A 54,277-nucleotide genomic window follows, 5' to 3' on the forward strand; every position below is an offset into this window, starting at 1 on the left:
ATGCCCACCCTGCCCACCCCCGTGGTCTTCATCCTCGTCATCGCCATCTGCGCCATCGTGGGTCTGTGCAACGGCCTCGTGGTCAGCTACCTGAAGGTCCAGCCCTTCATCGCTACCCTGGGTATGCAGCAGGTGGTCTACGGTATCTGCCTGGTCTACACCGGCGGTACCCCCATCGGCTCTCTGAACAAGGACTTCACCTCTCTGGCCTCCAACACCCTCTTCGGTGTTCCTGTGCTGATCATCATCGCCCTCTTCGTGGCCTGCTGCTTCTGGTTCCTGTACAACAAGACCCGTCACGGCAAGTATATGTACGCCATCGGCGGCAACGAGGCTGCTGCTGAGGTGGCCGGTGTCAATGTTTACGCCACCAAGATCCGCATCTACATCCTGGCCTCCTGCATGTTCGGTCTGGCAGGCTGCCTGCTGGCTGCAAAGTCCGGCGGCGCATCCGTCAACACTGCAATGGGCTATGAGCTGGACGCTATCGCAGCTTCTACCATCGGCGGCGTCTCCACCACCGGCGGTGTCGGTACTGTCCCCGGCATCCTCGTCGGCGTGCTGGTCTTTGAGCTGATGAAGGTCGCTCTGCAGTTCATGAACGTCAACTCTTCTTACACTTACATCGTGCAGGGCCTTGTCATCATCGTGGCTGTTGCGATCGATATTCGCAAGTACCTCGCAAAGAAGTAATTTCCCCAAGAGAGCGCCTATCGGGCCGTCCACTCGTTGCAGTGGGCGGCCCACTTTGTTATAATAAGAGCAGCCCTCTCAGTCTGCTTCGCAGACAGCTCTCCCAGAGGGAGAGCCATTGGCAAGCCGGGAAACTTTGAGCTGACCGCTGAAGGTCTGATAGGACGCAAAAGGGAGGGCCTTGCCACAGAGGGCAGATACTTCTGGACAAATCTATTTTGTCGATCTGCTGTGAATCCAGACAGCGGAGCACTACCGTTTCCGAGACATCGTGCTTTGCTCGTCCAGTGGAAGCCTGACCGACACGCCAGAGGCTCCCCCTTTGGGGGAGCTGGCGAACGAAGTGAGACTGAGAGGGCAAGGATGCTGCCAGAGAAACATAAGCATGGCGATAACATGGTTTTTGACAAGGAGCCAGTGTATCGCTGTAGGGAGGCTCTGTCGCACCGAGCTTGCCCTCTCAGGCGCTCACGCGCCAGCTCTCCCAAAGGGAGAGCCTTCCCGAAAAGGAAAACTTCATCTAAAAACAGGAGAAACACTATGACCGAAAAAGAACAAACCGCCCGCGAGGCGGAGCTGGCCCGGCGGGAAGCTGCTCTGGCAGCTCGTGAAGCTCAGCTGGAACAGGAGCAGGCCAAGTTCGAAGCAGCCCGTGCAGAGGCTCCGAAGGGCCGCAAAACGCTCCTCAACAACAATGACCCCGATTTCGTCAACCCGAAAGAGAAGCTCTACGATAAATTCCCGCTGACGGTCCACCAGATGGACATCATCATCGGGGTGCTGTTCGCCCTCATCGTCCTGTTTCTGGTGCTGGGCTTCACCCACACCAGCTTTTTCGGGCTGTTCGGCGGCTAAGATGCGGAATACCACACCGGCAAGGTGAAGCACCACACGGAAGAAACGCCCGAAAAGGAGAGCATCCACTACGACAATGCGGCCATCCCCGAGGTGCATCTGCATCATAAAAAGTAGGCGGCTGCTTGACAATGTGCAGGGAATGACGTATACTGAACTTGCGAGAACGCGGTAAGTAAAATCCATTCATACTTACAAGCAAAAGAGAGAAGCCCTCCGGTAGTAGTGATACCGAAGGGCTTCTGCTTTTAGTGCTTGGGCTTCTTGCGAGAGAACTCTACCATGTAGTCGAGCAGCTTACAAACACAATGGTCTGTGATTCCTGCGAGGACTGCGACGATAAACGCGGTAATCCCGTCCATACTTACACCTCCTTCCGTATTAAGCGGACGGAGAAGAAACCGTAAGCACAAGCTGAGTATATCATATATTTCGACAGAGTACAACGAAAAAGGCCCTTCGCCAGACGGCGAAGGGCCTTTGCTTTGCAGTGATTTTTTACAGCAGGACGTACTTCAGGATGAAGAGAACGGTCAGCACATACATGAGGGGGCTGATCTTCTTCTCCTTGGCCTTGCCGGTGACCACATTGACGATGGTCCAGGAGATGACGCCGATGGCGATGCCCTCAGAGATGCTGTAGGCAGTGGGCATAGCCAGGATGGTCAGGAAGGCGGGAATGCCCTCGCTGGGGTCGGAAAAGTCGATCTTGATGGCAGAACCCATCATGTAGAAGCCCACGATGATGAGGGCCGGAGCCGTTGCAAAGGAAGGAATGGTCAGGAACAGGGGGCTGAATACCACGGCCAGCAGGAAGAGGATACCGGTGGTCATGGAGGTCAGGCCGGTGCGGCCGCCCTCGGTGACGCCGGAAGCGCTCTCGACGAAGGTGGTGGTGGTGGAAGTACCCAGCACAGCGCCGGCGCAGGTGGCGATGGAGTCGGCCATCAGAGCGCCCTTGATGCGGGGAAGCTTGCCCTCCTCGTCCAGCATATCGGCCTTGGAAGCAACACCGATGAGGGTGCCAAGGGTGTCGAACAGGTCAACGAAGAGGAAAGAGAACATGACGGCGAAGAAGTTCAGGATGCCCACGCCGGAGAAATCGGTCTTGAACACCTGACCAAAGGTCTTGCCCAGAGCGGAGAAGTCGAAGCTGACGAAGCTGGTGGGGATGACGGAGTACATACCGGCGTCGGGGTTCGGCACATAGATGCCGGTCAGCTCGCAGACGATGCCCAGCACCCAGGTGATGAGGATGCCGTAGAGGATGCCGCCCTTGACCTTCTTCACCAGCAGGATGGCGGTGATGGCCACGCCCAGCAGTGCGAGGATGGCGCCCACGCCCACAGAGGAGAAGGTCTCGCCCTTGAAGTGCTGGTAGGTGACGAGGGTGGAGTCGCTGTTGACGATGAGCTTTGCGTTCTGCAGGCCGACAAAGGCAACGAACAGGCCGATGCCCACGCTGACTGCGCTCTTGAGGGTCATGGGGATGGCGTTGAAGATGCCCTCACGGACGTTGGTCAGGCTCAGCACGATGAAGATGATGCCCTCGACAAAGACGGCCATCAGGGCCAGCTGCCAGCTGTAGCCCATCGTGAGGACGACGGTATAGGCAAAGTAGGCGTTCAGGCCCATGCCGGGAGCCAGCGCGAAGGGGTAGTTGGCCAGCAGAGCCATCAGGGCAGTGCCGACGAAGGATGCCAGAGAGGTGGCGATCAGGACGGCATTTGCATCCATGCCGGAAGCGGAAAGGATGCTGGGGTTGACCGCAAGGATGTAGGCCATCGTCATGAAGGTGGTGATGCCTGCCATGACCTCGGTCTTGACGTCGGTGTGGTTTTCTTTCAGGTGAAAGATTTTTTCGAACATGAAAGTTCCTCCTGTTTGTGTGTGAAACTCCCGCCGCCCGCAAGCGGCCGGGAAAGAACAAAGACTATTGTAGCACTCCCGCCGGATGCTTGTCCACCGAAAAAATACAAAAAATTCATAATTCTGCAAAATTTGACGAATGAGTATGACTTTTAAGAGGGGGCTTTTGTGAAGCGTGCATGAAAATATCGATCATTGTATTGACAAAACGCGAAACGAGTTGACATTAAAAAATGTCGGTGCTATACTATAAAAACAGAGGCTGGTCCAATGGAACATTGTGCTTCCGAAATGGACTCTGAAAACAGAATCGTTGTTGGCAAACCTGATGTGAGTCAGGGACGCAAAGCCAGGAGCTTTCTGCTTTATTTCCTGCAAGCAGAAGGTAGTTCGGCTGCAATAGTTTTCCCCGCGAGGGGGTGGCTATTGCAGTCTTTTTTTTGTGTCTATGGCTTTTTCGGGCGATTGAAGGAAAGGAAAAGAATGACAGTTAAGGAATGTTACAGCCAGATGAACGGAGACTATAACAATGTCCTGAGCCGTTTTTACGATGAGGCAATGATAAAGCGCCTGCTGGGCAGGTTTATCGACGACACCAGCTTTCGTGCGCTGGAACAGGCGATGGCCGAGGGCGACGTGCAGGCGGCGTTCAATGCGGCGCATACCCTCCCGGGCTTTTTATACATTATAGCAGTTTGCGTTTTTAATGCACAAGCAACATCCGCAAACTGCATATCGCAAAGATGCCGTTTTGACCGGCACTATTTTTGAAAATTGCGATAAAAGAAAAAGAAATGAAAAAAGAGGTTGACAAATCCAGAAACCTATGATAAACTAAGCAAGTCGTCCGGCAACGGACACGAAAAGAATATGGGCGTGTTCCCGAGTGGCCAATGGGGACAGACTGTAAATCTGCTGCTTTTCAGCTTCGGTGGTTCGAATCCACCCGCGCCCACCAAACAAGAAAAATCCGAACCTGTTTCCGATTGGAGAAGGGTTCGGATTTTTCGTTTTCTTCGGGTTTGAAAATGAAGGCTCCCGTGGACGACGCAAAACTCCGATACCTTGTCATAGACCGTAAGCCACTAACAAGATTTGGAGGGTATGATTATGAAGTACGATGCAAGGGCTTGCCATTTCAACATGGATACCGGGTGCGTGGAACTGCTACTCCGGGATGGGAGAAAAATTTCCATTGACGGCACCGGGGTCGAGGATGCGCTGGACGTGACTATGGCACAGCAGACGGAACTGGACTACCTCATCTACAATGATCCGCTGGGCTATGCAGATTTGATTCTGAACGGTGACCCGGAGGAATATTTGAAGAATGTGGCCGGGAGCCATAGGTTAGAAGATTAAGGACAAAAAAATAAAGTGTTCTTCCAGAAAGTCTAGCATCCGACCGATACCGTCCGTCAGACGCTCGGTGAAGCCGCGTTCCTCATGCAGCTCAGATTGCAGATAATAATTCTCGTCCCGCAGCCTACGGTTTTCCTGTTCAAGCCGCTGCTGCCGCTGTGCTTCTTCCAGCCGCTTTTGCATGGACGGCACTTGCGACCGCAGACGGGTGTTTTCCGCTGTCAACTCTTTTACCTTTTGCCGATCCGTCACGCTGCGCAGCGCCATTTTCTTTAATTGCTCGACTTGATCCACCGTCACGCCCTTTACTGCCCCTGTGAGCGTCTTTTCTGGCTGAATATCCTTCATGGATACATTTACCCTGTCTGCCTCCTTTAAGAGCCGTACAGTGCCTTTCAGAGCGTCTCGTTGCCGTTCCAGCTCGGCAACTTCCTGCTCAACTGCCGCTGTCTGCTGCTGCACCGCTTCCAGTCTCGCCGCCGCTTCCTTGAACTGCGGTAAGTCCATGTGTGGTCTGTTCGTGCCGAGAGAGATAATTTCAAAATCGTGCCGCTGGGCAATCTCCGTCAGAGCTTCTTTCTCTCGCTCCATCCACGCCGCCCATTCAGTCTGCTTTCTGCCGACACCAACAAACCCCTGCTGCTTCAACGCCTGTTTCATGGATACCCTGGTCGCAAGTCCTCTGGACTGCTCCGTTGCCACAGGGATAAAATCGACATGGAGATGGGGCGTTGCCTCGTCCATGTGCAGCACCATATTGAACACCCGCAGATGGGGGTTGCGTTCTGCAAAGGAATCCGCAAAATCTTTCAGAGCTGCCGCAGCCCGTTCTCCATCCGGCGTACCGCACCCACAGTCGCTCATGTTGCCGATCTGGAAGATCGCTTCATGGAACAGCTTTTCCTGTTTGCTCTGCCGGATATGCTCATAGTAGTCCGGTATCTTATCTCTCGTTTTGGTTTTCTTTGCGTTGTAGGCTGTGAGAGCTTCATCAAAAACCATGTGGTAGACCTGCTTCAGATCCTCGTTGCAAAAAGTGATATTCTGCTCCGTTCGGCTCTGGTCTACATTCGCCGCAGAGAAGCTACGGTTGTTGTGCCGGATGCTTCCCGCACCTGTCATGCCCGAAATCGTAACTCCCATAAAATCGCCCCCTTTCCGCTTAATCTTCCGTTCTCTATTTTATCATAAACTTCCGCTAAAAACAACCTCTTTGTTACTTTCTGGTGAGAAAGTAACGCAAAAGCACTTTCACACCGCCGCCCCCTTTTGTGCCCGGCAGTGTGAAAGTGCTTTGCGCGCTCCCGCGGGGAGAAAGGGGCCAATTGCTATTATGCTACAACTGGCCCCTTTCACTAAAGTTAAATGTTAATTTTACGGAACAATGCCAGTAACCGTTCTCGATACAACACCACCAGAAATCTCGCCAGTAGCATCTACATCAATGTTAAAATCTGCGCTTATCGTAGTTCCAGAAGCAAAAGTTTTTCCTGTATATTTAAGACAGGTTAAGGTGTACTTAGGGATACCAAAATCATCCTGATAGTTGACGGAAATAGTCTTAGTCTTTGAGTAAGACCCTGTTGTCTTATACTTCCATACAATAGATCCTGTTATTTTTTGTAACAAGGTTGTTCGGCACTGCGCTATAATGGAAAAGTACAACTCATCAACATAGTGAATATTAGTAGTCACATTAACTGTTGCAATAGCTCGATTTCCTTGAACAGTATATGGGATTCCGCATTCTTCAAGTTCAGACTTCATCTCATCAAGTTCATCCAAACTCAAAGAAACTGGGATCTCAAATGTTTCTGAAGCTATAATACCTTGCTCTGCACTCATAGCCACATCTTCATCAGACGCCGCAAATGCCGTCATAGAAAGAGAGCACAACATTACAACCGCCAAGAACAGAGAAACAAGTCTTTTTCTTATCATACTGAAATCTCCTTTTTTGATTATTTTTTAGGGAAAGTCAACTCAAAGCAAACTCAAAACATTGGAAACCCTCCATTCTATATATCTGGGGTTTAACCCAAAACCGTACTTACGCCTTAGCGACAATTGAATATCTGGCAAAATATCTGCCAGCACTATGTTCCCTTTTTGGGGGAGAACACAGCTAATATCTGTATCAAAATAGTCATCTTGAACATTCACAACTTTATTTTTATAAAAAATTCTTAAGTTACTCTGATTTTGTATGATTAGACTCCACTCATCAGAAATAGCTTCGATCTGAGCAGCAGATAACATAACGCAATCTTTTTTCAGCGAATCGGCTATCTCTCCTGGGGAGAAATCACTATAACTAATAATACCTTGCAATTGCGGTCTACTAACGTAAATAGTAATCGCTACATCTCGAAAAAAAGTTATTGCTGCAAACAAACCACAAATTTCAGCAGGGCAAAAGCTATATAAAATAGTCAACGGGTGTTCAGCTAAAGAATTTTTCGCAAGCGACACATCACTAAAATCTGCCCAATTTATATACTGTAGCATATCACCATCTGTTACAGCAAAAATCGAAAAATCTTTTGAACAATAATACACCCTCTGAATTCCTCCTGCTTTTAATGAATTAAATAAATTTCTATCAAAAACAAGATAATTCATAGCATCTATTTTTTTCATTATGCAACCACTTTCTCCATCTTTATATCTCCTAACTGTCTTCGCCAAAAAACAACCGACTAAACCACCCTCTTTTTTGAGGTTTATCATCCACCACTTCTCGCATTTCCCCACCAGAAGTCAACCTCTGTTGAAGTGTTCCCGCATGAAGTGCCTGAGCTACCTGTGCGGTCTGTTGCGCCGCCACCAATGCCGAGCTGACATCTGCCAGTCTTGCGTTCAGTTCCTCGATCTGCTTATCCTTTACTTCAAGCTGCTCATTTTTACGGTCTAATTCCCTTTGCAACATGGAAATCAACACATCTTCCGAGGTTTCGCAACTTGCTTTCGCCGGTTGCGAAACTTGGTTTCGCCCATCACCTAAATAATGCTGATATATAGCGGTTTTTTTGGCTTTCGCTGATTGCGAAACTTCCTTTCGCATCTTTCGAAACATGGTTTCGCCGACACCACGCTCTGACCGCCTGTTCTGACACGCCACATTCTGCCGCTATTTCCGTTATAACACCCGCCATATATCATCACCACTCTTTCGTTTGGATCGATTCTCAAAACAAATCGCTATGAGAACCCGTCCTAATCAATTTCAAAATTAAAGTCTCTCTGACAACCTTGTAAACAAGCAACCAATCCGGCTCAATGTGGCACTCTCTCATGTCCTTATAGTTTCTGGAATTAGTGAGAGCGTGATCTCGGTATGCCTCCGGCAATGGTTGCTCATTGCATAACAGCGTAATGACTTCTTCCAGCTTCTTCGGATTGCAGCCCCGTTTTACCGCAAGCTTATAATCTCGTTTGAACTGCCCCGTAAACTCCGGCTTAAGCATTAAGTGCCTCCATCAAATCACAGACGCTGTCAAACGGGCCAAACATATCCTCGCCCTTGTCTGCCGCTTCCATCGCAGCATAGGTAGTGGCGTTCGGCTCGTCAACCTTGACCTCAAAGGGAAGTCCATGACACCTAAGTGCCTGGCGATAAAAAATCCCCGTTGCCGTACTCAAATCCATTCCCAAAGTCTTAAAAAGAGCTGCCGCCTGTGCTTTCAGCTCCGGCTCCATTCTAATCGTCATATTTCCTTTAGCCATACATAGCACTCCTTTCTCATCACATAGCTTGCACTTATATTATACTCAACATTCATTCGTTTTGCAAGTGCGTTGCAAATATTATTTGTATCTTTTCTGTGAACACCGTTTTTCTATATGGTAACACCGCAGCGTGCACATTTAAGGGTTGAAAAAGCCTTATTTTATGCGGTTTTCCAGCCTCGTTTTTGGTGGGTGGTAATAAAACCCTTACCCGCCTCCAAAACGCCTTACAGGGCATTTCTGGTGCGTTTACAGCCCTTTCTTAAAATTCTCCACCAACAAATCGCTCAAAGCCTGTGACGGGCGTATTTTGACCGTTATATGCCCCTCCGGTATAGTGTCCCACCATTTGCGAATGGTGGGATAAGTCAATCCCGTCTCCCTTTTGCAATGGCTTTTCGTTCCCCCCGGATGTTGCTGCCGCCATTCATAGACCGTTTTCTGCGCCGTTCCGCTTCCAGATGGGCGTCCACCATTCGTACATTCCCCGATGCCAACCTTAAATTGTCTATTCATATTCATGTACTGCATGTGGAGTTTTTGTGATCGTCCATTCCGTCTATTCCTCTCGATACGAACATCGGTCAGAGCTTCAATATCAGAAATCGTGAAATTGTAATACTCCTTGTCGTAGGCCTCCAGCGCACTCCGTATATCTTCCTCGGTCAATGCGTTCTCATGCTTCACCATCTGTAGATCATCAAAAGCCTGTTTCATGTCCTGCCGGAGCTGCTGCTTCGACACACCGCATTTGTAGGCATAAATGGCAAGACACATCAGAAAGAAATACCGATGCCCACCCTTTATCTCCCCGATCTGCCGCATCCACCAATGGAGGTGTGCCCAACTGGACACACCTCGGTGAGATACATCTATATAAGGCAGGGCGTTCCCTTTACTGGGAGCGTCCTGCTGTTTTTATGCTGCAACAGGCAAGGCTTGTAGAGCTTCCTGCTCTTTCAGCCATTCCTCATATTCACGCTGGCCTTCCTCGCTGTTGAAAAACTCAACCATGGAGGGATAAAAGCAACGTGCCAGCGCCTTGATTGCTTCATCCGGGTAGCCGGATTTGTTCGACTTCTTCTTTTTGTTCAAATGGTATCCTCCGAAAATCAAAGTTCCATATCCTGCCCACGCTTGCGGTTTCGCTGCGACACATTCATGGTGCGCTCCTGCTTGGGGGCAAGAATCTTTTCCAGAAAGCCGCGCACCAGTTCGGGCGCACGGTGGAGAGCATCCAGATAAGGCTTCACATCATACCAAAGGTCGTGGTACTTGTTGCTCCAACGAACGGCCTCCTTCTTGGCGGTGGAAAGTTCTTCTTTCAAGCGGCGGTTCTCCACGTCCATCATATAGCCGTGGTCGGCTTGCTTTTTCAGCTTGGAAAATTCTTCTTCGGTCAGCGAGTAGTTGCCGAGGAAGGTGCGCTTGCCGATATAATCCAGATCACGCGCATGAATGAGGGCTTCTTTCGTGAGCGTGGTCTTTTTCTGAATGGAGGCAAGTTCTTTCTCCTTTTGGGAGAGGGCCTGACTGGTTTTGGCAAGCGATTGTGCCTGCTGGTCGGCTTGGGTGGTCAGGGTGTCCAGCCGTTCCTGCTCCCGCTGGACTTTGAACTGAGTGACAGTCAGGTGTTCTTCGGTGCTGCCACGCTCGCCGCGCTCCACATCGGTGTACCCGGCAGTACGCATATAGTTGAAGAAATCGTCTTGCAGGACGCTGTACGACTTCTTCAGGACTGGCTTGCCGTTCTTTTGCAGCACGGGCTTTCCGGCATCGTCCAGCAGGGGCTTGGATGCCCACTTCTTGCTCCGGCTGACCTGCATGACAGTCTCCTTGACGGTGCCGACCAGTGCCTTGTCCTTGCAGCGTTTCGACCAGAGGATTTGCTTTTCCACCACAGGCACATAGACCACATGAAGATGGTAGTGGTAGACCTCCCGACCTAATGCTTCGGTCATGGCGCGGTTGATCTCATCCGCGTGCATGACTGCCGAGAGGATATACTGCTCACCACCCACAATCTGCACAGCAGCTTTGTAGGCATCCTCATAGAACTGCTTGGCGAACTCGTAGCCACCGTGATTGTCAAAATAGGCCGAGTTGACATCAAAGACAAGTTCGCAGTAGTGGGTGGCATCCGGCTTCAGGCCGCGCGTGGAAATCGTACCAGCGGTTTCCAGTTGGGCGAATAGGTCAGTGTAGCTGGCGGTTGGCTTTTTGAAGTGGACGTTCCATGCAGCGCGCTGGGGGATAATATCGGGGTTCCGATAGCTGTCCTTTTCACGCTCATTGTGCTGCTGGGTGTTGCCAACGGCCTTATCCGAAACGGCGAGATTTCGGACACTGGTGCGGTCAACGCCATCGTTTCTTGCCAAAGGGCATCCCTCCTTTCAAGGTTCATCGAGAGGTGACGGGGAACGGAGATGCACTTCTGCGGAAGTGTAATAACCCACTATGACACTTTCATCCCTGCGGTCTGCAAAGTGTAGTGGGCTCTCCGAGGGGGAACGTCTCCTGCGGGAGAGCTACAATCAAGTTCGCACAATGCGAACTTGATTGCTCCGTACGCATCTGAAAAAATTGCGTACGGACTTCAAATAACCTGTACGGTTCGTACGGCGTACGGAAATCCAAAATACAAACGATAACACGTCTTAATTTGCTTCGATTCGCCGTACAGGTGCGTACAAGTACAGACCGTACAGGTTGTACGAACTTCTTCCGTGAAAAATGCACTTTTTACGGGCAGGGGTGGACAAGCGGTTCGATGCCTACAAAACCCCGCACCCTGCGGCCACCGGGCAGGGCGGTGTTATGCGTTGCACCAGAGTCCCCAGCGTGGGAACTCTGGTGTTTTTTGCTTCCTGCCTGAATATACGGAAAATTTTGCAGGAAAGGCGAAAAAGCGGCAGAACTGCAACGGAAAAAGAAAAAAGCCCTTACTGGTTGCAGATTTGCAACAGCAAGGGCAGAGGGGAAACCGTATATTGAACAAAACGGCAGAGCGTATTATAATGAGGAAAAAGCTCAAAAAGGAGGGCCGACCACATGGCACAGGAATATCTGCCCGCACCATCCAACATCCGTCTTGCGGACTTGATGAAAGAACACAACATCAGCCAACCAGAGCTTGCCAAGGAGATCGGCTGCTCCAAGAGCACCATCAGCCGCTTCATCAGCGGTGCGAAAGGAACCCTGACCCATGAGCAGGTGCTGAGGATTGCAAGGCTGTTCAACGTGTCTACGGATTTTCTGCTGGGAGAAACCAACATCCCCGACCGCAAAAATTACGACATTGCCGAACTGGGCTTGTCCGTAGAAGCTGCAAAGAACCTCTACACAGGGCGTGTCAATACAGAGGTGGTCAATCTGCTGCTGGAAAATGCCCGCTTCGCAGAGCTTACTTACCGCATAGCGCAGTATTTTGATGATACCTTTGCATCCGGCATCGCAGCACAGAATGCCATGCTCACGACATTGAGCACCCTGCTGCGCACAAAGGTCAAGACCCCGGAAGCAGCCAAAGCCGCAAAGGACATCAGCCTTCGGAGAAAGCCGGTGTACCAAGGCGACCTTGATGATATTGAAATGTACTTCATGGCGGCAATCAAGGAAATCAAAAAGGGCATCGGGAGCCATTACGCCGAACAGGAAGCCATGAGCAAGAAAGCGGCAGAGAAAATGTTCACCGAATTGACCAAAGGGCAGGATGTGCAGCACCCAACGATTACGGCAGAGCAGTTGACGGATGCAATGTTGGACAGTGTTTCGGGCATGGAAGGAGCCACGCCGGAGGCACTGGAACAGCTGCGGAACGGCCTGCTGGGAATCTTGCAGTCTGCCGCAGAGCAGGAAAACGCCCATGAAGCAGACGAATGAACGGCTTTGTGCGCTGGCACAGAAAGGCGATGCCGCCGCGCTGGACAGCCTGATCGACAACAACAAGTCCTTTATCGGCAAGGTGGCGAATGACCTTTTCCGCAGCATGAATCTGGCACAGTCCGGCCTGAACCTTGACACGGACGATTTGAAACAGGCGGGCAATCTGGGCTTATGGAAAGCTGTGTCGAAGTTTGATGCAGCCTGTGGCATGAAGTTCCTGACCTATGCGGCTCCTGCCATTCATAACGCTATGATGGACATGGTTCGGGATGCCTTTACTGCTTTTGAGCAGCGGATGGTGACGGAGGATAAGGACGGTATCTGCTACCAGCGCGTTTCGCTGGACGATGTTCTGCCGGGAGAAGAGCAGCTGCGGCGCATCGAAGCCATAGCCGACCCCTACGCCATGCAGCCGCAGAGTATTATGGAAGAGCAGGAATCGCGCCGGGAACTGTATGATGGTCTGAAACGGCTGACCCAGCGAGAGCAGACCTATCTGTTGTACCGCTATGGCTTTACTGATGGCAAGGAACATCCTTTGATTGGTACGGCGATATATTTCCACCTGACAAAAGGCCGCGCCCAAAAGACCGAGGAACAGGCTATGGATAACCTGTGGCTGGAATTGCCGTGGTGGTTTTTATGAATGGGCAGAGAGGAATTGTGTCAAATTGACATAATTCCTCCCGATAAGAGGGATGTGAGCGAAAATGCTGGCAATGTATCTGGCAGTTCTGGATGACCGGAGCAGCGAAGAACAGTTTATAGATGTATATAATACCTACAAACGGCTGGTCTACCATACCGCTTACAAAATTATGGGCGATTCGTATCTGGCAGAAGATGTACTGCAAGAGGTGTTTTTGTACGTTGCCAAAAATTTTTCTAAAATTCATCGAGAAAACTGTCACGAACTCGCTGCTTATCTCGTTAGTTGTAGTAGAAGCCGTGCATACGATATGCTTCGCAAGCAGCGGGAAGAACCGCTGGAAGAAATCCCGGACGCACCAGATGATGCCCCAGTGCCAGATGATGCAGCAGTCAGCACCGATAACATCCAACATCTGACAGAACTGATCGGACAGATGAAACCGATGTACCGTGATCCTCTTCGCCTTTTGGCAATGGGCTATACCAACCGGGAGATTGCCGAATCGCTTGGTCTGACGGACGAAGTGGTTCGGATGCGGCTTTTCCGTGGAAGAAAACTATTGTGGAAGGAGCTGGACAGCCATGAGTGAGCGGACGGAGGTCTCTTTTGATGCAGCTTTGATGATGGCGCTCCGTACAGATGCACAGAAAGAACTGGACGAGCTGCCAACTCCGGCACAGCTTAAGGAATGCTACCCGGACACTTCCCGATGGGATGCTCGCCTGAAAGCGGCATTGCATAAACGCCGCCCGGTGCTGAAGCGAGTGCTTGTTGCGGCCCTGACGCTGATAATTTTAACTCTCGGTGCGCTTGCAGTAAGCGCAGACTTCCGCAAGACAGTCTATACGATGATTCAGAAGTTCTTACCAATTGAGATGCAAGTCACTTATAAAGTTGAGGGAGAACCATTAGAGCAGCTTCCCGATGCGTATAGTGAACATTATGTACAAGTCGGATTTTGGCGTGACTATACGCAAGGCTATGATAAAAAGGAAACATTCTCTCATGCGTATGTTAATGCTGCCGGAGAAATCTATTTTGTGGATTGTTCAATTATAACCGCATACGGACAGATTGAAACATTCGATAATGAACATACCGTTTATACAACTGTAAAGATTGGAGATAAGGAAGCAACACTTGGAACAAGTGAGATTCCGGGGCAGGTCACCTGTTATATTTTGGTTTGGGAGGATGCTGGTGTTTCCTGCACAATTATGGGCGATGGTTCATTGGATGAGTTGATGAAGGTTGCAGAAAGTATTTATTAACGGCAAAATGCCTAGATATTTGTAGATGAGCACAAATGTGAGGATGGATTTTTGTTTAAGTAAACAAATTTGGAAAATCTTGCAACAAATGTGTTGGTTGCTGCGTTGTCTAAGTAAAAGCTTCTGATGGAAACAAACGGGAGGTGTATGCTCTATATGAAAAGGAGCTTCATTGCAATTTCGGTTGCGACAATCATAGGATTGTCAGCTTGCTCAACAAAAGTATCCTCTTCAACTTCTATGAACTCTCCTATATCGACATCGGTGACAAGCGAGCAGGAATTTTTATCTAATCTTGAAAACGCCAGCACAAGCCAAATACTGCAAAAGCTTAAAGAATCGGATGGTGGGTATACAGAAGATTGCTTTTCGGTGTTGACAAATCGTCTTATCAAATTCCCTCAAGACACACTGTATGTGTTGAAATATGACAAACTGATGAATGATAAAGACTTTCAGCAGCTTGTTTTATCCGGCATAAAAACAGAGCTTCCCTATAGAGGATCGGATGAAGAAAGAAATACGCTTTATCAGTATCTGGAATCCATCACTACTGATAAAGAATATGGACAAATCGCATCAGATATTTTAGGAGAACAAGCTGAAAACAAGGAGAAACCAAATCGGCAAATTGAATTTCAAACTGAAGAATTAGGACAAGCGAGCAGTGTTATTTCAATCGAACTTCCGCAAGGGTGGAAAATTCAAAAGAGAGAACAAACGCAACGTGCTGAAAATAAACCACTTGCTCTTGCAAGCCTGAATCCGTCTTATCCAGTATATGATATTTATGACAAAAATCATGTGTTGGTTGGCGCGGTTGGATACAGTACCTATGAACCATATGAAGGTGATAGAGATTCCGTGCAGATTGTTTACTCTGCACTTCGGCTAGGATCGGTTTACAGGTTTGACACGGATAATAAATACGATGTGATACAAACCACGGAACGCGGAACGACTGCACTTACAACGGTAATTTTTCAAGATGGTGCAAATTCAGAACCAGTAAACAATTTAGGCGTTCTCGCTTATGATAACGAGAAAGAATGCTTTGTTGCAATTGAACTTGAAGCAAGTTCTGTGTCGGAAAGCCAGGCATTGGAAATTGCAAAATCAATTCGCTTTTAGACATGATGGGAATAACGGTGTATAGGTGCCAGCAGATTAAGGAGAACAACTGTGAACAAAGTACCGTACTTTATGTCATTGCGGTACAGTCCTTGAAACCGGCAACGCTCCGAGATACTTTGACAGCAAGCCAATGGAGCGGTATGTGGTTCTTTTCTCTGGCATTTTTCGCCGTCATTTTTATGGAAATGCTGTCTGATTTCTTGCTGGTTACAGAACGCCGCAATACATGGAAAGCGTTAAATGGAAATGTCAGCGAAGCCGAATTTCACAATCTTCAGCAAATTGTCTTGTGCGAAAATCAGAAAGTTTCCATTGAGAAAAAACTTGCAAGTACGATACTACTGGTTCTGATGATATGTGCAACTGCTGCATTTGTATGGCTCACTTTTTGGTATAAGGTTTTGTTATGAAAGAGATAATTATTGAACCACATATTGGAATTGGACAATTAAAATTAGGCATGACATCAGATGAATTAGAAAATGCTCTTCTACAAATGAAGAAACAGTGGTCGAATTCTTCTGATGAAGCAATGCAAATGGAATGTTGTGCGGAAACCGATGACCCTAATTTGATAACCGGACGATATATGGATAATGATTCGTTCTTTCTTGTGCAGTATCGGAACGGAAAAGCTGCTGAAATCGGCATCCAGCGTGATTTGTCTAAAGTGGCATCAATAAAATTGTTCGGGATGGATATGTTTAATACAGCCGCCGAGTGTATTATTGATAGCTTAATGAAAAAGGACAACGTTATTTGCAACGAAAAGGACTTGCAACTGGGAACGGAATATTTTTTTCCCGAAATTGGAGTCCGACTCTGGAGAGAGCGAGCATTTCATCCCAAACTGTTGAAAGACCCGCTATACATGGAAGAAATGCAGGCGGTATTAGAAGATGAATACCAGTATCAGTATTTTCAGATGGTTACTGTGATGGGTTGAATTGCTAACGATTAATGGGATTTGATATAACTTTTCCGCTTGTAGTACATAGCAACGAACGCAGCTATCTGCTAATATGGGTGAACTAATTTGAAGTATTTTATTGACGAAGATCAAAGAAAAGCCTCACACAGCAGCTGCTATTTGGAATTTCAACAAGGGCAGTATCACGACAAGTGCTGGCTTGACACATCTATTAGCATCAGTGATGAAATATGGAATAGCCGCCACGTTTCAGATCTGATTCTTGAAGTGATTCCAGAGTTTGACTTTTATGGAATGACAATCGTTACAAAAGTACAATGGGATAATATTTTAACAAAAAGTCAATCGGATGGATGTACTTGCAAAGAGATTATTGCAGAAGCAGTTCCTTGGGCAGCAAAGTGTTTTGAAACGAATGATGTGTTCACTATCATAGGGATGTGAGTCGAACTTTCTCGGAGAATAACAGTGATACACAAAGGAGAGTGTAACATGAAAAAAATTCTTACAGCAATCGTATCGGTAAGCATATTTATTGTTGGAATTTTGCTTATACTTTGTGCGGACACTAATTTTTTATGGTATGCCTTTAATCAAAATGTTCGCCTTACAGTAGTTGCAGGGATTCTCATTGCACTTGTTGGTGGCGTTGGTGTGATAATGAATCTTTGGTGTATTCTAAAAGAATTGTACAGTAAATAGTTTATTGAAGGTTAAACTTCCAGTCTGCCATGGTCGCAGCCAAGAGAGATAATATTCAAGCTTACTACTCAGCAAAAGCTGGGCACACTCCAAGAATTTATTATAGAGGGTGAATATCCCGCACTTTGAACAATTTAACGATGAATATATTGTGCGATATGGAGAATTTCATTTGCGCGTTCACCTCGAATTGACTTGCAACGCAAAATACGTTACAATAAAATCGAGGTGATAACCATGGAAAAAACGATGACACTCAATCTCCGTGTCAACCCGACCGTTAAGCAGCAAGCCGAGGATGTGCTGAAGCAGCTCGGCATCCCGATGGCAACCGCCATTGATATGTACCTGCGCCAGATCACCCTGACTGGCGGCATCCCCTTCTCGCTGTCCCTGCCGAAGGCTCCTGCGGCTCTGAACGCTGACACCATGACCGATGACCAGCTTCATGCAGCCTTGCAGGTGGGCATCAAGGAGATTCAGAACGGTGATACTGTGGATGCTGCAAGCGCATTCGCACAGTTCAGGGAACAGCACAGATGAAGCAGTATGACGTGAAAATTTCTCATGCAGCCCTCAGCGATATGGAGCAGATTTACAGCTACATTGCGGACCGTCTGCTGGAGCCTGACACGGCTATGGGGCAGTATAACCGCATTGCGGAAGCCATCCAGTCGCTGAACATCCTGCCGGAACGCTGTGCGCTGGTGGAAAGCGAGCCGGAACGCACCCAAGGGCTGCGGCAGATGCTGGTGGACAACTACTCGGTGTTCTACATTGTGGGCGAGGATACCGTGTCGGTGGCTCGTGTGCTGTACAGTGCATCCGACCTTGTGCGCCGCCTGCGGAGAATGAAGTGAAAGGGGTGTTCGCATGACCGCCGTAATCTACGCCCGCTATTCCAGCGACAACCAGCGCGAAGAATCCATCGAAGGTCAGATTCGCGAGTGTACGGCCTACGCCGAAAAGAACGGCATCACTGTGGTCAAACACTACATTGACCGTGCCCTTTCCGCCAAAACCGATAACCGCCCGGACTTCCAACAGATGATCAAGGACAGCGAAAAACGGCTGTTTGACATCGTGCTGGTCTGGAAACTCGACCGTTTTGCCCGGAACCGCTATGATTCAGCGCACTATGAGTACCAGTTGGAACGAAATCATGTCAAACTGGTGTCTGCCACGGAGCCCATCTCTGACAGCCCTGCGGGTATCATGGTCAAGAGTATGCTCACCGGCATGGCTGAATACTACTCGGCAGAACTTTCTGAAAAAGTTGTGCGCGGCATGACCGAGAATGTTCTGAAGGGGAAGTACAACGGCGGCACGATTCCCATTGGTTTTAAGGTGGACGAGGAGAAGTTCTTTCAAGTCGATCCGCTGAAAGCTCCCTTTGTGGTAGAAGCCTTTCAGCGGTACAACGATGGCGCAACTATGAAAGAACTGATGAACTGGCTGAACGACAGCGGCGTGACCACCAACCGCAACCAGAAGTTCACCTACAACAGTGTTCAGAAGCTGTTGACGAATAAGCGGTACATCGGAGAAAACCACTTCAAGGACATTGTGATGCCCGACAGTATCCCGGCCATCGTGGACAAGGACTTGTTTGAAGAAGTGCAGCAAAAAATCAAGAAGAACAGCCGCGCTCCTGCCCGCCACAAGGCCGAGGACGATTACTTGCTCACCACCAAGCTGTTCTGCGGAATGTGCGGCGCGATGATGTTCGGCGAGTGCGGTACAGGTAGAAACAAGGTCGTTCATCATTATTATAAGTGCGCCACCGCGAAGCGTTTCAAGACCTGCAAGAAAAAGACCGTCCGTAAGGAATGGCTGGAAGATTTGGTCGTAGCTGAAACCATGAAGCTGATTCAGGACGATGCCGTGATTGATGCCATCGTTGCGGAAGTGATGGAGTTGCAGGATCAGGAAAACACCACGCTCCCATTGCTGGAAAAGCAGATGCGCGAGGTGGAGAACGGCATTGAGAATATGCTGAACGCTATCCAAGCGGGTGTGCTGACCAACTCCACCAAATCGCGTTTGGAAAAGCTGGAAGCCCAGCAGAAAGAACTTGAGATTCGGATTGCCGAAGAAAAAATCGCTCGGCCTCGGTTGAGTGAAAATCAGGTTCGGTTCTGGCTGACCCGGTTCCGCAAGCTCGACCCGAACGTGAAAAGCCACCGGGAGACGCTTATCAACACGTTCGTGAACGCTGTTTATCTTTATGATGAAAAAGTTTTGATTACATTCAACTACAAAGACGGCACAAAAACCATCACTTTCGATGAAATCGCCGCCAAAGATGCCCCAGAGGGCAATGGTTCGGATTTAGGTTGCTTCGCTCCACCAAGAACTCCAGTGCTGTAATGACACTGGAGTTTCTGTTTTATCCGGAAGTTTGTAAAGCGCCGCAAGGGTGGATTCGAACAGCTGCGGCCCGCCGCTATACGTCCCGGCGGCAAAAAGGCCCCTGCGGGGCCTTTTTAGATGCGCGGCTTGCGTAATCCACCCGCGCCCACCAAGAACTCCAGTGTTGTAATGACACTGGAGTTTCTGTTTTATCCGGAAGTTTGTAAAGCGTCGCAAGGGTGGATTCGAACAGCAGCGGAGCCGACTGCAACGACGACGAGCGCCGCCAGCGGCGGAAGCAGCGAGGAGTTGTTGGGGCCGCGGCCAGCGATACGCAAGCAAGGCGCAGCGGATGCTGGGTGCCGCAACCCGTCCGCCTGCGGCGGAAACAGGGAGGCGAGGCAAGCGCAACTCGTAAGGCCCGCCGCCTGCCCACAAAAAACAGCCGCCGCACGGAAAACTCCATGCGGCGGCTGTTCTCATTTTGTTGAATCCTCAGGAAAAATTACTTCACGTACTCGACAGTGTACTCGAAGCCGTACTCTTCCTGCAGCTTCTTGACGGCAGGCTCGCAGTCCTCGATGAAGGTGGGAGCGTAGACGGAAGCGCCGTTGTGGGCCTTCTTGTAGTCCTCAACGATCTGCTGCAGCTTTGCCCAGCCCTCGTTGGCCTTTGCCTGGTCAACGCTGTCGGGGAAGTTGATGATGAATTCGCGGTGAGAAGGGATACGAGCTTTCATAATAGAATCTCCTTATGAAAAAATATGATTTCGAATTTATACAGAAACAGGAAAATGCCCTGAATCTTACAGTTGGTATACAGCTTTGGCGTTCTGCGCCGTCTGGCGGAAGACTTCTTCCGGGCTGATGCCCTTGACGCTGGCGGCATACTCGCCGACGTACCGGATGAGGGAGCTGTCGCAGCGGATGCCGCGCACCGGCTCCGGGGCCATGTAGGGACAGTCCGTCTCGAGGACGATCTGCTCCAAAGGCAGAGCCGCAATGGCCTTTGCCGCCCGTTTGGCACCCTTGAAGGTGCAGGCACCGCCGAAGCCGAAATACAGCCCCTGCCGGGCCAGCCACACGGCGTCGTCCGCACTGCCGGAATAGCAGTGGACGATGCCCTTGGGACGGTACTTTTTCAACAGGGCGTAGACGTCGGCGTGGGCGTTTCGGTCGTGGACGATGATGGGCTTGTCCAGCTCAAGCGCAAGGCGGATCTCCGCCTCAAACAGCGCCAGCTGTGCGTCCTTCGGCACGGGCCAGTGGTAGTCCAGCCCGCACTCGCCCACGGCGACGACTTTCGGGTCGTCGTAGCAGGGGGCAAGGGCTTTCATCTCGGCGGCCCAGTCGCCGCCAAAGACCGAGACGGTGGGGGCAGGGCCTTCCTCGCCGCAGTCCTCGGGGGCCAGCAGGCTCTCGGGATGGATGCCGATGGCGGCATACACCCACGGATAGCGGTGAGCCAGCTCCAGCACCCGGGGCGCGTCCCCCGAGTGGGTGGCCTGCTCGCAGACGCCGACCACGCCCTTTTCGGGCAGGCTGTCCAGCAGAGCGAAGCGGTCAGCGTCGAAGGCACGGGCGCTGTAGTGGGCGTGGGTGTCGAAGATCGGGCCGGTCATTGCTTCTCCCTCTTGGCGGGGGCTTTGTTCACCAGCCAGATGCCGACGCAGACGAACACCAGTGCGGCCAGATACTGCCAGCGGAACAGCGGTTCGCCGTTGAGCACAGCGCTCAGCAGCACGTTGACCACCGGGTTCACGAAGCCGAAGATGGCAATGCGGCTGACAGGGTTGTTCTTCATCAGCAAGGCCCAGAGCAGATAGCCGGCGCCGCAGATGAAGGCCAGATACAGCAGCACCAGAATGCCAAGCGGCGTCACACTGCCCAGACGCCCGCCGAGAGCCGTACCCAGCACGAAGAGTGCTGCGCCGCCCACGAACAGGTTCAGGAAGCAGACTGCAAAGCTGTCCGCCTTTTTGGTGACGGACTTGTTCCACGGGCCGGACAGGGTGAAGACCACCGTTGCAAACAGCATACAGAAGACGCCCCAGCCGCTGCCGCCGCCGTGGTTGCCCAGTGTGCCGATGAGAACGCCTGCAAAGCCGACGGCGCAGCCCAGGGTCTTTGCCGGGGTCATCCGATCGGCATTGCCGTAGATGAAGTGGGCAAAGATGGCGCCCAGAAAGCTCTGGGTGCTGTTCAGGATGCTGCCGAACGCACCGGTGAGCATCGCCACGGCGATGTAGTAGAAGGCGTACTGGATCGTGGTCTGCCACAGGCCCAGTACACAGCACTCGGCAAAGACTTTCCCTTTCGGGAAGGTGGGCATCCGGCTCTGGAGCAGGGTGCTGCCCAGCAGGACGAGCAGACTGCCCAGCATGAACCTTGCACCGGCAAAACAGAAGATGGACGCGGTGTTGGACGGATCGATCTCAAAGAGGCGGTAGCCCATCTTGATGAAGGGGAACGCACAGCCCCACAGCGCATTGCAGAAGATGGCCAGCAGGACGGCAAACACCGGAGTGCCGAAGATCTTATCCAGCCGTTCGGCGCGGGAAAGTGTCGTGTTTTCCATCGCTCAGTGGATGCGGGCACCCACGGGGGTGTCGTCGCTGTAGAAGGGGATGGAGCAGCCGCCGTCGGCAGTGTCAGCGGCGAAGATCATGCCCTCGCTGACATACTTGCCCTTCATCATCGGGCGGGGTGCCAGATTGCAGACGATGCCGAGCTTCTTGCCGATGAGGTCTTCCGGCTTGAACCACTTGGCGATGCCGGACAGGATGCAGCGCTCACGCTCGCCGTCAAAGACGGTCAGGTGGAGCAGCTTTTTGCTCTCCTTCAGGTTCTCGCAGGCGCGGACCTCGGCCACCCGCAGCTCCACCTTGCAGAAGTCGTCATAGGAGATCTCTGCCTCGTGGGTGAAGTCCACATTGCTCTCCTCAGCGGGAGCAGCGGCCTTCTTCTCCGCCTCTTCCTTGGCCTTCTTAGCGGCCTCGGCAGCGGCCTTCCGCTTCTCGTCCTCTTCCTTCAGGTGGGCAATCTCCTTTGCCACGTCGATGCGGGGGAACAGCGCCTCGCCCTTGTGGACGGTGTAGCTCTCCTGAACGCCGTAAGCGGCCTTCTCCACGTCGATAGCGGAAGCGTCCAGACCCAGCTGCTCCATCATCTTGGGAGCGGTGGAGGGCAGGTAAGCGTTCAGCAGGATGCCGCAAACGCGCAGAGCCTCGCACAGGTGGTACAGTACGCTCTCAAGGCGCTCCTTGTTGGCCTCATCCTTGGCCAGAGCCCAGGGGGCGGTCTCGTCGATATACTTGTTGGCGCGCTGGATGACGGCGAAGATCTCCATCAGAGCCTGCGGGATGGTCAGGTTGTCCATGTCTGCCGTGACCTTGCCCAGCAGTTCGTTGGTCATGGTCTCCAGCTCGGTGTCGATGGCCTCGGTGCCGGCCACTTTGCGGACAGTGCCGCCGAAGTACTTCTCACACATGGCGACGGTGCGGCTCAGCAGGTTGCCAAGGTCGTTTGCAAGGTCGCTGTTGATGCGGTTGATGAGGGCCTCGTTGGTGAACGTACCGTCGTTGCCGAAGGGGATCTCACGCAGCAGGAAGTAGCGGATGGCGTCCACGCCATAGCGGTCGCAGAGGATGACGGGGTCAACGACATTGCCCACGGACTTGGACATCTTGCCGCCGTTCATCAGCAGCCAGCCGTGGCCGAACACCCGCTTGGGCAGCGGCAGATCCAGAGCCATCAGCATGGCGGGCCACAGGATGGTGTGGAAGCGGAGGATCTCCTTGCCCACCATGTGCAGGTCAGCAGGCCAGAACTTGCTGTACTCGTCGTACTTCTCGTTGCCGTAGCCCAGAGCGGAGATATAGTTGCTCAGAGCATCGACCCAGACATACATGGTGTGCTTGGGGTCGAAAGGCACGGGGATGCCCCACTTGACGGAGGTGCGGGAGACACAGGTGTCCTGCAGACCCTGCTTGATGAAGGCGATCATCTCGTTCTTGCGGCTCTCGGGCTGGATGAACTGGGGGTTCTCTTCGTAGAGCTTGAGCAGACGGTCGGCGTACTTGCCGGTCTTGAAGAAGTAGGCTTCCTCGTGGGCATCGTAGACCTCGCGGCCGCATTCGGGGCATTTGCCGTCTACCAGCTGGCTGTCGGTCCAGAAGCTCTCGCAGGGCTTGCAGTAGTGGCCGGTGTACTCGCCCTTATAGATGTCGCCCTGCTCATAGAGCTTGGTGAAGATCTTCTGGCAGGACTCCATATGGTAGTCGTCGGTGGTGCGGATGAAGCGGTCGTAGCTGATGTCCATCAGCTTCCACAGATCTTTGACGGTGGCGACGATCTTATCCACGTACTCCTTGGGGGTCACGCCTGCGTCGGCGGCCTTGTCCTGGATCTTCTGGCCGTGCTCGTCGGTGCCGGTCAGGAACATGACGTCGTAGCCCTGCATCCGCTTGAAGCGTGCCAGTGCGTCGCAGGCCACGGTGGTGTAGCTGTGGCCGATGTGCAGCTTGTCGCTGGGATAATAAATCGGTGTGGTGATGTAGAATGTCTTGTGCTCGCTCATGAAAACGATTCTTCCTTTCTTTTGGCGCTAACAGCGAAAAACGCCCCCGCCCTGCCGGCTGTGCCGGACAAGGACGAGAGCGTGTAACTTCCGTGGTACCACCTTGTTTCGCCGCACCCTTGCAGATGCGGCCTTGCGCCGGAACTTCCGGCGAGCGCAGTAACGGGCGCACCCGTCGCAGGCTGACATAACGCTTCGCCCGCGCGGCTCAGAGACCATGTTCCGCTCCGCGCGGCCTGCCCGGTTCCATCCTTCGGGCTTTCTGTCAGGCGCAGACGAGGCGTACTCTTCTCTTCACAGCCAATTTACATTATTATATCTAATATACGCAAAATCGGTGGGTTTGTCAATATTAAACCTCGTAATCCAGGCAGACGCGGCTCTTATAGTAGGGCCGCACCTTGCTGTCGGCGACGGCCACATGAGCCGGGTGCTTGGAGTAGCCCTTGAGTGCCTCGGCAGACTCAAAGGTGGTGTCCAGCATCAAATCGGCGTTGGAAGAGGGCAGGCCGTTGATGTTGACGTGGACCTCCACGAGGCCGGGGATCTGACCGGCCAGACCCTCGAGGCCCGCTTTGATGCCGGCCTTGATGTCTGCCTTTTCGGCGTCGGAATATTCGTCCTTGAGCTGCCAGAGAATGATGTGCTTTACCATAATAAAATCCTCCTGTTGTTGACCGAAATACTTGCTGCCCTTATTGTAACATCTGCACAAAAACTGTGCAAGAGCTTTTATTTGCCTACGCAGCGGCGGGATGATATAATAAAAGGTAGGAACGGAGAGGTTGTGCGAAGGAGAACCTGCTCCGAAAGGCAAGAGATTTTTAGTGGACTGTGGGCCGCGCCGACCAGCGCCCCGCAAGACTGTGAGGAACATCGAATGAAAAAACATTTAGCCCATCTTGCTGCTGCTCTGGCAGTGACACTGCTTTTCGGCGCTGCGGCCGGCCCTCTGAGTGCGGCTGCGGCGGCCCCCACGGCGGCGGTATTGGACGAAGAAAATACCGCGGCGGCAGAGAGCCGCCTGAATCAGAGCTGGCTGGACATGGAGATCGAGTACAATGACCGGAACCCGGTCTATCAGCTCTATCTGTCCAGCGCCGCCCCCGACGACTGGGTGTACCAGTGGTACAGCACCAACCCCGCTGTGGCGACGGTGGACCGCAACGGCCTCGTAACGGCCCAGAAGCCCGGCAAGGCCACCATCGTGGCCAACACCTACACCACCACCCTGCGGTGTGACGTAACGGTGGTGTCCAACGTGGGCCGGGTGACCCTGAACAAGGAGCGGCTGTATCTGGAGAACATCGGCGGCACAGCGGCCCTGAGAGCTTCCGTAGCCGTGGAGAACGGTGGCGCAGTACCCATCACCTGGACTACCAGCAACCCTGCTGCCGCCACCGTAGACCCCTTTGGTCTGGTAACGGCGGTGGGGGACGGGGAGGCCCTGATCACCGCCACCACCCCGGACGGCCACAGCGCCTGCTGCAATGTCTACTGCGGCACACAGGTGGCGATCCAGGAACAGATCGAGGCCGATGAGGTAAAGATCGCCCTCGGCGTCCTTGGCGGTTTCGCCGTCCTCGTGGGTGCGCTGGCGCTGGCAACCTCCGGCGGCTGAAAAACAACATCAAAATAAAAGCAGGCACGCACCCGGAAAAGCCGGAAATGCGTGCCTGCTTTGTGATGCTCTTACAGCTGCGCTACTGTGGTAAAACATCTTGCGATGTTCCAAATATTTGATGTAATATCGTCTTAAATTGGAACTCCGCAAGGTTTGCGGTGTTCGGGTCATTTGCGGTGTTCCAACTCCGCACGAAAGTCGAACTCCGCAAAGCGTGCGATGTTCGATTCTGAACGTAATATCGAGCAAAAAGTGGAACTCCGCAAGATAACCTGCGGGTCTCAGAGGCTTACACGCCCGAAGCGCCGTAGTTTGCCAGCACGCGGGCGGAGGGGTCGTTGACGTTGCAGCCCGGCCATGCCTTGTTGGGCATCCAGAAGTCCACGATGGTGCGGCTCTGGTCGTGGTAGTATTTTTCGAAAATCTCGCGGTAGAACAGGCTCTCCTTGGTAAACGGCATACAGTGGGCGGAGTAGTTTGCCCGGCGGAGCTGGAATTCCTCGTCGGTGTAGAGACTCTCGGCGTACTCCTTGATGTCGTCCACCATGCTGTGGCCCACGGCGTCGGAGAAAGCGGCCTTTTCACGCCACAGGATCTCCGGCGGCAGCCAGTCGCCCTCGAACGCCTTGCGCAGCAGGTATTTGCCCTTGCCGTAGCTGTTCAGCTTCTTTTCGGGGTCGATGGCCATGACGTACCGCACAAAGTCCAGATCACCGAACGGCACGCGGGCCTCGATGCTGTTGGCGGAGATGCAGCGGTCAGCGCGCAGGACGTCGTACATATACAGCTCGCGGATGCGCTTCTGGCTTTCCTGCTGGAATGCATCTGCGGTGGGGGCGTAGTCGGTGTACTTGTAGCCAAACAGCTCGTCGGAGATCTCACCGGTCAGCAGCACGCGGACGTCGGTCTGCTCGTGGATGGCCTTGCACAGCAGGTACATCCCCATGCTGGCCCGGATGGTGGTGATGTCCCAGGTGCCCAGCAGACGGATGACCTCCTCGAGGCTGCTGATGACCATATCCCGGTTGATGATGATCTCGTGATGCTCGCTGCCCAGATACTCGGCGGTCTGGCGGGCATATTTCAGGTCGATGGCGTCGGTGTCCATGCCGATGGCAAAGGTGCGGATGGGCTTGCCCAGCTTCTTGGCGGCGATAGAGCAGACCAGCGAGGAGTCGAGGCCGCCCGACAGCAGGAAGCCCACGGGTGCGTCAGCGTCCAGACGCTTCTCCACGCCTGCAATGAGCTTTTCGCGGATGTTGGTCAGGATGGTGTCCATGTCGTCCTGCATGGGGGCGGGAACGTCGGCGATGTCCTCGTAGCGGACAAAGCGTCCGTCGCAGTAGTAGCTGCCGATGGGGAAGGGGCGGATGTCATCGCACCAGCCAATGAGGTTCTGCATCTCAGAGGCAAATGCGATCTTGTGGCTGGACTTGGAGTAGCCGTAGAACAGCGGACGGATGCCGATGGGGTCGCGGGCTGCGATGAGGCGGTCTTTGCGGGAATCGTACAGGATGAGCGCAAATTCGGCGTCCATGTGGCGGAACATATCGAGGCCGTACTCATAGTAGAGCGGCAGCAAAATCTCGCAGTCGCAGTCGGAGGTGAACTTGTAGCCCCGGCGCTTCAAGATCTCTTTCTCGAAGCGGAAGCCGTAGAGTTCGCCGTTGCAGACCACGCAGTCGGCCCCGCGGTAGAAGGGCTGCATCCCCTCCGGCGTCAGGCCCATGATGGCGAGGCGCCCGAAGCCCATCAGGCCGAAAGGCCCTTCCACCACACGCTGGTCGTCCGGCCCGCGCGAGACGGTGCGCATCAGGTATTCTTTGAACTTGTCGGCACTCATATCATGCCCGGTATAGCCTATCACACAGCACATATTTCTTACCCCTCTTGTGTTGGACCGCTCCGGTGTATCCGCGAGGCTTTCCCTTCCTCGCTTTTGGGGGAGCGGCAAATAAAAAAATACGGCAGCAAACGTCCTTTTTGCTAGGACGAATGCTGCCGTATCCGTGGTGCCACCTAAATTACCGGCACAGCGTGCCAGTCACTTTGTGCGCTCTCCCCGTTGAAAGCACTGCCGCGATAACGAGCGGCGCACGTCTGCCCCTACTGCCCGCAATGCCACAGCATCCGGGGGTTCAGGGGGAAGCTCACGGGGGTTCGTTCAGGCCCGGCCATCTGCGCGGCTCACACCTGCCCGCACTCTCTGGAAGAGGGCGCTCAGGGCCTTACTTTTCCCGTTCATCGCTTTTTATGCAGAAATTGTATCACTGCTTTTTGTCCGTGTCAACAGCTGCGCAGCAATTTTTACAGGTTTGTGCAGCCTGCCCGTCTTCGGCCTCATTTGCAGCGCAGCTGCGGCACAAACCGTACAAAACGCTGCCCTCGCACTGCAGCGTGAAGCCGTGCTCTGCCATCAGGTGGGCGCGCACCTCGTCCATGAAGTGGCAGTCCAGATGATAGATGCGCCCGCACCGCACGCACTTGAGGTGCAGGTGCTCCCGGCAGTGACGGCCCTCGTCCACATACTGGAACACGGCCTTTTCGCCCTTGTCGGCGACGTATTTCATCACCCGCTGCTCTCCGGCCAGCTTGTCCAGATAGCGGTAGACGGTGGTGGGGTTGGGGCTGGCGCCCTCGGCTTCGAGGTGCTCGAGGATATTGGACGCGCTGACCGCGTGCTGGCGGTTGCGGATGAGATAATCCAGGATGAGCTGGCGGGTCTTGGTGTTGTAGCCGTCGCTTCGTGCCATGATGCTGATACCTTCTTTCTGTCTGTAGTGTACCACATTTTATCTTTCGATGCAAAACAACAGCCAAACGCTGGCAATAAGCACAAAAACCGTTGTGAAATATGTGCAAAAATAAGTTAAGATATTTGGTCAAAACGGAAATCAAGCCAAACTTCGGCAGAAACTCTTGTAAAAAATATCCTATTGTGTGATAATAAAATCGAGATGATAGTTGGATGGTTTCAGGGATACAAGCAGAAGACGAAACATCCGACCGGAGAGAGACTGGAGAAGAGGAAGAAGAAGATGAAAGAGACGGAAGCACAGGCAAAGCTGAGCCTGAAATTACAGGCGTATCAGTACCTGAAAACCAAGATCCTGAACTGTGAGTACCGCCCCAACGAGTTCCTGAACGAGCAGAAGCTCTGCGCCGAGATGGGCAACATCAGCCGCACCCCCATGCGGGATGCGCTGGGCCGTCTGGAACAGGAAGGGCTCATCACCATCCTGCCCAAGAAGGGCCTGATGGTGTCGGGCATCACCGAGGAGGACGTACACAGCATGTTCGAGATGCGCCTGCTGGTGGAGCCTTATGCGCTGCGCACCTACGGCGCGGACATCCCCCGGGAGAAGCTGGAACACTTTGTGCGGATGATGCACGAGCCGGACGTCATCGAGGATTTCTGCAAGGCCGACGATGACTTCCACGAGTTGCTGATGAGCACTCTGCCCAACAAGTATATGCGCTCGGCCTATGACCGCATCACCGGCCTCAACACCCGTTTCCGCATCATGACCGGCAAGGTGAGCATGATCAACCGGGAGCAGACCTGCGAAGAGCATCTGGAGATTCTCGAGCCTGCCCTGAAGGGCGACTGGAACACCGCCGCCGATGCCCTGCAGAAGCATCTGGAGATCGCCCGGGACAAGGCTGAGGGGGTCATCAAGGTCATCCGGCTGTGGTAACGCCTGCCCACAATATCGCCCAATACCCCTCTGCCCGGCTCCGGCCTGGGGCAGGGGGGTCTTTTTGCGCCTGCATTCTTATATGTATAAAGAGAGGAGACCGCCCATGAACCCTGCCCTTGCTGCCCCCCGGGGCCCCGGCCTCAGCGGCACTGCCCTGAAACGCATTGCCTGCCTGTCGATGCTGCTGGACCACATCGGCGCGTCCCTGCTGGAGAACGGCCTGTTCCGCTGCAGCGCCATCGACCCCCGGCTGGTGGGGCTGGACCAGCTTTTGCGGCTGGTGGGTCGGCTGGCCTTTCCCATCTACTGTTTCCTGCTGGTGGAGGGCTTCCTCCACACCCACAATCTCAAAAAATACACCCTGCGGATGCTGGGCTTCGCCCTCATCAGCGAGTGGCCCTTCGACTGGGCCTTCTTCTCGGGCGTCTACTGGGGGCATCAGAATGTCTATTTCACCCTCCTGCTGGGGCTGCTGGCCATGAAGGCTCTGGATACATACCAGACGCCGGAGAGGATGCCGGCGCTGAAAGGCATCCTCGGGGCGGCAGCCTGCTTCCTCGCGGCGGCGCTGCTCCATTGTGACTACGACGTGCTGGGGCTGGCCCTCATCCTCGCCCTCTACATGACCCGGAAGGACAAAAGAGCGCAGTGCATCGCGGGCGCAGTGTTCTCCCTCTTCGAGCCGGTGGCACCGCTGGCGTTCGGGCTGGTCTGGTTCTACAGCGGCGAGCGGGGCGGCAGCTCCAAACTCGAGCAGTGGGCGTTCTACTGGTTCTACCCCGCCCACATTTTCGTCCTCGGTGTTTTAGCAAACCTTGTGCTTTTCCGATAAACAAGAAGCCGTTTTCATAAGCATTGCACACCGCTTGAACGGTCTTTTTGCTCCCATACTGCGTTGCTTTCCCTTGCAATCCGTCAGGATTGCTGCGGAAAATCGCCTTGTCTGTGGGCAAAAATTCTCGTCATTCGGCGCACCCTGCTTACGAAAACAGCTTCTAACCGAAAATTATAAAAATATGACACAAAATTGCAACATGATATGAGGAAAACTGGCAAAAAGTGTGATATAATAAACGATAAGATAGCAAAAATGCATCAGGAGGTTCTACCAATGAAGATCATTCGTGCAAAAGACTACAAGGATATGTCCCGCAAGGCGGCAAACATCATCTCCGCGCAGGTCATCATGAAACCGAACTGTGTGCTGGGTCTGGCGACCGGAGGCACCCCTGTGGGCGCTTACGCACAGCTGGTGGAGTGGTATAACAAGGGCGACCTCGACTTCTCCGAAGTGACCACCGTCAACCTCGACGAGTACCGCGGCCTGCCCAAAGAGCATCCCGAAAGCTATTGGAGCTTCATGCACAAGAACCTGTTCGACCATGTGAACATCCGCCCCGAGGCCATCCATCTGCCCGACGGCACCAACCCCGACGCGGCCGACGCCTGCGCCAAGTACAACGACATCATCCACAGCGTGGGCGGCATCGACCTGCAGCTGCTGGGCCTCGGCCCCAACGGCCACATCGGCTTCAACGAGCCGGGTGAGGCATTCGAGCTGGAGACCCACTGTGTGGACCTGACCTCCGCCACCATCGAGGCCAACAAGCGCTTCTTCGACGGCAACGAGGACCTTGTGCCGAAGCAGGCCTACACCATGGGCATCAAGACCATCATGCAGGCCCGCAAGGTGCTGGTGGTCGCCAACGGTCTGGCAAAGGCCAAGGCCGTCAAGGCTGTCGTTTCCGGCCCCGTCACCCCCGAATGCCCGGGCTCCATCCTGCAGATGCACCCCGACTGCATCCTCGTGGCCGATGAAGAGGCCCTGAGCCTGCTGTAAGGCCCGGAGGAACGCATGGACGAAAACGAAAAGAAAGAGCCGGAGACGGCACAGGAATCGCCCAAACCCGAGGACTACAGCCGCTACATGGGGACCCTGAACCGCATCTACCGCCGGAGCAATAACCCCAAGCGCAAAAAGCTGGGCGACGGCATCGGTTCGCTGAAAAAGGGGCAGCAGCCTGCCGCCCCTGCGCCGGAGCCGGGCAAAAAAGACCGCAGCTTCCTTGTTGTGGCGGGCGGTGCCATCGTCCTGATGGCGATCCTGTATTTTATCAAGCTCTTATAAATAAAAAGGGCCGCTGTGTAGCTGCACGGCGGTCCTTTTGTATTGCTGTAAGACTCAGACGTTCTCGGTCAGGAACTTCTCGACAGCCTCAATGGCAGCTGCCTCGTCTTCTCCCTCGGCGGTGACGGTGATGGTCTCGCCCTGACGGATGCCCATGCCCATCACGGCCATCAGCTTGCGCATATCGCAGGTCTTGCCGTTCTTCTCGATGGTAATGGCGCTGGTATACTGCTTGGCCAGCTTGACCAGCAGGCCGGCGGGGCGTGCGTGGACGCCGAGTTCATCTTTGATGGTATACTGGAACTGTTTCATGGCTCATAGTCTCCTTGTTGGATAAAAGGGGGATTCGGGTCGTTCAAAAAATCAGACAGCGCTCTCGTAGTCCAGCATGAACTGCACGATGCCGTCCATGGCCAGCTCGCGCGGGTCGAGCTTCAGCTTGCCCTCGCGGATCTTTGCGTAGCTGATGGGCATATACTGGTGGAGCATATTCATCGGGATGGGGTACTCGCGGAGATTGTCGAACAGCTTGTTCATGGCGGCCACCACCTCGGGCTGGCCGATGTAGTAGCGGGCGCGGTCGGAGTAGCTATACTTGCGGCACTGTGCCAGATGCTTCTCGTCGCCGTGATAGTGCTTCTCCCAGTTTGCGGGGGAGGCCAGCATGACGGCGTCCAGCGTCTCGATGAAGTTGGCGCGCTTTTCCTCGGGGACAAGCTCCTTCTCCATCATGCTCAGGGAGAACAGGGCCTCACGCAGGCCGTAGGTCAGGGCCGGGCCGACCTTGAGGATGGCGATGCCGTCGGTGACCATGTTGTACAGGTCGGTGGCGGTCTGGTAGTCGGTGGAGTGGCCCTCGAAGCAGATGTCCGGGAACTCCTTCAGGGCTGCGCAGAGGTCCACAGCGGCGGCAGGGTCATAGTCGAACACCTGCTCGTCGCCGAACTCGACGCCGGGCTGGACGACCACAGCGATGACGTCCTTCATGCCGTCGCCCACGCCCTCTTCGGTCCAGACGCGCTGGTAGGTGGAAACGGTGTCGCGGAAAGCATCGGGGCTGGTGACAGCCAGCGTGTCCTCAGCCTCGGTAGCACCGCCGGGGATGGGCACTTCGCTGCCGATGACGAAGACGGGACGCATTGCATCGGGCTTCTCGGCCTTCAGCTCTTCGTAGCCCTTCATAGCTGCCTTGTACAGCTGCGCGCCGCGGCGTGCGATGACCTCGGTCTTGAGCAGGCCGGGAGCGTCGTCAGCCACCTTCATGCTGGTGTCGAGGTGGATCTTGGTAAAGCCTGCGCGGGCATACTGGTAGACCAGCTCGACCGAGTTCTTCATGGCCTCGGCCTCGGGCAGCTTCTGCCAGGTCAGGGGGCCGAGATGGTCGCCTGCCAGGATCATCATGTTCTCGGGCAGGTCGATGTCCTTCGCCATTTTCAGGACCATCTGGTAGAAGTCGGCGGGCTTCATGCCGGTGTAGCCGCCAAACTGGTTGACCTGGTTGGCGGTGGCTTCGATCAGGACGGGGATGTTGCGCTCCTTGGCGCGGCGCAGCGCGATCTCAATGACCAGCTCGTTGGCGCTGCAATAAGAGGGGATGCCGCAGCGGATGCCCTGGCGGCGCTTGTCCATCATTTCCTGAAGCGGGTGTTTCATGTTTGCTATCTCCTTCGTGTCTGCTTGGGTGTATGCATTGAATTAAAGTTTGGGCTGGCCCATGCAGTAGGTCTGCAGGACGTCGTAGTTATCCTCCAGCACCACGAGGTCGGCGTCCTTGCCCACCTGGATGGAGCCCTTGCGGTCGTCCAGATGCAGGCACTTGGCCGGGTTGATGGTGCAGGAGTTCAGAGCGTAGTTGAAGGGGACCAGAGCCTCTTCCACGAGGATGCGCAGGCCCTTGTTGATGTTCAGGGTGGAGCCTGCCAGACCGCCGGTGGCCGTCAGATGGGCGCTGCCGTCGGGGTAGATGATGATCTCGTTGCCGCCGAACAGGTACTTGCTGCCCACGGGCGTACCCTTGGCCATCAGGGCGTCGGAGACCATGATGGCGTAGTCGGGACCCTTGCTCATGAAGTAGTTGTTCAGGGCAGCGGGGGTGGAGTGGCAGCCGTCACAGATGATCTCGCCGTACATGGTGCGGATGCGGTAAGCTGCGCCCACCAGACCGTTGGCACGGTGGTTGAAGGGCGACATACCGTTATAAACGTGGGTCATGGAGCGCGCGCCGTTGGCGTAGGCCATGACAGCCTGCTCGTAGGTCGCGCCGCTGTGGCCGATGCTGACCACCACGCCGTGGGCCGTCAGATAGCGGGTGAGGGCGAAGTCCTCGTCATGCTCTGTTGCCAGCGTGACATAGCGGATGTGGCCCCGGGCCGCTTTCTGGTAGTGCTCGAACTGCTCGATGGTGGGTTTGACGATGTACTGGTCAGGCTGTGCGCCCTTGTACTTCATGTCGAGATAGGGGCCTTCGAAGTGGATGCCCAGGATCTCTGCGCCGTCGTAGCCGCTCTCCATGACATTGGCCACGTTGGTGACAGCGTTGGTCAGCACCTCCACGCTCTGGGTGATGGTGGTGGCGAGGAAGCTGGTGACGCCCTCCGAGACGATGTGCTCTGCCCAGTAGCGCAGGCCGTCCTCGTTGGCGTCGTTGGTGTCGAACTCGTAGGCGCCGTGGCAGTGGATGTCCATAAAGCCGGGGACGATGCGCTTGTCACCGTAATCGTCGTCCACATCCTTGGTGCCATAGGGCAGGATGGCGGTGATCCTGCCGTCGTTCACCTCAATGGCAGCAGGGACGAACTGGTCTGCCAGCCAGACCTTTTTACTTTGTATTACCATTTTAGATGCCCTCCTTCTGGGGTTGATAGCTTGATTTCATTATACCGCACGGCTTCGGAAAAATATTTATAATTTTCAATCGATTTGTTATTCGTTTCGGCAAAAAGACATAAAAATGATGGAGAAAACGGCCTGACAGGCCGTTGCGCGGCGGCTGGTTTGTCTTTTTCAACCAAAAAGTTATGGCTTTCAGTTACCCCCTTGTTTTCTGCGGTTTGGTTGTGATATAACAAACAAAAGAGAGCGGAACAGCTCTGCTATGGAATTATCAGAAAAAAGTTTTACCGTGTCCATTAGGAGGTAGATTTAGGATGAGCATTTTTAATCTGACCGATGAGAAGATGAAGGAGACGTCTTCCACCTTTACGGCCCATGAGATCTATCAGCAGCCTGCCACCTGGCGCAAGACCTGCGCACAGCTCGCTGCCTGCAAGGATGAGCTTCAGGCTTTTATCGATCAGGTCGTCAAGCAGGATGATTTCGACATCGTCCTCACCGGTGCCGGCACCAGCGAGTTCGTCGGCAACTCCCTGTTCCAGGCCCTGAACCCCAAGTACAATTTCAAGGTCAAGTCCTACGCTTCTACCGACCTCGTGCCTTCCCCCGAGAACTTCCTCTCCCGCACCAAGCCCACCCTGCTGGTGAACTTTGGCCGTTCGGGCAACTCCCCCGAGTCTCTGGGCAATGTGGAGGCCGCTGAAGTCGTCTGCCAGAACCTGTATCACCTGTTCGTGACCTGCAACCACGAGGGTACTCTGTCCAAGCTGGCAAACACCCGTCACAACTGCTTCGCCATCAACCTGACCCCCGAGACCCACGACCAGTCCTTCGCCATGACTTCCAGCTACAGCAATATGTATCTGGCTACCTATCTGGCCTTCAACCTCGACAAGCTGGACGAGATCACCGCCGAGGTGGAGAAGCTGGCCGTCGCCGGTCAGCGCTTCCTCGATGACCAGTTCGGTCTGGCACAGAAGATCGTGGACGAGTTCGATTACAACCGCATCGTCTATCTGGGCAACATCGGCCTGAAGGGCGTCGCTCAGGAGTCCGCTCTGAAGACCCTCGAGCTGACCGCCGGCAAGGTGGCCACCATGTACGACTCCGAGCTGGGCTTCCGCCACGGCCCCAAGTCCATCATCGACGACAACACCCTGACCGTCGCTTACCTGAGCGATGACGAGTACCGCCGCCGCTACGAGCTGGATCTGGTCAAGGAGATGGCACACCAGCGCAAGGGCAACAAGATCGCCGTCGTCTACAACCACGACTGCGAGGGCATCGAGGAGCTGGCCGACTATCCCGTCCAGATCAAGGTCGGCGCCGACATGGAGAACGTCCTGCTGGGTCTGGACTTCATCCTGTTCGCACAGACCATCGCTCTGATGAAGTCCCTGTCTCTGGGCATCACCCCGGATAACCCCTGCCCCACCGGCGAGGTGAACCGCGTGGTCAAGGGCGTCACTCTGTACCCCTACACGCTGAAATAATCAAAACAACGTCATAAATTCAGGAGGGCAACGAGTATGATCGGTTTGGTAGTTACCGGCCACGGCCATTTTGCAGACGGTATCCACACCTCTGCGCAGATGATCGCGGGCGAAAATGATTATGTCCGCTACATCAACTTTGAAGAGGGGATGACTCCCGAGCAGCTGGCCGAGAAGTTCAACGCCGCTTTTGACGAGTTCAAGAGCTGCGACGGCGTCGTGGTGCTGTCCGACCTGCCCGGCGGCTCTCCCTTCAAGACTGCTGTGGAGTGCAAGTATGCACGCCCGGAGCAGAAAATCGAAGTCATCGCAGGCACCAACCTGCCCATGATCGTCACCGCCGTGACCATGCTGGACATGGAGGACGATCCCCGCTCGCTGGCAGATGAGCTTATCGAAACCGGCAGGGACTGCATCGCTCTGTTTGAGCTGGAGGCTGCTACTGCCGAGACCGAATCTGAAGAAAGCGACGGAATCTGATTTATGACGATCAACTGGGAAGTTATCATCTGGACCTGCATCACGCTGGCCGTGCTCATGAGCGTCATCGGCCTCATCCTCTACGCCATCTCGGCCAAGAACGTGCGCAGCAAGCGCAAGGAGCTGGGTGAGGTACACACGGAGCTGAAAGTCGGCTCCCGCATCATGTTCGCGGGCGGCGTCTACGGCAAAGTGGTCAGCATCGACGACGAGGACACCCTCCGCGTGGAGGTGGCCCCCAAGGTCGTCATCACCATCTCCCGCTACGCAGTCCAGAGCCTGCTGAAATAAGGCGGCATTCCCCCATATTTGCTACTTTTACCTTTCTTTCATAACGGCAAGGCCCCCGCAGGATGTTCGGCATTCTGCGGGGGCCTTGTCATTTGTGCAGCAAAAAGCGGGAGCGGACATCCCGAAGGACATCCGCTCCCGCTGCGATTTTATGTGAGTTTCAGATTTAAGCCTTGCCGTTGCTGCCGCAGACCAGGATCTTGCTCTTGACGTATTCCTTGACGTACTCGCGGCCGACGGCGCTGTACTTCTTGGGGTCGAAGACCTCGGGGTCCTTGGCGAGGTACTCTTTCAGGCCCTTGCTGAAGGCAATACGCAGGTCGGTGGCGTAGTTGACCTTGCACATACCGCGTGCGACGCACTCGCGGACAGCGTCATCTGGCACGCCGGAGGTGCCATGCAGCACCAGAGGCACAGACACGACCTTGCGGATCTCGCTCAGGCGCTCCATATCCAGCTTGGGAGTTCCCTTGTAGACGCCGTGGGCAGTGCCGATGGCGACAGCCAGAGAATCGACGCCGGTGCGCTCTGCGAATTCAGCAGCCTCGGAGGGGACGGTGTAGCCGTTGCCATTGCCGCCGTCAAGGTCGTCTTCCTTGCCGCCGACCTTGCCCAGCTCAGCCTCCACCGGGATACCGGCGGCGTGGCAGGCGCGGACAACGGACTTGGTGATCTCGATGTTCTCCTCAAACACATGGTGAGAGCCGTCGATCATGACGGAGGTGTAGCCGGCACGGAATGCCTGCATGGCCAGCTCATAGCTGCTGCCGTGGTCGAGGTGCATCACGACGGGGACGCTTGCCTCAGAAGCGGCTGCGGCCACCATGGCGTGGAACATGGCCGGAGAAGCGTACTTCAGGGTACCCGGGGTGGTCTGGACGATGACAGGAGCGCGCAGCTCCTCAGCAGCGGCGATGATGGCCTGCACCATCTCCATGTTCTCGGCATTGAACGCGCCGATGGCGTAATGGTTCTTCTGAGCGTCGAGCATCAAATCTTTGGTCGTAACTAAGGACATAGTAAAACCTCCAAAAACTTTACCTTCTTCAAAAAGCGTTAAGAGTTTAACGATTCATCTTTATTATAGATAGTCCTGGCTAATTTGGCAAGAGCAAAAAACGCCAAAGAGTTTGTCATTTGCGGTTGAAAGCTCAGAAGCCCAGCTGTGCATCCTCCCGGGCGGCTTCCAGAACGGTGACCACCTGCCGGGTCTTTTTCAGTGCGGCGTAGCAGGCATCATAGTCCTTGAGGGCCAGGATCATGGCGATCTCCGCCACCTCGTAGAACCACGGCGACTCGCTGTACTCGCTGCAAAGATCTTCCTGTCCGGGACGAACGAGACGGAGCTTCTGGCAGTTGCTGCTGCCCGGCTCGATGAGGATGCGGCCCGCGTCGCCGATGAGCTGGACGCTGCCCGGCGCGGCGCAGTCCTTTGCGCCGGTACACTGGCAGATGAAGTCGGGGTATTCCAGCAGGAGGATGCCGCTGGTGTCGATGCCGTTTCGGTAGAGGTTCGGATGGTAGTTCACCAGCATGGGATCGCCGAACAGCCCCACCACGAAATGTACATTGTAGAGGTTCAGGTCCATCAGCGCGCCGCCGCAGCAGGCCGGGTCGAACACCGGCGGCACCTGCCCGGAGAGCAGGGCATCGTACCGGCTGGAATACTGGCAGAAGGTGCAGGAGACGATGCGGAGAGAACCGATGTCGTCGAGGTACTGCTTTACAAGTGCATAGTTGGGGTGGTGGGCCGTGGTGATGGCCTCGAAGAGGAAGAGATGCTTCTCTTTCGCCAGCGCGATGAGTTCGTCAGCCTCCGCCACGGTAGGGACGAAGGGCTTCTCGCAGAGGACGTTCTTTCCGGCCAGAAGCGCCGCCTTGGTCTGTGCATAGTGCAGGCTGTTGGGGGTGGCGATATAGACCAGCTCAATGTCCGGGTCGGCCAGCATGGCGTCATAGTCGGTGTAGACCTTCGGGATGCCGAACTGCTGTGCCAGCGCCTCGCCGGTGGCCTGCTGCCGGGAGCAGACCGCCTCACAGCGGAACGCAGGGACCTTTGCAAACTCTGCTGCCATCGTGCGGGCGATGGAGCCAGTGCCGAGGATGCCGATGTTCATAGGAACGCCCCTCCTTATATATAATGGGTATCAGACGCTGCTCTGACAGTTCTGCTTGACGAATTCGCTGGGGGACATGTGGTACTTCATGTTGAAGGACTTGGAGAAATAATGGATGGAGCTGTAGCCCAGACGCAGCGAAATTTCGCTGATGGTATAGCGGTTCTCGAGGAGCATCTGACAGCTGCGCTCCAGCTTCTTGTCGTTGATATACTTTTTGGGCGACTGATCCACCGAGTTCTTGAACAGCAGCTGCAGAGCGGACCGGGACAGCGAGAAATGCTCGCAGATCTCCGGGATGGTGAGGGGGTCGTAGATGTTGTCGTCGATATAGGCGATGATGCGGTCGAACAGCTCGTCCATGGCGCTCTGGTGGGCCGTGCTGCTGGCGGAGGCCATGGGGGAGGCGTAGGTGCCTTGGAGCAGCCGGATAATGGTCTCGGTCAGCAGGCAGAGCATCAGGCTGTTCATATAGGGGATGCCGGTGGTGCTCTCCCGGACGAAGGTTTTTAATAAGGTGTTGATCTTCTGGTCGTAGTGGAACACCCGGTTGATGAGGGCGTCATACCAGACCTCACGCTCCACGGGAGTCAGGTTGCGCATATCGAAGAGGATGGTCATATAGGAGGCCCTGTGCTCTTCGTCGGTGTACTGGGTGTGGAACTGGCCCGGGCCGTATATCATCAGGTCTTTTTCTTTTAAGTGGTAGAGCGTGCCGTCCACTTCGGTCTCCAGCTCGCCGGTGTCCACGTAGGTCAGCTCAAAGAAATCATGCAGCTCGCCCTTGAAACAGTAGTTCTCAGTGCGGATGCGGTAGTAGTAGCCCAGAATTTTCTGTATCTCGATGCGGGGCAGGACGGCCAGAAATTCGTACTGGGAAGGAAAGTCTGTGATATGCAGCAAGTAGCTGCTCTCGGCGTAAAGGTCGTACTCGAGCTTCTGGGTCGTGGAGACGACGGCAAAGTAGATATTTGGCCTGATGTGGATGAGCCTATTCATCGCAAACTCCTGCACATCGGCAGCCTCCGCCGTGTGGGAGACCAGCAGAACGCCAATGCCGCTCTTTACCTGTAAATAGGTATCGCAGTTGAAGCAGTAGAACTGGGAGACATAGCGGCGGGTGATGGCAACCATCGTCTGGTGGATGAGTTCCGGGTGCTCGCGGTCGATGGGCTGGTGGTAGACCGAGCCGTAGTCCAGAAAACTGTCGTTGGAAGTTTCGCGTTGCATTCAAATCCCTCCTTATTGAAAAAGTATATCATTTTTTGGGCGTTTTGACTAGTCTTATTTATACTTTTTTGGTAGATTGTAATGAGACTCACCGAATTTAACCGTTTTTTCGAAACAATTTGTTAAAAAATATAAAGACATTTGTTCAAATATAGCCTATAATGTAGTTACTCTGAATTGGAAACTCAGACAAAAAACTCAAGGAGGAATTTGAGAATGCCGAACATTGTTCTTACGCGGATCGACAACCGTCTTGTTCACGGTCAGGTCGCAACGCAGTGGTGTGGCGCCATTGGTGCAAACCTTATTCTGGTGGCCAACGACGAGGTGGCTGGCAACAGCCTGCGTCAGGGTCTGATGAATATGGCCGCTCCTGCCTACGCTGCAATGCGTTACTGGACCATCCAGAAGACGATCGACACCATCCACAAGGCCAGCGCCAAGCAGCTGATCTTCATCGTCTGCGAGAACCCGCAGGATGTCGTGAAGCTGGTGGAGGGTGGCGTTCCCATCAAGAAAGTCAACATCGGTAACATGCACATGGCAGAAGGCAAGCGCCAGGTGGCAGGTTCTGTCGCAGTTGACGACGCCGATGTGGCTGCGTTCAAGCGGCTGCAGGAGCTTGGTGTGGAACTGGAGATCCGCCGCGTTCCTACCGAACACGCTGAAAACATCGAAAAGCTGTTCAAGTAAGCTTTCCGGGTGCTTTCGAAAATACTTGAAAAGGAGTATTTATTATGGGCTTTAGTGCACTTCAGATCATTCTGGTCTTTGTGTGGGTGTTCATCGTCGCCATCGACCAGTTTGATTTCCTGGAATCCCTGTACCAGCCTATCGTTTCCGGTGCTGTCATCGGTGCGATCCTGGGCGACCTTCCCACCGGTCTGATCGTCGGCGGTACTTACCAGCTGATGACCATCGGCAACATGCCTGTTGGCGGCGCTCAGCCGCCAAACGCAGTCATCGGCGGCGTCATGGCTACCGTGTTTGCGATCTCTTCTCATCTGGATACCACCGCTGCTGTCGGTCTGGCAGTTCCCTTTGCTCTGATCGGCCAGTACATGGTCACCTTCCTGTTCACCCTCATGTCCCCCATGATGTCCAAGGCTGACCAGCTGGCAGCAAAGGGCGACACTAAGGGCATTGTCCGTCTGAACTACATGGCAATGGCTCTGCTGGGTCTGCTGTTCGCCATCGTCTGCACCCTCGGTATGCTGGGCGGCTCTGCAATGGGTACTACCCTGAGCAACCTGGCTGCCAAGTACGCATGGATCATGGCTGGTCTGGGCGCTGCCGGTGGTATGATGCGCTTCGTCGGTTTCGCTACCCTGCTGCGCATCATGCTCTCCAACGAGTTCTGGGGCATCTACTTTGCTGGTTTTGCTCTGGCAACCATCATCGGCTACATCCCCGAGCTGTCCGGTTCTGCTCTGCTGCTGATCGCATTCGTTGGTATTGCGATCGCTCTGTATGACTACCAGACTCGCGTTGCTATCAAGCAGGCTGCTGGTTCTGGTTTTGCTGCGAATGGAGGCGACGACGAAGATGGCATCTAATGCAACTCATTACAACAATCTGACTCCCGCGCAGCCTTTGGATAAGGCTACGCTGAACAAGATGGTGCTTCGTTCCCTGAACCTGCAGGCATCTTTCAACTACGAGCGTATGCAGGCTGCCGGCTGGCTGTACTGCATCCTGCCCGGTCTGGAGAAGATCCACAGCGATAACAAGGAAGACCTGGAGCTCTCCATGGAGCACAACCTGGAGTTCTTCAACACTCACCCGTTCCTGGTCACCTTCGTCATGGGCATCATCCTCTCTCTGGAGCAGCAGAAGGCTGACATCGAAACCATTCGTGCCGTGCGTGTTGCCGCTATGGGCCCTCTGGGCGGCATCGGCGACGCAATCTTCTGGTTCACTCTGGTTCCCATCACCGCAGGTATCACCTCGAACATGGCCATCAACGGTTCGCTGGCTGGCCCCATCCTGTTCCTGCTGATCTTTAACATCGTGCAGTTCGCATGCCGCTTCTTCCTGATGTACTGGTCTTACAACCTGGGCACCAAGGCGATCGACATCCTGACTGCCAACGCTAAGGAGTTCACCCGTGCAGCTTCCATGCTGGGCGTCTTCATCGTCGGTGCTCTGACTTCCAACTACGGCGGCACCACCGTTGCTACCGTCATCGAGAACGGCGACAGCCCCATCGTTATCCAGAGCATTCTGGATGGCGTCCTGCCCAAGCTGATCCCTCTGGCTCTGACCCTCGGCCTGTTCTTCCTGATGAAGAAGAAGAACTGGAAGCCCGTTACCTGCATCGCTCTGCTGCTGGTCATCGGTCTGGTCGGCGCATTCTTCGGCATCTTTGCTTAAGACATAAGCCGGAATCACAATGCACGCGGTACTTCTTGATTTTAATGGGACGATGTTCTTTGATACCCGCTTCCACATGGAGGCGTGGTCAAAGATCTATCATGAACTGCATCCCGAAGATAAAAGCCCTCTTGCATCGACGAAGATTTGCGGTCCCTGCAATGATGTCATTCTGAAGAACATGGCCCCGTGGCTCACCCCTGGGGAGCGCCAGCAGTATTCAGAAAAGAAAGAGGCGCTGTACCGGGAGGCATGCAGGAACGATCCTGCCAGTTTACACCTCGTAGCAGGTGCTGAAGAGCTGCTGCAAGGCTTACAGAAGCGCGGCATCCCGTTCGCGCTGGCGAGTGCTTCCATAAAAGCAAATGTTGATTTCTACTTTGACTCGTTTCCGATCGGTCACTGGCTGAAACAACAGGACGTCGTGTACGACGACGGAAGCTATGCCGACAAAGGCGAGATGCATCTGGAAGCTGCGCGGAGGCTGGGTGTTCCGTTCTCTGAGTGCTTGGTCATCGAGGACAGCGTCACCGCCATCGCTCTGGCAAAACGAAACGGCGCAGGCCGGATCGTGGGCGTCGGAGAGACGGCAGACGGGTCCGAGCTGCTGGCACTGGGAGCAGACCACTACATCCACGACTTTACAGAATTTGATTACGGTTGGCTGGAAAACTGAGTTCACCCAATGAGTTTCCACTTCCACAGTTGATAAGGCGGCTTCGAGAGATCGAAGCCGCCTTTGTCGTGTCCGGATGACTATGGTTTTGAACTGTACAGGGGTCAAAAGTGGAAAACTGCGCAGGGAGGATAAAATAAAACGCGGAGAACTTTCCCGTTAAAAGAAAAGTCCTTCGCGTTTTTGCAACATGTCCCAGACAGGAGTCGAACCTGCGGCCTTCCCCTTAGGAGTAGACCGTGCATCTGTAAACCCATTGCAAAATAGGGTAATATATTCTACTCTATATCAATGAATTTTTTGTTGGGATGTCAATGTATGCAAATAGAATCGAACCTTTTTTATTCTGTGTAAACAGATGTTTATTAGCTGGAAATTAGCTGAGCTAACGAAAAGTGGCCGCTCTATTGTACAACGCTCACCTTTCATTAGCTGGGAGGTGTACGTTTCCCTACGGATATTTGCTTGTATAGCATTCGTGAACCAGACCATACAGCCGTAGCTGGTGTGATGGACAAATGTTTTCAATAGAAAAAGATCAGAGCTTTCTGCGAGAAAACTCTGGTCTATGTAACAGTGCGAATGGAAATGCGCATTGTCTTGTAAAAGGAAGGGGCTTATGGTATTCTTACTTTAAGTAAGGGAGTGGCAACGATGTGCAGAGCATTTGAAGAAGTGAGAGAAGAGACAAAGCATGAGCAGTCGATTGAAATTGCAAAATCTTTGCTAGAAGTTGGAAAAATGACCTATGAAGAAATTGCTCGGTCGGTTCAGCTTCCTGTTGAAGAAGTAAAGGCACTGGATACAAAGAGACCCGCCTGATCTTAATTCAGCCAAGATATTCTTAAAAACAAACAGCGGCAGTTTTCCCAATCGGAAAGCTGTCGCTGTTTATGTATAGGGGCTTATAAGTTCTTTGCAAGATTTTTGATGAGTTCGGCCATAGAGGGGTTGGCCAGCAATTTGGTAAGTGCTGCTGCCGCATCTGCATCAACCGCGCTGTTTTCAGGGATGGGCTGCGCTGTTTGATGGGGCATTTCAGGCTCTGCGCCCTGATGCCGGTAGAAGAAATCATCAAAACGCTGTGCATTCAGACGCCGATCATCATCCAAGATATGTGCATACTGCTCTGTGACCATCGAAGCCTGTGCATGGCCGGAGTCACCCTGAACAGCTTTGATATCACCGCCGTTCAGTTTGAGTTTGTATGTAATACTGGAGTGTCGGAAGCTATGAAAGACCACTTTGGGGAGATTGTTTTTCTCAATCAACCGCTTCAATGCACCGTTGATGGTAGACTGCTCGGTTGGCATTCCCAATGGGCCGGCAACCACAAGATTGTAGTCGGTATATTCTGCACCCAGTGCTTCCTTTGTCATATCCTGCTCTGCTTTGAATTCAACGAGCATTTCAGCAACCGTTTTGGGCAGGAAGATGGTTCGGATACTGCTATCCGTTTTAGGGCTTTTCAGAACCTGAACCGTGGTACAGCGGGAACTCAGTGAGGGAAAACGAGTGATGACATTTTTGTTTTCCAAGGCGTTCAGTGAAGCAACATCCACACGCTGAAGTTCTTTGTTTATGTAAATGGATGCGCGTCCCGCATCAATGCTTTCGGGGGAGATATCCACACAATCCCAAGTCAGACCGAGCAGCTCGCCCAAACGCAGGGAGCAAGAGAACGAGAGGTTGATGCACAGCCGCAGCTTCGGATCATCACAAACTTTCAAAGCACGGAACAGCGTTTCGGCTGTCCAGATATCACGTTTCTTGGAAGTGTACTTGGGCAGGGTAGCGTAAATGCAGGGATTCTTTTCCATGAGTTCCCATTTTACAGCCTGCTCAAAGGTACTCCGCAGAATCTTATGAACCGAACGGACTGTACTGGGGGAAACAAACTGGTGCTTCCGCTTCCCACACATAGGGTCAGCAGCCTCATATTTGAGCAACCGCTGATAATACCCCTCGATCACGCGGGTGGTGATATCCTGCAACTTCATCGAGCCGATGAGCGGAGTTATGTAATTGGCAATCAGTGCAGTGTTTGCCTGATAGGTTGAAAGTGCCCATTTGCTTTTTCCATAGAGGGCAACATATTCAGGAAGCAGGTCGTTAAGGGTTTTGCACTGCGGAACTACAAAGGTTCCAACTGATTCCTTGTATTCGACCTCTTTCTTGCGATTTTTGGCATCCGAAAGATCGGTGAAGGTTTCCCACTTCTGCTTGGGGGTGCCATTTGCATCCTTATAGGAATAGACAACACAGAAATTATTGTTGCGCTTGATAATGCTGGCCATTATGTATCTCCTTCCACTTTACGTTTGGATTTCAGAACATCATCGAATACATCTTTTCGGACGCGTTTTGCCCGCCCTACATCAATTGTGGGGATTCCTTCCTCACGAATCCATGTTACAAGCGTGGTGCGGCTGACACCATAGAAATCCTGAATCTCCTGAAAACTATAATACTTTTCGCTTTTAGGGCATTTCAGTTCCAGCGGTGGTTCTTCATGCGCTTCCATGACCGGTTCTTGGAGTCGATATGTAGATTGGCTGTTGAGCCATATTTCAAAACTTGTTTTGGTAATGCGCCGCCTGTCGGCCACGCGCTCAATAACGAAACAGTCTCGGTATTTTTTACAGTCGAGAATCCAGTAGACCTTTTCTCTTGGAATACCGAGCAGTTTTGCCATTTCTGGGATGGAGATGGTTTGTGCTTCAATCTCCCGGTCACGCTCTCGATCAGCCGCAGTGCGGTGGCGGTTTTGTGACCGATACCAACGCTCAAATTCCTCTTTCGGAATCCGCATCCAGAAGTCTACCGTTTCTGCTTTCAACTTTCCCTGACGGATGAGTGTATAGACAGTGTCAGAGTTTACCTTTAATATTTCAGCAACTTCCAAAATAGAATATGACCGCTTGCAAAGTTCCTCGCCCGGTGGAGGACCATTGACCTTATGGTATTTGACCTGATTGGCGTACCATTTTTCAAAACTGGAAATAACGATACGCATTTTTTCGTTTATCAGAATGACTTCAAAGAAATTCTTATGAAGCAGCCAATAACTATCCGTTTTGCCGAGACCGAGAAGATGCTGCATCTCACGAACCGACATGGTTGTTTTAGCGGTGGCAGGTTCGGCTTTTCCGTATAAGGGAGCCGAAATATTCTGCACATCATCCATGAAGGACACCTCCATCTATGTAAAAACTTAGCCGGGATTTCTCGTCCCGGCTAAAGAATAGCAGATTTCGCTTGAAATGTTGAGGATGTCAAACAGCAGGATTGGGTTCGATAATGCCATCGTTCAGCCACGCATCGAAGCTGGTTTTGGAGATACGATAGGCACCACCGACTTTGAACCAGCGGAATTCATTCTGCTTCAGCAGACGACAGACGGTGGGGCGGCTTAAAATCAGCATTGCCATCAGATCTTCAATCGTGTAACAGCGGATATCCTGTACTACGGGCGTGAGGGTGGAAGATGCAGTAGGCATTTTTTCTTCACAATTATTCATCGGATAAAACCTCTTTGATTATACATTGAGTTAAAACTTGAGCGGCAGTGCGGCCCGGCGGCTTCCACCATTATAAATAGTATAGACCTGCTGAAGGTACTTCGTCTTGCCGGGAAGGCTTACGCCTGCGGTTCGAGCAAGGCGAAAAATCGTGAATGCATCGACCTGCCGCAGTTTGGCAATCAAGCGGCCTTTGTTATATTCGGAGTGATACAGTTCTACAAAGCGGCAGATGCCGAGCAGGTTTGCGGAACTCATGGAGTCAGGTTCGCCGTTCCAAGCGTTCAGCAAAACATCGAGTGCTTCGATATACAGTTCCGGCCCCAGCCGGATGAACTCATGGTAGGCGGTTGCAATGCAGCTGATCCGCCGTTTGCCACGACCTTCTTCAAAGGAAAGATGGACACCAGCCAGTTCGGTGGCCTGCTGAAAAGCAATGGCGGCAGGCTCTCCTGCAAAGATCAGGGCGCGGAGTTTCTGCCCAGCACTCAGCCGCTCGGAAATGCCTGTCTGCTGCGCAAACAGGAGGGCTTCTTCCCGCTCGGTCATGCCAAAATAAACTTTGCAGCGAATCTGCAAATCCTCGCCGCCGTTCAGGAACTTCCGGGCGGCGATGGTGTTTTGCCCATCCATCACATAATAGTGACCATCCCGGAAGCTGATCTTCGGTTCATTGGCAACACGCTCGTCAAATTCTCTGGCAATACGAGCAACGCGGGCAGGGTGGAGAGCACGCTGGTAAGTATCGCGCGGAACGATTAACTCACTGCTGTTCAGGCACATTTCGTGGTACGGTTTTACAACTGCATTCATAAAGGAACCTCCTTTTTCTTTTGCAGAAAATCAATTCCGGATTGGATAATTGAACCGATTTTCTTCTTTTCGTTATCGGATAGGCGGCAGCTGGAATACCGCTCATAGCAGATATTCCAGCGGAACATAAGCGATTGGAGCGCATCGTCCAGTTCTGCGACCATGAATTCAACAGAAGATTCTGCTGATGTGGAAAGCATCTCTTCCGATATTTGCTCAATGCTATGTAGATCGCCTTTTGTGTGCTTGGCGAGAGCAGGGGGCTGACTGTTCAGCACCCGAAGATTTTGAAACTGCTGGGAGAGAAGTTCTTTTGCAGCAGCGATTACATCTTCCTGCGGAGGAGCAGAGAGATAATTTCGGAATGTTTTATAACCGATAAAGCCAAAGCTATATTGCAGACACACGGACACCTGCCGCATTTCATATTTGGACAGGTGCCCAAGGTAGCTTAATACTCTGGATTTATCTGCTGGCCGTGGGCTTTCGCAGATTGCCATAGATGGCGCACTCAAAAAATGATTATGCAGAATAAAGTGAGTCGGCATATTTCGTTTTTTGATCTGTGTTGTCAGCGGAACGACCAGAAGAACATTGGAATAAAAATTACCGTCATCGTTCTGGACAACAATGGCAGGTCGGACGCCACCTTGCTCGGAACCGCTGTAAGGATTCAGATCCATCATGTAGACATCCCCGCGCTTGTACATCCAGTTTGCGGGCATAGGCGGATACTCTTTCTCTTTTTTGCCTCGTGTTGCCAATTTAGATTTCTCCTCTCTATCCGTATATGTAACAGTGGGCTGCTCGCACAGCCCACCCTACTATCTCAAACAGCATAAATGCTGTGATTTATAGTTATAGACTTTTCCGTACTTGTCCCCGACACCCCCGGAAAACGAAAACTCAGTTTTCGTGTGGGAAATCTTTCAGCCGTCCGGCAGCGTACCGAATCCATAGGGTTCTCACCTCTCCGTGGTTCACACCGAGCTGCCCGAAAGCAGAAGTATCATTATTCTGTGATGGCTCTTAGCTATGGAGAAGCTGTCATCCATTTACCGTCAACCTACCGCTCATTCCCTCAGTGGGAGATCATCGCATTTGTTACGGATGTGGCTCATCATCACAGGAACGTGACTGAAGAATGCGTGTTTAGTTTTCAAGGGCCGCTACCAGATGTTGCCTGGCTTGCTTATAGTATAACGGCTCAAATTGTGAAATGCGTGGGCCTCGTAGATCTACTTGGTAAGCCTGATAGGTCTACTTTTGGAATGATTTTCCAATTTTGAACAGAAAATTATACCCGCTTGACATATACATGAGAAACGGGTATAATGAAATCATGATAAAGAGCTTTGCAGACAAGGAAACGGAAAAAGTTTATAATCAGCTTTTTTCAAAGAAGTTACCCCAGTCGATTCAAAAAATTGCATTGCGAAAATTGATTATGATTGATAATGCAGGATGTTTGGAGGATCTGCGTGTTCCGCCAGCAAATCAGCTGGAATTATTGAAAGGTGATCGGGCGGGACAATACAGCATACGAATCAATGGTCAGTATAGGGTCTGCTTCAATGTAGATGGAAACAGTTTTTTCAATGTCGAAATTGTCGATTATCATTAGTGCAGACTGCGCATAATATGCAAGGAGAGGAGAATTTCAATGACAGGCTATATTGATACTCCTACAATCGGAGAAATCTTACAGGAAGAATTTATGGAACCAATGGATATCTCGGCATATAAGCTGGCTCAGGAAATCCACGTTCCTGTATCCAGAATTCAGGATATCCTGCATGACCGCAGAAAAATAACTGCTGATACGTCTCTCAGACTGGCAAAGTATTTTGGCGTATCAGATCGGTATTTTTTGGATATGCAGAATGATATTGATATCCGAAATCTGAAGATCAGCCTTGCCGAGGAAATCAACAAAATCAGAGTGTGCCAAGCTGTTTGACGGCACACTCGCATTGACAGTGCAAGGCTTATAGTATCCTTAAACCACAAGACCTTCCGGAATCTGACCTTACAATAGGTTGATTCCGGGAGGTCTTTATCGTTGTGAACCCTACGATAGGCTGGACGATATGGGAATAAGCACCAATTTTTATATCAGCTTACTTACGGAAGATAGTACTTCGATTGCCGACAAAAGCTGCTCCTTTGCAAAGTCATTGGCGGGGCCGGTTCCTGTCAGAAGATAATCTGTACTGGTGTGCAGCTCTTGTGCTAGATCAATAAGAGATTCCAACGAACAAGCACGGATACCACGCTCAATGCGGCTGATATGGTCTTTGCTGACATGAATCCGTTCGGCTAGTTCGTCCTGCGTAAGATTCTGTAATTTACGGAGCATACTGATTCGATTGCCAAATTCCTTCAAGGTGAACATAATGAGTGTCCTTTCCGCCGGATGCGGAGGTTGAGGACACTTCACTGTGGGACAGTTTACGGGCTTTTCTCAGCGAAAAAAAGACGCATTAAAAGAAAAGGTTACCGATACCTTTCCATCCGAAAATGGAAAGCAGTATAAGTATCCTCGGCCTTTAATGCATCTCAGGCTTTCGATATGTTTTTATTCGGACGAATCGAAAGCCTTGGAAAATTGCCAAAAAAGAAAAACCTCGTGTGGTAGCTTACAAGGCAGCGATTCGTGCCGTATAAGCATATCACACGAGGGTCTTACGAAAGTCTTATGAACATCTCACAAAAGTCACATAGGGCCATTTTTATCCTATTTAGGGAATCTCCTGAAAAATTTTATGTCACATGAAAGTCTCTTGAACATCTCATGAAGGTCTTATGAGAATTATTCGCAGCTATCACCTAATGAAGTACACAATTCTTTATATTCTTCGGTGGTGAGGTGCTGCTTTGCTAATTGATACTCGTTTGAGGCCAATTCATCCATTCCTTGAACTTTAAGGGAGTGAATCAGCCAGTAGTATCCTCTGGAGTTTTCAGGGACGATTGCCAGAGACCTTGCAGCATACTGATTCAGCAAATCATAAGAATGCAGCGCATTCAGTTGCTTCAGGAGTTCATTCACGGCGCCAACATAAGCAATATGATACTTTGCCGCAAACTGAATAAGCCAATGCTCCCCGTCAGCAGAAGAAAGAATTTTTCCACAATAGAGGTCGATTGCATTTTTTAACAGTTCTACCCGGTTGATAACGGAAGATGCTTTCGAGGCCAACTGGATAAGATCGTCAAATTGCTGATAGTCTGTCATGATATGAAGATCGGGGTTAAATTGATAACCGGAAGCTGTAGATACAATAAGTTCTTTTTCTGAAATAAGACCAAATGTTTGCCGGAGGCGATAAATCAGATTTCTCATATTCTTAGCAGGATTCGTTGAATCATCAGGCCAAAGAGCTTGCGCAATTTCCAGCGATGAGTGCGCTTTCTTACCTGAAATCAAAAGATAGGTTAGCAAGCGGCTGATTTTTGGGGATTTCAGATCGGCTTCTCGCAGGATGCCGTGGGAGGTGTAAATCTTCAGTTCGCCAAAGAGACTGACAAAAACATCATGGCTGCTCTCGATGTTTTCTGGAGCGAAAGCCATGTTCAGACCGTCATTCATCTTTTTGTCTTTGTAAGCAACGAGAAGAACATACGCCAACAGCCGCAGAATACTCGTTTCGGAAATGTACCGCTTGGGATTGCGTACCGCAAGTAGAGCGACAGGGCGTGGCTCCAGAGAAGCACCAAGGACAGATCGGATTCCCAGACGCTGATAGAGATTATACTCCGCAGGATAGGTGTTTTTTACTTCTTCTGCATCAGGAACGATCATCGGTTTCCCATGGCGCACGGCCTGTACCCATCGGTCAAGAAATTCAGCAGATTCAAACTCCTCCGTCAAGATGGCTGTTTTATCTTCAGAACTATCATTATACCACCAGAACGGTGTCCAGATTTTCAAGTCCAAATCAACTTGGATAAGACCACACCAATCGGCATCGTAGAATTTGCACGCTGCCTTTAGAATCTGTCGGGCAACTTCTTCTGGCGAATGTTGGTCATAGCATAGTTGAGCTTCCAAAGCCTTCACAGTGTGTTCAATGTCAAGCGCACGCTGAATATCATCAAAACTGCGTTCTTCGTATTCCGATGTAGACTGCAACATGATAATGCCTCCAACAAAAAAGCACAGCATTTTAGCTTCATCCGCTCTATACGGTGAAGTCAAATGCTGTGCTGTATTTTATCATGCAACCGCAAGAGCTGAATGAAATTACTTTTTTACGATGGTTTTGATAAATGCAGCAAGTGCATTTATCTGCTCGGAATCGAATTGCTGGAGTTGATCGGTAAGAGCATTCATTCCATTGGAAGGTTCCTCACTGAAATTGAAAAATTCCTGTGGAGTTACGTTGAGGTACTCACATATATAAAAGAAGTTCGACATGGTAGGAAAGGTAGTTCCACATTCGATTGCACGAATATATCCGGGATTTTGCCCAATGGAAAGACTCATGTCTCTCGCAGATACTCCCTTTTTCGTGCGCAGTTCAGCGAGCCGCTTGGAAAACTGTTCTTCGTACATGAGCAACCACCATCCTTCTTTACTCTATTGTAGTCTAGAGGACAGTCAAAAATGAGCGGTTAAATCTACAATTTTTGATTGATATAATCAATCGCTTGTGATAGACTGGACACAAGGCCGATAACCATTGAGAACGTAAGTTAAGAGACTTTCAATAAAATGGAGCAGAAAATGATTGATTTAAGTGAAGTTAGTTATAGAGAGATTTTAGATTGCATAGTAGATGCCAGTCTAGGAAGGCTCTCTCCTTATTTTCAGGAATATGCTCGCCATGAAATAACTTCTTTAGCTAATGCAGATGGAGAATTGCCACAAGCAGCTGTGATTTTGCAAGATGTTCTTGAGCGATTGCTAAACGAAATTCCACAGATTTCAGATGAGTAAGAAAAACAGCCATGAGCGTTCGTGGTGCTCATGGCTGTGCTTTTCATATCGCAGAGTACCCTACTCTGCGAATTGTTTTGCAAAAATACGATTATGTGCTGACTTTTTGAAATTGACGGATTATTTGACGGCGATGAAATCAGCAAGCTTCTCCATACTATCTCGCTTTAGACTCAATGAGGGATGAACATATCGATTCATTGTAATGCTAACAGATGAATGTCCTAAAATTTCACTTAGTGTTTTAATGTCGATATTAGCCTCAACGCAACGAGTAGCAAATGTATGACGTAAAACATGAAAATTCTTCCTATCTATGCCACATTCCTTAAGAATTTTATGAAAACGGTACTGGATGCGACGAGGCTCGACTACTTCTGATAACGACCCGCTTAAAAAATATCCAGTTTTCTCCATTGGATATTGACTCAAAATCTTTAACAAAGTGTTCGGAATGGGAATCACACGGTTTGCTGAGCTACTTTTAGGCGCAGCGATTATGATATGTGTCTTTTTGTTTTCTGAAGTACGCTTTTGTATACGCTGCATCGTTTGACAGATGCAGATTGTCTTATCAGAAAAAGAGATTTTCTCCCATGTCAGCGCACATAACTCACCAACTCGGATTCCTGTGTATAGACAGATGAGAATTCCAAGATTAAGAGAGTCAAGCTGGTTCACTAGATATTCCTGCAAGGTTGTCTGCTCGGACAGACTTAAGATTCCCATTACCTTTGGAGTCTGTTTGACCCTTATGTTGAAAGCAGTCACATCGATAGAAATATTTTGATCCTGTGCATAATGCAGAATTCTCCTCAAAACAGAAAGAATATCTGAAATTGTTTTAGGGGACAGTCCTGTTCCATCTTTTTTTCCATGCTTTTCCAGCTCCTTACAAAAGGTACAGACTCGCTCACTTGTAATCTCTGATATCTCTAATTGCTGGAATGATGGCATAAGATAGCAATTTAGTAAAGTGCGGTAGCGAATATACGTTGATTCCTTCAAACTGGTCGATGAATTTTCAAGCCATATAGCAGAAAAGCCCATGAATTTATAATTTGTAGCAGGGACTTTTTCATTATCAGTAGCATTCAGGGCTTGAATAACTTTCTGTAAATTGTTCCGAACTTTATGGTAAGAAGTCGCATACAGATATCCGTATCGCGGTTTCCCTTGCGTATTTCGTGATTTTATGTATCGAGCTTCCCATCGGCCATCCTTTCGTTTATAGATGTTCAATCCTTTTCTTGCCATGTGTTAATCCCTTTCGTTTGACGGTCTATTTGACGGAGTATACAATCAAATTGTAATGTTTTTGGCAAAACTGTCGATTGTTCCAAACATTATTTCCGAAATTTCTTGGCTTTTGGACTGATTTCCCTTGACCGATAGCTGAATTGGCAGTAAAATTTAAGAGAAAATATTGTCGTAGAGTAGGGTACTCTGCGATATATGTGGCTTTTAAGTCATAATGGGGTGCTGAACAAAAAAGTGAGGGTGACATATGATTGTTCGAGTCGGTCTGCTTGACAAAAGTGATGATTATATTTCAAGACTTGCCAATTATCAAAATGTACATTCCAATGAAGCGGTACAGTTTGAAATTTATCTTTTTACGGAAGAACAGATGCTGCGCCGACAGATAGGACGCGGCGGGCGAATAGACGTGTTGATTGCGGAAGAAGAACTGCTACAGTCGCCAGAAGAGTACGCACGCAGTATGGAGCTTGCGTTCTGGAGCGAGGATAAGCACGAGCAGATGCGCGATGGCTGCCCTGTGATATGCCGTTACCAGAAGGCCAGCGACATCTTTCTTACTATTCAAGGACTTGCCTCCAAACGCGGCAAAGGTTCCTCAAGCTATGCGCTGCAGGAAAATGGAAAAATCTTCCTGTTCCTTGGCGGTGCGGGTGGTGCGGGCTGTAGCACAGTAGCAATGGGCTGCGCTGCTGCACTGGCTGCACAGGGGCGGAACACTATTTATTTCAGCCTGAAACAGAAAGAAGAAAACGGACAATTCCGGGTAAGCGGCAGTTCGCT

At 52.0% G+C, this 54,277-nt stretch carries 65 protein-coding genes, 1 tRNA gene, 1 riboswitch and 2 other annotated features (1 of these 69 cut by a window edge); of the genes, 34 read left to right on the top strand and 32 right to left on the bottom strand.

The window, feature by feature from the left end; translation table 11 throughout:
• Together F3G95_RS09685 and F3G95_RS09690 are read left to right on the top strand one after the other, a co-directional pair.
• On the top strand, positions 1–693 hold a 693-nt coding region (locus F3G95_RS09685; protein WP_149794772.1), incomplete at its 5' end, for a beta-methylgalactoside transporter.
• 540 nt (positions 694–1,233) lie between these two features.
• Entirely contained in the window at positions 1,234–1,548 is a 315-nt protein-coding gene (locus tag F3G95_RS09690) for a hypothetical protein (RefSeq protein WP_149794773.1), read from the top strand.
• 498 nt (positions 1,549–2,046) lie between these two features.
• Here F3G95_RS09690 and F3G95_RS09695 read toward each other — a convergent pair whose 3' ends face one another.
• On the bottom strand, positions 2,047–3,417 hold the full coding sequence (locus tag F3G95_RS09695; RefSeq protein WP_149794774.1) for an NCS2 family permease: 1,371 nt from the start codon (positions 3,415–3,417) through the stop codon (positions 2,047–2,049).
• A gap of 308 nt (positions 3,418–3,725) precedes the next feature.
• A riboswitch (cyclic di-GMP riboswitch) is annotated at positions 3,726–3,819 on the top strand.
• Between the two features lie 81 nt (positions 3,820–3,900).
• Here F3G95_RS09695 and F3G95_RS09700 point away from each other — a divergent pair.
• The 3 genes from F3G95_RS09700 to F3G95_RS09710 all read left to right on the top strand — a co-directional run bounded on the left by F3G95_RS09700 (position 3,901) and on the right by F3G95_RS09710 (position 4,779).
• The gene (locus F3G95_RS09700) at positions 3,901–4,188 is read left to right on the top strand and encodes an Hpt domain-containing protein (RefSeq protein WP_149794775.1); all 288 of its coding nucleotides are present in this window, start codon (positions 3,901–3,903) and stop codon (positions 4,186–4,188) included.
• Positions 4,189–4,289: 101 nt separating this feature from the next.
• Positions 4,290–4,375, top strand: a tRNA-Tyr gene (locus tag F3G95_RS09705).
• Between the two features lie 152 nt (positions 4,376–4,527).
• The gene (locus F3G95_RS09710) at positions 4,528–4,779 is read left to right on the top strand and encodes a DUF6061 family protein (protein ID WP_149794776.1); all 252 of its coding nucleotides are present in this window, start codon (positions 4,528–4,530) and stop codon (positions 4,777–4,779) included.
• Here the strand turns inward: F3G95_RS09710 and F3G95_RS09715 are convergent.
• The 9 genes from F3G95_RS09715 to F3G95_RS09755 form a co-directional block, all read right to left on the bottom strand.
• Positions 4,768–5,922 carry a plasmid recombination protein gene (locus tag F3G95_RS09715; protein ID WP_243130343.1) on the bottom strand — a complete coding sequence of 385 codons (1,155 nt, stop codon included), beginning with the start codon at positions 5,920–5,922 and terminating at the stop codon, positions 4,768–4,770. The two genes, F3G95_RS09710 and F3G95_RS09715, sit on opposite strands and share 12 nt — an antisense overlap.
• A gap of 231 nt (positions 5,923–6,153) precedes the next feature.
• Complete coding sequence (locus F3G95_RS09720; protein ID WP_120081589.1) at positions 6,154–6,720, bottom strand: hypothetical protein; 567 nt, start codon at positions 6,718–6,720, stop codon at positions 6,154–6,156.
• A 42-nt stretch (positions 6,721–6,762) separates the two neighbouring features.
• Positions 6,763–7,509, bottom strand: a complete 747-nt coding sequence (locus F3G95_RS09725; protein ID WP_149794777.1) for a DUF3658 domain-containing protein — start codon at positions 7,507–7,509, stop codon at positions 6,763–6,765.
• On the bottom strand, positions 7,451–7,855 hold the full coding sequence (locus tag F3G95_RS09730) for a hypothetical protein (RefSeq protein ID WP_243130344.1): 405 nt from the start codon (positions 7,853–7,855) through the stop codon (positions 7,451–7,453). Before F3G95_RS09730 ends, F3G95_RS09725 begins: the two co-directional genes overlap by 59 nt.
• Positions 7,856–7,967: 112 nt before the next feature.
• Positions 7,968–8,246, bottom strand: coding sequence for a type II toxin-antitoxin system YafQ family toxin (locus tag F3G95_RS09735; protein WP_015517764.1), 279 nt, complete (start codon positions 8,244–8,246; stop codon positions 7,968–7,970).
• Complete coding sequence (locus F3G95_RS09740) at positions 8,239–8,505, bottom strand: type II toxin-antitoxin system RelB/DinJ family antitoxin (protein WP_120081586.1); 267 nt, start codon at positions 8,503–8,505, stop codon at positions 8,239–8,241. The genes F3G95_RS09735 and F3G95_RS09740 overlap by 8 nt, the downstream gene beginning before the upstream one ends.
• Positions 8,506–8,757: 252 nt before the next feature.
• Complete coding sequence (locus F3G95_RS09745) at positions 8,758–9,333, bottom strand: hypothetical protein (protein WP_120081585.1); 576 nt, start codon at positions 9,331–9,333, stop codon at positions 8,758–8,760.
• A 93-nt stretch (positions 9,334–9,426) separates the two neighbouring features.
• Positions 9,427–9,603 carry a hypothetical protein gene (locus F3G95_RS09750; protein ID WP_236131602.1) on the bottom strand — a complete coding sequence of 59 codons (177 nt, stop codon included), beginning with the start codon at positions 9,601–9,603 and terminating at the stop codon, positions 9,427–9,429.
• Positions 9,604–9,620: 17 nt separating this feature from the next.
• Positions 9,621–10,886, bottom strand: coding sequence for a plasmid recombination protein (locus tag F3G95_RS09755; protein ID WP_149794779.1), 1,266 nt, complete (start codon positions 10,884–10,886; stop codon positions 9,621–9,623).
• Positions 10,887–11,559: 673 nt separating this feature from the next.
• On the opposite strand from F3G95_RS09755, the gene F3G95_RS09765 reads away from it, so the two are divergent.
• From F3G95_RS09765 to F3G95_RS09820, 12 genes are all read left to right on the top strand, one after another.
• Positions 11,560–12,390, top strand: a complete 831-nt coding sequence (locus tag F3G95_RS09765; protein WP_149794781.1) for a helix-turn-helix transcriptional regulator — start codon at positions 11,560–11,562, stop codon at positions 12,388–12,390.
• The gene (locus F3G95_RS09770; RefSeq protein ID WP_149794782.1) at positions 12,374–13,039 is read left to right on the top strand and encodes a sigma-70 family RNA polymerase sigma factor; all 666 of its coding nucleotides are present in this window, start codon (positions 12,374–12,376) and stop codon (positions 13,037–13,039) included. Before F3G95_RS09765 ends, F3G95_RS09770 begins: the two co-directional genes overlap by 17 nt.
• Before the next feature lie 64 nt (positions 13,040–13,103).
• Positions 13,104–13,634 carry a sigma-70 family RNA polymerase sigma factor gene (locus tag F3G95_RS09775; RefSeq protein ID WP_149794783.1) on the top strand — a complete coding sequence of 177 codons (531 nt, stop codon included), beginning with the start codon at positions 13,104–13,106 and terminating at the stop codon, positions 13,632–13,634.
• Entirely contained in the window at positions 13,627–14,316 is a 690-nt protein-coding gene (locus F3G95_RS09780; protein WP_149794784.1) for a DUF4367 domain-containing protein, read from the top strand. The genes F3G95_RS09775 and F3G95_RS09780 overlap by 8 nt, the downstream gene beginning before the upstream one ends.
• A 147-nt stretch (positions 14,317–14,463) precedes the next feature.
• Positions 14,464–15,447 carry a hypothetical protein gene (locus F3G95_RS09785; protein ID WP_243130345.1) on the top strand — a complete coding sequence of 328 codons (984 nt, stop codon included), beginning with the start codon at positions 14,464–14,466 and terminating at the stop codon, positions 15,445–15,447.
• Positions 15,448–15,539: 92 nt separating this feature from the next.
• Positions 15,540–15,860 (top strand): hypothetical protein, encoded by a 321-nt coding sequence (locus F3G95_RS09790; RefSeq protein WP_242983423.1) that lies wholly within the window; start codon positions 15,540–15,542, stop codon positions 15,858–15,860.
• Positions 15,857–16,396: a hypothetical protein gene (locus F3G95_RS09795; protein ID WP_149794785.1), complete on the top strand. Its 540-nt coding sequence runs from the start codon at positions 15,857–15,859 to the stop codon at positions 16,394–16,396. The genes F3G95_RS09790 and F3G95_RS09795 overlap by 4 nt, the downstream gene beginning before the upstream one ends.
• Before the next feature lie 90 nt (positions 16,397–16,486).
• Complete coding sequence (locus F3G95_RS09800; RefSeq protein ID WP_143405991.1) at positions 16,487–16,825, top strand: hypothetical protein; 339 nt, start codon at positions 16,487–16,489, stop codon at positions 16,823–16,825.
• A gap of 48 nt (positions 16,826–16,873) precedes the next feature.
• A complete protein-coding gene (locus F3G95_RS09805; protein WP_097775234.1) occupies positions 16,874–17,083 on the top strand; it encodes a hypothetical protein in 210 nt (69 codons plus the stop codon).
• Between the two features lie 237 nt (positions 17,084–17,320).
• Positions 17,321–17,626 carry a type II toxin-antitoxin system RelB/DinJ family antitoxin gene (locus tag F3G95_RS09810; protein ID WP_035393314.1) on the top strand — a complete coding sequence of 102 codons (306 nt, stop codon included), beginning with the start codon at positions 17,321–17,323 and terminating at the stop codon, positions 17,624–17,626.
• Positions 17,623–17,943 carry a type II toxin-antitoxin system RelE/ParE family toxin gene (locus tag F3G95_RS09815; RefSeq protein ID WP_112090862.1) on the top strand — a complete coding sequence of 107 codons (321 nt, stop codon included), beginning with the start codon at positions 17,623–17,625 and terminating at the stop codon, positions 17,941–17,943. Before F3G95_RS09810 ends, F3G95_RS09815 begins: the two co-directional genes overlap by 4 nt.
• A 13-nt stretch (positions 17,944–17,956) precedes the next feature.
• Positions 17,957–19,453, top strand: a complete 1,497-nt coding sequence (locus F3G95_RS09820; protein WP_149794786.1) for a recombinase family protein — start codon at positions 17,957–17,959, stop codon at positions 19,451–19,453.
• A 487-nt stretch (positions 19,454–19,940) separates the two neighbouring features.
• Here F3G95_RS09820 and F3G95_RS09825 read toward each other — a convergent pair whose 3' ends face one another.
• From F3G95_RS09825 to F3G95_RS09845, 5 genes are all read right to left on the bottom strand, one after another.
• A complete protein-coding gene (locus F3G95_RS09825; protein ID WP_149794787.1) occupies positions 19,941–20,174 on the bottom strand; it encodes a methylenetetrahydrofolate dehydrogenase in 234 nt (77 codons plus the stop codon).
• Positions 20,175–20,240: 66 nt separating this feature from the next.
• Entirely contained in the window at positions 20,241–21,056 is an 816-nt protein-coding gene (locus F3G95_RS09830; RefSeq protein ID WP_149794788.1) for a TatD family hydrolase, read from the bottom strand.
• Complete coding sequence (locus F3G95_RS09835; protein WP_149794789.1) at positions 21,053–22,012, bottom strand: DMT family transporter; 960 nt, start codon at positions 22,010–22,012, stop codon at positions 21,053–21,055. The genes F3G95_RS09830 and F3G95_RS09835 overlap by 4 nt, the downstream gene beginning before the upstream one ends.
• A 3-nt stretch (positions 22,013–22,015) precedes the next feature.
• Complete coding sequence (gene metG / locus F3G95_RS09840; protein ID WP_149794790.1) at positions 22,016–24,013, bottom strand: methionine--tRNA ligase; 1,998 nt, start codon at positions 24,011–24,013, stop codon at positions 22,016–22,018.
• Between the two features lie 66 nt (positions 24,014–24,079).
• Positions 24,080–24,320, bottom strand: a binding site (T-box leader).
• Positions 24,321–24,365: 45 nt separating this feature from the next.
• Positions 24,366–24,668 (bottom strand): Dabb family protein, encoded by a 303-nt coding sequence (locus F3G95_RS09845; RefSeq protein WP_149794791.1) that lies wholly within the window; start codon positions 24,666–24,668, stop codon positions 24,366–24,368.
• Between the two features lie 225 nt (positions 24,669–24,893).
• Between F3G95_RS09845 and F3G95_RS09850 the strand changes: the two genes are divergently transcribed.
• The gene (locus tag F3G95_RS09850; RefSeq protein WP_149794792.1) at positions 24,894–25,634 is read left to right on the top strand and encodes an Ig-like domain-containing protein; all 741 of its coding nucleotides are present in this window, start codon (positions 24,894–24,896) and stop codon (positions 25,632–25,634) included.
• Positions 25,635–25,926: 292 nt separating this feature from the next.
• On the opposite strand, the gene asnB is transcribed toward F3G95_RS09850, so the two are convergent.
• Both asnB and F3G95_RS09860 read right to left on the bottom strand, forming a co-directional pair.
• Entirely contained in the window at positions 25,927–27,513 is a 1,587-nt protein-coding gene (gene asnB / locus F3G95_RS09855; RefSeq protein ID WP_149794793.1) for an asparagine synthase B, read from the bottom strand.
• A 108-nt stretch (positions 27,514–27,621) separates the two neighbouring features.
• Positions 27,622–27,891, bottom strand: a binding site (T-box leader).
• Positions 27,892–27,904: 13 nt separating this feature from the next.
• Complete coding sequence (locus F3G95_RS09860; RefSeq protein WP_149794794.1) at positions 27,905–28,390, bottom strand: transcriptional repressor; 486 nt, start codon at positions 28,388–28,390, stop codon at positions 27,905–27,907.
• A gap of 285 nt (positions 28,391–28,675) precedes the next feature.
• Between F3G95_RS09860 and F3G95_RS09865 the strand changes: the two genes are divergently transcribed.
• The 4 genes from F3G95_RS09865 to F3G95_RS09880 all read left to right on the top strand — a co-directional run bounded on the left by F3G95_RS09865 (position 28,676) and on the right by F3G95_RS09880 (position 31,466).
• A complete protein-coding gene (locus F3G95_RS09865; protein WP_149794795.1) occupies positions 28,676–29,335 on the top strand; it encodes a GntR family transcriptional regulator in 660 nt (219 codons plus the stop codon).
• A gap of 106 nt (positions 29,336–29,441) precedes the next feature.
• Positions 29,442–30,170 (top strand): TraX family protein, encoded by a 729-nt coding sequence (locus tag F3G95_RS09870; protein WP_149794796.1) that lies wholly within the window; start codon positions 29,442–29,444, stop codon positions 30,168–30,170.
• A 279-nt stretch (positions 30,171–30,449) separates the two neighbouring features.
• Entirely contained in the window at positions 30,450–31,178 is a 729-nt protein-coding gene (gene nagB / locus F3G95_RS09875; protein WP_149794797.1) for a glucosamine-6-phosphate deaminase, read from the top strand.
• Positions 31,179–31,193: 15 nt separating this feature from the next.
• Complete coding sequence (locus F3G95_RS09880; RefSeq protein ID WP_149794798.1) at positions 31,194–31,466, top strand: hypothetical protein; 273 nt, start codon at positions 31,194–31,196, stop codon at positions 31,464–31,466.
• Between the two features lie 54 nt (positions 31,467–31,520).
• Here F3G95_RS09880 and F3G95_RS09885 read toward each other — a convergent pair whose 3' ends face one another.
• The 3 genes from F3G95_RS09885 to nagA are packed head-to-tail and all read right to left on the bottom strand — an operon-like array spanning position 31,521 to position 34,301.
• Positions 31,521–31,778: an HPr family phosphocarrier protein gene (locus F3G95_RS09885; protein ID WP_149794799.1), complete on the bottom strand. Its 258-nt coding sequence runs from the start codon at positions 31,776–31,778 to the stop codon at positions 31,521–31,523.
• 51 nt (positions 31,779–31,829) lie between these two features.
• Complete coding sequence (locus tag F3G95_RS09890) at positions 31,830–33,119, bottom strand: class II D-tagatose-bisphosphate aldolase, non-catalytic subunit (protein ID WP_149794800.1); 1,290 nt, start codon at positions 33,117–33,119, stop codon at positions 31,830–31,832.
• 42 nt (positions 33,120–33,161) lie between these two features.
• Entirely contained in the window at positions 33,162–34,301 is a 1,140-nt protein-coding gene (nagA, locus tag F3G95_RS09895) for an N-acetylglucosamine-6-phosphate deacetylase (protein WP_149794801.1), read from the bottom strand.
• A gap of 311 nt (positions 34,302–34,612) precedes the next feature.
• On the opposite strand from nagA, the gene F3G95_RS09905 reads away from it, so the two are divergent.
• Genes F3G95_RS09905 through yajC form a run of 3 tightly spaced genes read left to right on the top strand, consistent with a single transcriptional unit; the run spans position 34,613 to position 36,562 of the window.
• Entirely contained in the window at positions 34,613–35,791 is a 1,179-nt protein-coding gene (locus F3G95_RS09905) for an SIS domain-containing protein (protein ID WP_149794803.1), read from the top strand.
• 36 nt (positions 35,792–35,827) lie between these two features.
• Positions 35,828–36,271 (top strand): PTS galactosamine/N-acetylgalactosamine transporter subunit IIA, encoded by a 444-nt coding sequence (gene agaF / locus F3G95_RS09910; protein ID WP_149794804.1) that lies wholly within the window; start codon positions 35,828–35,830, stop codon positions 36,269–36,271.
• Positions 36,272–36,274: 3 nt separating this feature from the next.
• Positions 36,275–36,562: a preprotein translocase subunit YajC gene (gene yajC / locus F3G95_RS09915; protein WP_149794805.1), complete on the top strand. Its 288-nt coding sequence runs from the start codon at positions 36,275–36,277 to the stop codon at positions 36,560–36,562.
• Between the two features lie 166 nt (positions 36,563–36,728).
• Here yajC and fba read toward each other — a convergent pair whose 3' ends face one another.
• From fba to F3G95_RS09930, 3 genes are all read right to left on the bottom strand, one after another.
• Positions 36,729–37,580 (bottom strand): class II fructose-1,6-bisphosphate aldolase, encoded by an 852-nt coding sequence (gene fba, locus F3G95_RS09920; RefSeq protein ID WP_015565944.1) that lies wholly within the window; start codon positions 37,578–37,580, stop codon positions 36,729–36,731.
• Between the two features lie 133 nt (positions 37,581–37,713).
• Complete coding sequence (locus F3G95_RS09925) at positions 37,714–38,679, bottom strand: Gfo/Idh/MocA family oxidoreductase (protein WP_149794806.1); 966 nt, start codon at positions 38,677–38,679, stop codon at positions 37,714–37,716.
• 30 nt (positions 38,680–38,709) lie between these two features.
• On the bottom strand, positions 38,710–39,909 hold the full coding sequence (locus tag F3G95_RS09930; protein ID WP_149794807.1) for an AraC family transcriptional regulator: 1,200 nt from the start codon (positions 39,907–39,909) through the stop codon (positions 38,710–38,712).
• 216 nt (positions 39,910–40,125) lie between these two features.
• Here F3G95_RS09930 and agaV point away from each other — a divergent pair, with 216 nt between their 5' ends.
• The 5 genes from agaV (at position 40,126) to F3G95_RS09955 (ending at position 43,780) form a co-directional block, all read left to right on the top strand.
• Positions 40,126–40,602: a PTS N-acetylgalactosamine transporter subunit IIB gene (gene agaV, locus F3G95_RS09935; RefSeq protein ID WP_015565947.1), complete on the top strand. Its 477-nt coding sequence runs from the start codon at positions 40,126–40,128 to the stop codon at positions 40,600–40,602.
• A gap of 44 nt (positions 40,603–40,646) precedes the next feature.
• Positions 40,647–41,465 (top strand): PTS sugar transporter subunit IIC, encoded by an 819-nt coding sequence (locus F3G95_RS09940; RefSeq protein ID WP_149794808.1) that lies wholly within the window; start codon positions 40,647–40,649, stop codon positions 41,463–41,465.
• On the top strand, positions 41,455–42,282 hold the full coding sequence (locus tag F3G95_RS09945; RefSeq protein WP_149794809.1) for a PTS system mannose/fructose/sorbose family transporter subunit IID: 828 nt from the start codon (positions 41,455–41,457) through the stop codon (positions 42,280–42,282). The genes F3G95_RS09940 and F3G95_RS09945 overlap by 11 nt, the downstream gene beginning before the upstream one ends.
• A gap of 19 nt (positions 42,283–42,301) precedes the next feature.
• Positions 42,302–42,958, top strand: a complete 657-nt coding sequence (locus tag F3G95_RS09950) for an HAD family phosphatase (protein WP_149794810.1) — start codon at positions 42,302–42,304, stop codon at positions 42,956–42,958.
• 654 nt (positions 42,959–43,612) lie between these two features.
• Entirely contained in the window at positions 43,613–43,780 is a 168-nt protein-coding gene (locus F3G95_RS09955) for a hypothetical protein (RefSeq protein WP_188117541.1), read from the top strand.
• Positions 43,781–43,863: 83 nt separating this feature from the next.
• On the opposite strand, the gene F3G95_RS09960 is transcribed toward F3G95_RS09955, so the two are convergent.
• The 5 genes from F3G95_RS09960 to F3G95_RS09980 all read right to left on the bottom strand — a co-directional run bounded on the left by F3G95_RS09960 (position 43,864) and on the right by F3G95_RS09980 (position 48,056).
• Positions 43,864–45,255: a site-specific integrase gene (locus tag F3G95_RS09960; protein ID WP_149794811.1), complete on the bottom strand. Its 1,392-nt coding sequence runs from the start codon at positions 45,253–45,255 to the stop codon at positions 43,864–43,866.
• A complete protein-coding gene (locus F3G95_RS09965) occupies positions 45,255–46,145 on the bottom strand; it encodes a helix-turn-helix domain-containing protein (RefSeq protein WP_149794812.1) in 891 nt (296 codons plus the stop codon). The genes F3G95_RS09960 and F3G95_RS09965 overlap by 1 nt, the downstream gene beginning before the upstream one ends.
• Before the next feature lie 88 nt (positions 46,146–46,233).
• Positions 46,234–46,479, bottom strand: a complete 246-nt coding sequence (locus F3G95_RS09970) for a helix-turn-helix domain-containing protein (RefSeq protein WP_149794813.1) — start codon at positions 46,477–46,479, stop codon at positions 46,234–46,236.
• Between the two features lie 30 nt (positions 46,480–46,509).
• Entirely contained in the window at positions 46,510–47,292 is a 783-nt protein-coding gene (locus F3G95_RS09975; protein WP_149794814.1) for a DUF6551 family protein, read from the bottom strand.
• Positions 47,289–48,056, bottom strand: a complete 768-nt coding sequence (locus tag F3G95_RS09980; RefSeq protein ID WP_243130347.1) for a type II toxin-antitoxin system PemK/MazF family toxin — start codon at positions 48,054–48,056, stop codon at positions 47,289–47,291. The genes F3G95_RS09975 and F3G95_RS09980 overlap by 4 nt, the downstream gene beginning before the upstream one ends.
• A 578-nt stretch (positions 48,057–48,634) precedes the next feature.
• On the opposite strand from F3G95_RS09980, the gene F3G95_RS09985 reads away from it, so the two are divergent.
• Together F3G95_RS09985 and F3G95_RS09990 are read left to right on the top strand one after the other, a co-directional pair.
• Positions 48,635–48,916 (top strand): type II toxin-antitoxin system RelE/ParE family toxin, encoded by a 282-nt coding sequence (locus F3G95_RS09985; protein ID WP_097774003.1) that lies wholly within the window; start codon positions 48,635–48,637, stop codon positions 48,914–48,916.
• A 39-nt stretch (positions 48,917–48,955) separates the two neighbouring features.
• Positions 48,956–49,252 (top strand): HigA family addiction module antitoxin, encoded by a 297-nt coding sequence (locus F3G95_RS09990; RefSeq protein ID WP_097773968.1) that lies wholly within the window; start codon positions 48,956–48,958, stop codon positions 49,250–49,252.
• A 150-nt stretch (positions 49,253–49,402) separates the two neighbouring features.
• On the opposite strand, the gene F3G95_RS09995 is transcribed toward F3G95_RS09990, so the two are convergent.
• From F3G95_RS09995 to F3G95_RS10005, 3 genes are all read right to left on the bottom strand, one after another.
• Positions 49,403–49,687 carry a helix-turn-helix transcriptional regulator gene (locus tag F3G95_RS09995; protein WP_097773967.1) on the bottom strand — a complete coding sequence of 95 codons (285 nt, stop codon included), beginning with the start codon at positions 49,685–49,687 and terminating at the stop codon, positions 49,403–49,405.
• Between the two features lie 417 nt (positions 49,688–50,104).
• Positions 50,105–51,430, bottom strand: a complete 1,326-nt coding sequence (locus tag F3G95_RS10000) for a BTAD domain-containing putative transcriptional regulator (RefSeq protein WP_188117542.1) — start codon at positions 51,428–51,430, stop codon at positions 50,105–50,107.
• 108 nt (positions 51,431–51,538) lie between these two features.
• On the bottom strand, positions 51,539–51,850 hold the full coding sequence (locus tag F3G95_RS10005; protein ID WP_055192229.1) for a helix-turn-helix transcriptional regulator: 312 nt from the start codon (positions 51,848–51,850) through the stop codon (positions 51,539–51,541).
• 159 nt (positions 51,851–52,009) lie between these two features.
• Here F3G95_RS10005 and F3G95_RS10010 point away from each other — a divergent pair, with 159 nt between their 5' ends.
• Positions 52,010–52,234 carry a hypothetical protein gene (locus tag F3G95_RS10010; protein WP_097773966.1) on the top strand — a complete coding sequence of 75 codons (225 nt, stop codon included), beginning with the start codon at positions 52,010–52,012 and terminating at the stop codon, positions 52,232–52,234.
• 120 nt (positions 52,235–52,354) lie between these two features.
• Here F3G95_RS10010 and F3G95_RS10015 read toward each other — a convergent pair whose 3' ends face one another.
• On the bottom strand, positions 52,355–53,491 hold the full coding sequence (locus F3G95_RS10015; protein ID WP_149794815.1) for a site-specific integrase: 1,137 nt from the start codon (positions 53,489–53,491) through the stop codon (positions 52,355–52,357).
• Between the two features lie 250 nt (positions 53,492–53,741).
• On the opposite strand from F3G95_RS10015, the gene F3G95_RS10020 reads away from it, so the two are divergent.
• Positions 53,742–54,277, top strand: the 5' portion of a protein-coding gene (locus F3G95_RS10020; protein WP_149794816.1) for a hypothetical protein. Its footprint extends 547 nt past the window's final position; 536 of the gene's 1,083 nt are visible here — the first part of the coding sequence; its start codon is at positions 53,742–53,744; its stop codon lies off the right edge, out of view.

It is taken from the genome of Faecalibacterium sp. Marseille-P9312 (genome assembly GCF_902497445.1).
Taxonomy (GTDB): domain Bacteria; phylum Bacillota; class Clostridia; order Oscillospirales; family Ruminococcaceae; genus Faecalibacterium; species Faecalibacterium longum.

Excerpts from the sequence above, each read along its gene's own strand:
- F3G95_RS09785 (WP_243130345.1), top strand. The coding sequence starts at position 14,464 with ATGCTCTATATGAAAAGGAGCTTCATTGCAATTTCGGTTGCGACAATC.
- F3G95_RS09730 (WP_243130344.1), bottom strand. The coding sequence starts at position 7,855 with ATGTTTCGAAAGATGCGAAAGGAAGTTTCGCAATCAGCGAAAGCCAAA.
- F3G95_RS09715 (WP_243130343.1), bottom strand. The coding sequence starts at position 5,922 with ATGGGAGTTACGATTTCGGGCATGACAGGTGCGGGAAGCATCCGGCAC.
- F3G95_RS09805 (WP_097775234.1), top strand. The coding sequence starts at position 16,874 with ATGAAAAAAATTCTTACAGCAATCGTATCGGTAAGCATATTTATTGTT.
- F3G95_RS09970 (WP_149794813.1), bottom strand. The coding sequence starts at position 46,479 with ATGAATAATTGTGAAGAAAAAATGCCTACTGCATCTTCCACCCTCACG.
- F3G95_RS09770 (WP_149794782.1), top strand. The coding sequence starts at position 12,374 with ATGAAGCAGACGAATGAACGGCTTTGTGCGCTGGCACAGAAAGGCGAT.
- F3G95_RS09700 (WP_149794775.1), top strand. The coding sequence starts at position 3,901 with ATGACAGTTAAGGAATGTTACAGCCAGATGAACGGAGACTATAACAAT.
- F3G95_RS10010 (WP_097773966.1), top strand. The coding sequence starts at position 52,010 with ATGGAGCAGAAAATGATTGATTTAAGTGAAGTTAGTTATAGAGAGATT.
- F3G95_RS09845 (WP_149794791.1), bottom strand. The coding sequence starts at position 24,668 with ATGGTAAAGCACATCATTCTCTGGCAGCTCAAGGACGAATATTCCGAC.
- F3G95_RS09955 (WP_188117541.1), top strand. The coding sequence starts at position 43,613 with ATGTGCAGAGCATTTGAAGAAGTGAGAGAAGAGACAAAGCATGAGCAG.
- F3G95_RS09960 (WP_149794811.1), bottom strand. The coding sequence starts at position 45,255 with ATGGCCAGCATTATCAAGCGCAACAATAATTTCTGTGTTGTCTATTCC.
- F3G95_RS09925 (WP_149794806.1), bottom strand. The coding sequence starts at position 38,679 with ATGAACATCGGCATCCTCGGCACTGGCTCCATCGCCCGCACGATGGCA.
- F3G95_RS09865 (WP_149794795.1), top strand. The coding sequence starts at position 28,676 with ATGAAAGAGACGGAAGCACAGGCAAAGCTGAGCCTGAAATTACAGGCG.
- F3G95_RS09690 (WP_149794773.1), top strand. The coding sequence starts at position 1,234 with ATGACCGAAAAAGAACAAACCGCCCGCGAGGCGGAGCTGGCCCGGCGG.
- F3G95_RS09710 (WP_149794776.1), top strand. The coding sequence starts at position 4,528 with ATGAAGTACGATGCAAGGGCTTGCCATTTCAACATGGATACCGGGTGC.
- agaF (WP_149794804.1), top strand. The coding sequence starts at position 35,828 with ATGATCGGTTTGGTAGTTACCGGCCACGGCCATTTTGCAGACGGTATC.
- fba (WP_015565944.1), bottom strand. The coding sequence starts at position 37,580 with ATGTCCTTAGTTACGACCAAAGATTTGATGCTCGACGCTCAGAAGAAC.
- F3G95_RS09985 (WP_097774003.1), top strand. The coding sequence starts at position 48,635 with ATGATAAAGAGCTTTGCAGACAAGGAAACGGAAAAAGTTTATAATCAG.
- F3G95_RS09720 (WP_120081589.1), bottom strand. The coding sequence starts at position 6,720 with ATGATAAGAAAAAGACTTGTTTCTCTGTTCTTGGCGGTTGTAATGTTG.
- F3G95_RS09740 (WP_120081586.1), bottom strand. The coding sequence starts at position 8,505 with ATGGCTAAAGGAAATATGACGATTAGAATGGAGCCGGAGCTGAAAGCA.
- F3G95_RS09835 (WP_149794789.1), bottom strand. The coding sequence starts at position 22,012 with ATGGAAAACACGACACTTTCCCGCGCCGAACGGCTGGATAAGATCTTC.
- F3G95_RS09830 (WP_149794788.1), bottom strand. The coding sequence starts at position 21,056 with ATGACCGGCCCGATCTTCGACACCCACGCCCACTACAGCGCCCGTGCC.
- F3G95_RS09725 (WP_149794777.1), bottom strand. The coding sequence starts at position 7,509 with ATGATAAACCTCAAAAAAGAGGGTGGTTTAGTCGGTTGTTTTTTGGCG.
- F3G95_RS10015 (WP_149794815.1), bottom strand. The coding sequence starts at position 53,491 with ATGGCAAGAAAAGGATTGAACATCTATAAACGAAAGGATGGCCGATGG.
- metG (WP_149794790.1), bottom strand. The coding sequence starts at position 24,013 with ATGAGCGAGCACAAGACATTCTACATCACCACACCGATTTATTATCCC.
- F3G95_RS09965 (WP_149794812.1), bottom strand. The coding sequence starts at position 46,145 with ATGGATGATGTGCAGAATATTTCGGCTCCCTTATACGGAAAAGCCGAA.
- F3G95_RS09975 (WP_149794814.1), bottom strand. The coding sequence starts at position 47,292 with ATGAATGCAGTTGTAAAACCGTACCACGAAATGTGCCTGAACAGCAGT.
- F3G95_RS09780 (WP_149794784.1), top strand. The coding sequence starts at position 13,627 with ATGAGTGAGCGGACGGAGGTCTCTTTTGATGCAGCTTTGATGATGGCG.
- F3G95_RS09810 (WP_035393314.1), top strand. The coding sequence starts at position 17,321 with ATGGAAAAAACGATGACACTCAATCTCCGTGTCAACCCGACCGTTAAG.
- F3G95_RS09820 (WP_149794786.1), top strand. The coding sequence starts at position 17,957 with ATGACCGCCGTAATCTACGCCCGCTATTCCAGCGACAACCAGCGCGAA.
- F3G95_RS09940 (WP_149794808.1), top strand. The coding sequence starts at position 40,647 with ATGGGCTTTAGTGCACTTCAGATCATTCTGGTCTTTGTGTGGGTGTTC.
- F3G95_RS09775 (WP_149794783.1), top strand. The coding sequence starts at position 13,104 with ATGCTGGCAATGTATCTGGCAGTTCTGGATGACCGGAGCAGCGAAGAA.
- nagA (WP_149794801.1), bottom strand. The coding sequence starts at position 34,301 with ATGGTAATACAAAGTAAAAAGGTCTGGCTGGCAGACCAGTTCGTCCCT.
- yajC (WP_149794805.1), top strand. The coding sequence starts at position 36,275 with ATGACGATCAACTGGGAAGTTATCATCTGGACCTGCATCACGCTGGCC.
- F3G95_RS09905 (WP_149794803.1), top strand. The coding sequence starts at position 34,613 with ATGAGCATTTTTAATCTGACCGATGAGAAGATGAAGGAGACGTCTTCC.
- F3G95_RS09795 (WP_149794785.1), top strand. The coding sequence starts at position 15,857 with ATGAAAGAGATAATTATTGAACCACATATTGGAATTGGACAATTAAAA.
- F3G95_RS09945 (WP_149794809.1), top strand. The coding sequence starts at position 41,455 with ATGGCATCTAATGCAACTCATTACAACAATCTGACTCCCGCGCAGCCT.
- F3G95_RS09825 (WP_149794787.1), bottom strand. The coding sequence starts at position 20,174 with ATGAAAGCTCGTATCCCTTCTCACCGCGAATTCATCATCAACTTCCCC.
- F3G95_RS10005 (WP_055192229.1), bottom strand. The coding sequence starts at position 51,850 with ATGTACGAAGAACAGTTTTCCAAGCGGCTCGCTGAACTGCGCACGAAA.
- F3G95_RS09880 (WP_149794798.1), top strand. The coding sequence starts at position 31,194 with ATGGACGAAAACGAAAAGAAAGAGCCGGAGACGGCACAGGAATCGCCC.
- F3G95_RS09735 (WP_015517764.1), bottom strand. The coding sequence starts at position 8,246 with ATGCTTAAGCCGGAGTTTACGGGGCAGTTCAAACGAGATTATAAGCTT.
- F3G95_RS09745 (WP_120081585.1), bottom strand. The coding sequence starts at position 9,333 with ATGCGGCAGATCGGGGAGATAAAGGGTGGGCATCGGTATTTCTTTCTG.
- F3G95_RS09890 (WP_149794800.1), bottom strand. The coding sequence starts at position 33,119 with ATGAAACACCCGCTTCAGGAAATGATGGACAAGCGCCGCCAGGGCATC.
- F3G95_RS09930 (WP_149794807.1), bottom strand. The coding sequence starts at position 39,909 with ATGCAACGCGAAACTTCCAACGACAGTTTTCTGGACTACGGCTCGGTC.
- asnB (WP_149794793.1), bottom strand. The coding sequence starts at position 27,513 with ATGTGCTGTGTGATAGGCTATACCGGGCATGATATGAGTGCCGACAAG.
- F3G95_RS09870 (WP_149794796.1), top strand. The coding sequence starts at position 29,442 with ATGAACCCTGCCCTTGCTGCCCCCCGGGGCCCCGGCCTCAGCGGCACT.
- F3G95_RS09995 (WP_097773967.1), bottom strand. The coding sequence starts at position 49,687 with ATGTTCACCTTGAAGGAATTTGGCAATCGAATCAGTATGCTCCGTAAA.
- F3G95_RS09815 (WP_112090862.1), top strand. The coding sequence starts at position 17,623 with ATGAAGCAGTATGACGTGAAAATTTCTCATGCAGCCCTCAGCGATATG.
- nagB (WP_149794797.1), top strand. The coding sequence starts at position 30,450 with ATGAAGATCATTCGTGCAAAAGACTACAAGGATATGTCCCGCAAGGCG.
- F3G95_RS09850 (WP_149794792.1), top strand. The coding sequence starts at position 24,894 with ATGAAAAAACATTTAGCCCATCTTGCTGCTGCTCTGGCAGTGACACTG.
- F3G95_RS09885 (WP_149794799.1), bottom strand. The coding sequence starts at position 31,778 with ATGAAACAGTTCCAGTATACCATCAAAGATGAACTCGGCGTCCACGCA.
- F3G95_RS09950 (WP_149794810.1), top strand. The coding sequence starts at position 42,302 with ATGCACGCGGTACTTCTTGATTTTAATGGGACGATGTTCTTTGATACC.
- agaV (WP_015565947.1), top strand. The coding sequence starts at position 40,126 with ATGCCGAACATTGTTCTTACGCGGATCGACAACCGTCTTGTTCACGGT.
- F3G95_RS09860 (WP_149794794.1), bottom strand. The coding sequence starts at position 28,390 with ATGGCACGAAGCGACGGCTACAACACCAAGACCCGCCAGCTCATCCTG.
- F3G95_RS09695 (WP_149794774.1), bottom strand. The coding sequence starts at position 3,417 with ATGTTCGAAAAAATCTTTCACCTGAAAGAAAACCACACCGACGTCAAG.
- F3G95_RS09990 (WP_097773968.1), top strand. The coding sequence starts at position 48,956 with ATGACAGGCTATATTGATACTCCTACAATCGGAGAAATCTTACAGGAA.
- F3G95_RS10000 (WP_188117542.1), bottom strand. The coding sequence starts at position 51,430 with ATGTTGCAGTCTACATCGGAATACGAAGAACGCAGTTTTGATGATATT.
- F3G95_RS09765 (WP_149794781.1), top strand. The coding sequence starts at position 11,560 with ATGGCACAGGAATATCTGCCCGCACCATCCAACATCCGTCTTGCGGAC.